Source organism: Streptomyces sp. RGM 3693 (assembly GCF_050471125.1).
Taxonomy (GTDB): domain Bacteria; phylum Actinomycetota; class Actinomycetes; order Streptomycetales; family Streptomycetaceae; genus Streptomyces.
Genome location: NZ_JBMPPQ010000003.1, coordinates 858,904 through 916,574, shown reverse-complemented (window position 1 = coordinate 916,574; position 57,671 = coordinate 858,904). Strand labels below are relative to the sequence as shown.

The window sequence follows — 57,671 nt, the reverse complement described above, 5'->3', positions numbered from 1 at the left end:
TCGTCCAGAACCCGTTCAACCACGGCGTGCATGACCTCCATGCCCTGATCAGGGCGCAAAGGGTCAGCCTCACCGGAACCTGGCAAGTCGACGGTGACAATACTCGCTACGGGCAGGAGAGGGGCGTCCAAATTCTGCCAACCATATTTATCCTGCAAGGCGCCACCCAAGACGAGGACGGGCTCAGTCTGAGGAGAGGGCTGTTTCAGAACTCGGTACTTGCACTTCAACCCCTCCACTGTGAGGCTGTGGATCGATTCGGCAGCCATGGGTCTCCTTATTTCGTAGTGCACAGCGAGGTGATAGTTCAACCCCGGGAAATAATGAGGGCTGAATTGTGGCCCCCAAATCCCAGTGACGTTTTCGCCACACAATTCAGCTTCGCTGATCTGGCTACCTTGCTCACCGTCTCGACTGGGATTTGAGGATCAGTCTTTTCCAAGTTTGCTGTAGGCGGTACCAGCTGATGCTGCAAGGTTAGTACGGCGAAGGCAGTTTCGATGGCACCAGCCGCACCCAACGTATGGCCAGTCATGCCTTTGGTTGAGGTAACAAGAGGGTGCGCACCCAGAACACGGTGGAGCATCATGCCCTCAAGAATGTCGTTCACCACCGTCGATGTTCCATGCGCGTTGACGTGCCCGATATCGGCACCGCTCACATCGGCATCGGCCATCGCGGCACGCAGAGCGCGTTCGCCGCCGACTCCGTCAGGGTGAGGGGCGACGGGAGCGTAGGCGTCGTTGGATGCGCCATACCCGATGACTTGGGCACGTACTCGGGCCCCACGATCTCGGGCATGCTCGGGACGTTCCAGCACGAGCATCCCGGAGCCCTCTCCGAGAACGAAGCCATCGCGGTCGATATCGAAGGGGCGGCAGGCAGTAGTGGGACTCTCCCGACGCGTGGAAAGACCCTTCATTTTGCACATGCTGGCTGCGAGAAGCCGAGAACATGATGACTCTGTTCCGCCGGCCACGGCGATGTCGCACAGTCCGGTGCGTAGCAATTCGCGAGCGATGCCGATTGCGTCTGTCCCTGAGGCGCACGTGGTATTGAGTCCCAAGCTCGGGCCAGTGGCCTGTAGATCACGGCAGACACTTGCTGCACCGTTATTACCAGCAGTCAGCGCCGCGGTCATCGGGGAGACACGGCTGGGTCCCCGCTCAAACAAGACGCGGTGCTGTTCTCCTTGAAAGGGTAGCCCGCCGTTGGCTGTGCCAACGATCACAGCAACCCGATCCTTCTCCCAGGATTCCGTGTGTAACCCGGCATCTTTCACTGCTTCACGAGCGGCCAAGACCGCCAACTGGGCGAAGCGATCCATGAGTCGACGCTCGGCCGCATCGAAGAAACTCGCAACATCACCGTCAACTAGATACATGAAGTCATTTGGCAGGCCGCGCAGTTCTTCAGGATGACCGACCCCTGACGGCACATTGAAATGTGTGACTTGATGCCAATTTTCCCTGACGCCTACGCCAGCTGCTGTGACCAGCCCCAGGCCGGTCACAGCAGCTGAGTAGGGTTGCCGTTCGGAGCTCTTTTTCATGCAGTCGCTACTGAAGACTGAACAGCTGCCAGCAAACTCTCGATGGTGTGATTGGGGGTCAACTCGACGTCATTCAGATCGATTTTGAGGTGGTTTTCGAGCAGTACCCTGAGCTCCTCCAGTGCCATCGAGTCGACACCAACCTTCCTCAGGGTCACCTCGGGTCTGACCTCCTGAATCGACGCCCCGAAGTTTTTCGCGATCAGTTCGCTGACCTGTTCCGTGACGTCCATCGGTTCACCCTTTTCTGGTCATGCAAGTACCGTCACGCGAAGCAACGAACAAGCTGTTCAGGGAGTTACGCCGCTTTGATAAGTGATCTAATTTGACGAGAGCCTGATGCTGGATGAATGCGACTGCGCCGGCTGGGCGTTAATGGGGACTTGGGGGATGGTGCTTTTATGTCAAAAGCGCCTCGATGATTCCGCCCTCCCTGCTCGGAGCGGATTTCGCGAACAGGGTAGCCCCGGCTGGATCGGTAGTCATAACGATATGACGCACAAGCGAATGCGCAGGTAATCGTCTAGGGTCAAGGAATTCAATTCACCCCTGCGGCGCATGGGGATGGCGACTATGGCGGACGTATCAGACGCGCAGGGGAGCCGCTCAGCGGGCGCTCCTCCGTGGGCCTGCGATGCCGCCCAGCCCTTCTGGTGCGGCACGGCCAGGGGTAGATCGGCTGCGTATATGCGCAGGTACACCGGGAGCACCGGGAGGATGACGTCGGCCACATCTCGTCGCGCTTGCGCCAGGTCCGCATGACCGCGCCGGGGTCGTCCGGGCTCGGGGAGTGCGACACCATTACGCCGACGATCTGAGCACGGTGTGGCGTGTCGATGCTCGCGAGCGTCTCCGGCGGGGCGGTGCACGGTGAATTCGTCGCCGCGGTCTCCCTCTCCAGGCCCAGGCCGCACGGGCGGTGCCAGCCGTCGCCGGTGGGGTCCTCGTACGTCATGGCGGCTTCGACCCGGTTCGGCGGTGTGAGGGAGTCGCGCGCCCGCGTGAGCCTGGGGACATCGCACGGAAAGATGGCGAACGGTCGCGCAGTGTAAGTTGGTTGCTACGTAGGGTAGTCATTTGGCTACTTGAAGTCGCGCCTGGTGGGGGCTTATCTGTGCGTCGGTGGGTGGCTCTGGCCGTTGTGCTTTCCGGCACGTTCCTTGCCAATCTCGACAGTTTCATCGTCGTCGTGGCCCTACCTGCGCTGAAGCTGGGTCTTGGCGCGTCTGAGGGGGAGCAGGAGTTGGTCCTCGTCGGCTATCAGCTGGCGTTCGGCATGGGGCTGATCACGGGCGGCCGGCTTGGCGATCACTTTGGTTTCGTTCGGGTGTTCGCGTTCGGCATGGGGGTGTTCACCGTTGCTTCGGTGGGTTGCGGTCTCGCGCCGTTCGCCGGGTTTCTCGTGGCGGCCCGGCTGGCGCAGGGAGCGGGTACGTCGCTGATGGTTCCCCAGGCGTTCCGGGCGGCCCAGTCGCTGTTCTCCGGCGGTGCACGCCGGCGCGCGTTCGCGGTGACTGGCACGGTCATGGGCGTGGGCGCGGTCTCCGGGCAGCTCTTGGGCGGATGGCTCCTCGCGGCAGACGTGTACGGGCTCGGATGGCGTGCGGTCTTTCTGGTCAACGTGCCCATGGGGGCGGCAGCCTTCGCGGCGTTGCCGTGGGCCGCTGCCGCAGAGAGGGAACGCGCAAGGCGCAACGAGCGAGGGTCCGTACCTCGGAACCTGGACGAGCGGGTGGCGGCGTGGCCCCCCGCCCGGCTGCAGCTGGACTTGCCAGGCACGTGCCTGGCTGCTCTCGCGCTCGGTCTGTTCATGACCCCGATGGTCATCGGGGGAACTGCCGGGGTCTCCTGGTGGAGCCTTGCCCTGTTGGTTGCCCCGGCCGCCGCCGGCTTCCTCCGGTACGAGAGAGCTGTTGAGCGTCGCGGAGGTCGGCCGCTTCTGCCCTCGGAGCTGCTGAGGTGTCCCGGTTTCGGCCGTGGGCTGGCGTTGGTCGCCCTCGCGAACTGCGGACTGAGCTCCTTCATCCTGACGCTGGGACTCCTGCTGCAGGAGGGGCTGGGCTGGCGGCCGTTGGCGACCGGTGCGGGGATGCTGCCGGCCGCGGTGGCGTTCGCGCTCACCTCTCTGCTGACACCGGCGTGGAAGGTGTCGCAGCGTCGTCTGCTGGGCTGGGCCGCCGCGGTCTCCGCAAGCGGATATCTGGGCTGTGCGGCGGCCGTGGTGTTCGGGGAGGTGCGCTGGCTGCTCGTTGCCGTGGGGGTGGCCGGGGCCGGGCTGGGGCTGTTGGTGGCCCCTGCGCTCGCCTTCACCCTGAAGGGGGTTCCCGAGCACGTCGCAGGCGCAGGAGCGGGTGTGGTCGCCACGGCGCAGCAATGCGCCGCCGCCCTGGGCGTGTGCGCCTTCGGCGCGCTCTTCTTCGCACTGGTCGATACCGGCACGGACATACCCACGGCGTTCGCGGCGGTCACCGTCGCCATTGCCGCGACGGCCGTGCTCGCCGGCTGGCTGACCGCAGGCATCCGGTCTGCCCCGGACTCCGCACGAGGGCGCAGGGTCCCTGCCGCCCGGGGTGGGCCCGGAGATGCCGACGACCTCCTGTGACCGCCCCTCCCTTGCGAAGCCGTAACTCAACGCCCCGGAGGCCCCCTTGACCGGCAAGACCGTCAGTGCCATCACGCAACAGAGCCGTCCCGAAGGGGACGTGAGCGCGGCCTTCCCTCAGGTACGGCACTACCTGGATGACCTTCTCAGCGGCTACCAGACCCGGTACGACCACCTGCACACCCCGTTGCGCGCCCTCATCACACGAGGCAGGCAAACACCGCACGAACTGTCGCTGCCGCTGCTGGTGCACGCGGCCGTGCGCGGCGCCCCGGAACCAGCGGTCCCGGTCGCCGCCGTCCACACCCTTTGGTGGCGCGCCGCCAACACCTTCGACGACATCGTCGACGGCGACGCCGGAACCCGCCTCTACGGATTGCCCCATGGGATCGCACTGACGGCGGCGCTCGAATGCGGGTACGCGCTCCCCCTGCGCGCGTTGGCGTCCATGCCCCTCCCCGAGGCCCGGCGGCAGGCTCTGATCAGGGAGTACCTGGATGGCTGGACGACAGCATGCGACGGGCAGATCGGTGACGTTCTGCACCACCCGGCCGATGTGGAGCCCGAAACTGTCCTGCACGTCTACCGTCGCAAGAGCGCAGCCCTCTACGCCATGGCCTGTTCCATGGCCGCCCGTGTCGCCGAGGCGACGCACCTCTCAGGTGCCCCGGCGGTACGGGTCCCGGACTGGGCGCGTTTCGGCCATGTGCTCGGCATGCTGGCGCAGTTCCGCAACGATGAGGACGACCTGCGGAGCGGACAGTGCGAAGACCTGCGCAACCAGCGGGCCACCTACATGTTGGTGCTCTTCCTCCGCTCGGCGTCGCCTGACAGGCGAGCACAAGCGCTTCGCCTTCTGGAGTCCGCCCGCGCGTCCGCCGCGAGCCGCCAGGAACTGCTCACGATGCTGCGCGACCCGGAGGTGGTGGCCCGGTATCACGCACACATCCACACGCAGAAGCGGGAAGCCCTCGCACTCATCGAGTCCCTGGCCCCGCGCAGCCCCTACGCTCCCGCGCTGCGTGCCCTGGTCCACTCGGAAGTCGGTTTCCTTCCTTCGGAGGGGCAGCTGGACCACAGCCAAGGGCATTGAAAGCCCGACGAGAACCGCAAACCCGCCCACGAACCCGGGTTCGCCGTCCAGGCTCTGCGGCCGACCTCCAGCGCGGCGACGACCGAGTACGGCCAGCCCGGGATCATCAGATGCTCGTTGCCGCCGCACCCATAGGTGTGGCAAAAGCCCAGGTCAGGGGCGGTATCCGCGTCCGTTCGCAGCCACGGCGACACATTCACCGCCGGGGTCGGTGCGTCCTTCGGCTTTCCGCTCCCCACATTCCCCCGTTGGTTCACGCCGTGAACCAACGGGGGCGAAGAGCAGCACTGGGGAAATTTCGAGGTCGGCATCACTGGCTGCAGTTCCGTGAAAGGGCAGGCCCGTGACGGGAAGGCGACGTCTATTTGCCTGGGCGTCTTATCTCGCGGCGATCAATGTGGTCGGGGACGTATGGACAGCGGTCGGCGAACTCGTGGTGGTCCGGTGGCTCCGCCGGCTCACGCCTGGAACTCGGTGAGGTCGATGGTGTGAACGCGCAGCGGGTAGCCGTACACCGGATGTACCGTCTCGCGTTCCAACACCATGCCGAGCTTGCGGATGACGCTTTCAGAGGCGTCGTCCCCCACCCGGTTGATGCTGATGACGCGGTCGAGCCCACGGTCCTGGAGCGCGAACTCCAGAGTGGCTTGGGCGGCTTCGGACGCGTATCCCTGGCCCCAGAACTGTGAGCCGAGCCGCCAGCTGATCGCCACGGCGGGCAGCACCTCCGGCAGGAACTCGGGCACGGACAGACCGGTGAAGCCGGCCAGTTCACCCGAGGCCAGCATCTCGACGGCGAAGAGGCCGAAGCCCTCCTCGTCCCACTCTTCCTCCCAGCTCTCGATGGCCTCCGCCGTGTGGTCCAGGTCGCGCACCGAGCCGTCGTCGATCCAACGCATGACCCGCGGGTCCGCATTGATGTCCGCCATCGGCGCGAGGTCGTCGTCATGCCAGCGACGGAGGAGCAGGCGAGGTGTGTGGATCTCGGTCATGGTGCCCATCCTGCCGAAGACAAGGGCCTCATCCGTAATCGGCCTGGCTGTCCCACACCCGAGGCGTGCGATACGCGATGCCTTGCGGGTGAAGCGGCGGCCACCAGGGCCCGTCCTCAGCCCAGTGCGTCGCCTGAGCGTCAGCGCTGGAGCAGGGCGGGGACGAGCCGGAAGTGGGCGGTGTGGTACTTCACCGCGACCCTGTTCGAGGTGGTGTGCGGCAGGGTGAGCCGGCCGGGGCCTGTCAGGTGGACATCGGCAGGCGCGCGATTCCACCAGCTTGTGCGGGTGGCTGATCACACCCCGACTGTTCCAGGAGTGCGTTTCACCGGCCAGGAACATGGAATCGACCCGTGAGACAAAATCACCTGCGCGGATGCTGTGGTGGCGCGGTGTTGAAAGGAGGACCACCTACGAAACAGTCATCGTCAGGTCCGGGCCGGTGGTCGAATAAGTCCAATCTCCTTCCTGTTGGCGATCGGACTGAAATGATGGAGCGTCATGGACGCTGTAATCGGTATCAGGGGTGGCGACGAGATCGGTGAGCTGGCTGCGCTTGCCGGTTGGCTTCGCGCGGAGCGTGAGTTGGAGGGCGCAATCCAGCTTGTACGCGGAGACATAGCGGAGACGGAGCTCGGCAGCGGGCTTGACGTGATCAGCGTCGCCGTGGGATCCGGCGGTGTTGGCGTGGCGTTGGCCCAGTCACTGTCCGCATGGCTGCGCACCCGGCGTTCGGACGTCAAGGTGACCTTCACCGCCAACGGCCGCAGGGTCGAGATCGATGCCCGGCGTGTCAAGGATCCCGTGGGCCTGATCACCCAGGTGTTGAGCGGTGACGATGTCGCCGAGAACTGATCGAATCGATCGGTCCGGATCCCGGGCCGTTCTGATCGGTGTCTCCGCTTACCAGGACCCGTCGTTCCCGCCCGTTCCCGCCGCGGAAAACAGCCTGTCGGATATGCACCGCATGCTCGTCGACAAGGATCTGGGCGGCTGGCCCGGCGACCAGGTCATTCCTGTGCGCAATCCAGTCGACTGCCGTCGGGTGATGATTGACCTGCGTCGCCATGCTCAGGGCACCACCGGTGTGCTGCTGCTGTACTTCGTCGGCCACGGCACCGTCACATCGAACGGGGAACTCGTCCTGGCCGTGAAAGACACCAGCGCCGACGAACCGGACATCACCGGACTGGAGTACTCCAAGATCCGGAGCATCCTGCGTGAAAGCCCCGCCAGGGTCAAAGCAGTTGTGCTGGATTGCTGTTATTCCGGGCGCGCCATCGATGTGCTTTCAGGGGACCAGCAGCACCTGGCCGACATTACCGACACACGAGGCACCTATACCCTCACCGCGGCCGACCGCACTGCGCACGCGGGACAAGCCGGCACTCGTACCCCCTTTACCGAGGAACTGCTCGACCTGATCACCGCGGGGATTGTCGGCGCTCCACCCGTGCTGACCTTCGCGGACCTGTACCCGCTCCTGCGGCACCGGCTGATATCCCGCAACCTCCCGCACCCCAACCAGCGCGGCACGGATACCGCCGACAAATGCCCGGTTGCCAGGAACGTATCTGATGAGCCTTCGACGACGGGCCCTGACCGTGGCCCGGAAGACGCATCAGATGCCCGGCACGAGGTGACAGGCGCCCCGATCCCGCCGACGGCAGCGGGGCAGCCGCCACCGCCACTGCCCCCGCAGCCGGGCACAACCACCCCGGACGTCACACAGCAACCGTCCAAACCAGCAGCTCCCTTCACCATCTCGTGGACGGGAAAGGATCCCCTGTCCACCTACACCAATTCCTCGGGCAAGGGTTGCTTCGATGGCTTTGCCAAAGTTGGGCTGGCGCTCTCCTCGCCGGGCGTTGTCGTACCGCCGCTGATGCACCACGTCGCGTTCGGGACCGGGCAGGACGACGGCTGGATGGCATGGTTCGTCCTGTCAATCGTCTTCGGGTTGTTCGCGCTCGGTATTCTTCTCTGGCTCTCTACAGTGACGTACCGGCTGAGGACCAATGGCTGGTCCCTACGCATTGGGTCCCAGGGCATCGCGACCACCAGCACCGCCGGCCGCTGTGAATACCGGTGGAACCATGTGCGAGGGGTCACCATCGAAGAGATCGTCGCCCCGATAAAATTCTTCGATGCCTCCGATTTCACCGTGAAGCTCCATGAGTACACCGGCCTCCATGTCCAGTTCACCATCGACGGGGCGAGTTCGTCCCCGTCCCGTCCGGCCGGGTGGCCCCCGTCGCATCCAGGAAAGATCGTCGTCCGCAGAAGCGGGCTAGTCGGGCGAATCCCCATCTGCGTCCTTGGACCGATGACGGACCAACAGCGGACTGAACTGAAGGCGGCGCTTAAGGCGCATGCCGGGAATCTGTACTACGAGGTGCCGACACAACCGATGTCGAACCTGGTCAGTGTGGGTGAGGGGAACATTCTGGCGGTGGACCAGTCGGGGAATCTGTGGAGGTACTCGGCGCCGAACTACTACGGTTCCGAGAAAACGCAGGTCGGCACCGGCTGGAGCGTGATGAAGAACCTTGTCGCCATCGGAGACTCGGCCGACGACATCTTGGCGATCGACAGCTCCGGGAACGCATACCGCTACTACGGCCCGAATTACTACGGTTCCCAGAGGACCCAGGTCGGTACGGGCTGGGACACCATGACCCAGGTCACCGCTGCCGGCGACGCCACTGGCGACATCCTCGCCGTCGATGGCGCAGGAAAACTTTTCCGCTACTACGCGCCGCACTACCACGGTTCGCAGCGCAAGCAGATCGGCACCGGCTGGAACACCATGAAGACCATCGTCGGCATCGGCGACATCTCCGGCAACGGCACCGCCGACATCCTCGCTGTCGATGGCGCAGGCAAGCTATTCCGCTACTACGCGCCGCACTATCACGGTTCGCAGCGCAAGCAGATTGGCACCAACTGGAACACCATGACCAACCTCGTCGCGATTCCCGGCACCGGCACCACCGACCTGCTCGCTACCAACGCCACCACCGAGGACTTGTACCGCTACACCGGCCCCGCCTACTCCGGCGCGCAGCGCAAGCAGATAAGTACCAACTGGTAGCACAGCATCGGTATCGAACCAGCCTGTTGGTGTTCCCTTCTCCGGTTTCTCAGGCCCGGTTCGGGCGGCGGGGCAGCGATGGCCGGTAGCCGGCCGGGTCGACTTGGCGAGTGCGGTATCGATCTCGACGTTGATGGTGCCGAAGAAGTTCACGTTCTCGCTGTGGGCCGAGGAGTGGTGTGCGAGGAGTTCGTCGTCGACTGCGCGGCCTCGGCGTGCATTTGGGCGATGGCCAGGCCGTAGTACTCCGTCGTCCAGGTCACCACCGAGTTGGTCAGCAGCGTCAGGCACCATGTCTGTGCGGTCTGTGCGGTCTGTGCGGTCGGGGATCGGTGGTGGTGGCGGATCGCGGTGTGAAGAGGGCCGCTGGCCCCGCCGTCAGCGGCTGCGAAGTGCCCAGCGCCGAACGAGATCTCCACCGCTGAGGGGCATGGAGGCGAAGCGGCGTTCCGGCCCGGCCAGCCTGCGCCGCGTCGGCGCGAGGCGACTGTCGCGGCTCGGTTCCGGGAACTCCGTGGCGCGGAAGCGATCCTCGGCATGCCCCGTATGGGCCCCTTGCCTGGGGCGGAGTTCGTCGCCTGCACCGGTGGGGACGTGGCCGCCTTCGGCAGCGCAGGCCGCCTCGCCGGGGTTGTTGGACTCGCACCGGTACCACGGGACTCCGGTCGCATCAGCGGCAATATGCGCCGGCCACATCGCTACCACCGCCGGCTCCCCCCCCGTCATGGCGCGACGGCTCGTGCCGTCCGCCACCATGATGCGTCTCAGCCCCTGATCAAAGGATCGTAAGGTTCGCCCTCCGGCGTGAAGACGAGGACGAAGTCCTTTCCGATCCCGAGGGCCACCTCCCGCAAACGGGCCAGGACGTCCCCTTCAGTGGGAAGGACAAGGCCAAGTGCTCCGGCGGCACGGTCCCTTCGGGCCACGAGGTCCGGCATGTCCTCCAGACACTCGGCCGCAAGCCGACGGCTTTCCTCGGCGGTGAACGTTTGGCAGTCACGCCACCACGGGGCGACCAGCAGGAGCCGCAGGAGTTCGGCCAGGCCGACCGCAACCAGCGCCGCGCCTCCTTCCGAGTCCGCGTACAGGACAGGACGTTCCTCGCCGCCTTCGCCGCAGAAGAAGAAGGTGCCCCCGGCACCATCGCCCGCGAAACCCTCCAGCGCAGCGCCCGAGGCCCACCGCCGAGCTGCCGAACCCGGGCGACTCGTAAACCCGGCCGGGCCGCCGGACCACATTCCTCGTTCCTCGTTCCTCGCGGTGGCGGCATCCGCCGTCGCACACTCGAAACCGTCCGGACGAACGCCTCCAACACCCAAGGAGCACTCACCGTGACTCAAGGGAACCCGCTGTTGACGATGATCCGGGAGGTGTGCGCCCTCGGGCGCGTCGACCACGACAGCCGCCGCCATCCACGGACGGCATCACCATCTACGCCGACGCCCCCGACTCCCCGTCCCTGACCGTCCTGCGGGACTGGCTCAGGCAGTGGGAAGAGGTCGACCGTCTCGCGCCCGCCACCTACACCCCCACTCTGGTCCGCACCGGTGAAGGCTGGGGCGGGGAGGTCTGCGGCCACCCCACCGCACGGTCAAGCCCGGGTGGGAGGTTCGTCGCTGGGGTGGGCAGTAGGGCGATGCGCAACATCCCCGATGCCGCCGGTCGGGCCGCGGGGATCGAGGAGACGGTGCGGGTGCTCACGCCCGGTGGCCCGTGCCGTGGGAGTTACTTGGTCGGCGACGTGGCGGTCTTCTTGATGTTCAGGACCGTGGTGCCGAAGGTGCGCATTCCGCTGACGATCTCGTTGAGGGATGTGGTGAAGAGGTGCTCGCGCTCCGCGTCGGTTCGGTGCGGGGCGTTCTTGGGCGGGTCGGTCGCCTCCTGGCAGTCCTGGGTCCCGTGGTGCACCTGGTTCAGGGCGGCGGACCAGTTCTTCTGGAGGTTCCGGTCCGGGACGGGGAAGTAGTCCCGGGCCTCCTCGACCCGCTGGCCCAGGGCGCCGCACAGGCGGTGGAACGCCTTCTCGTCCAGCGCGACCGTCCCGTCAGCGTTGCGCTTCCCCGAGGCGGACTTGAGGAGTTGGGAGTCCAGGGCGACCGAGGCGGCGTTGATCTGCTGTGCATGCCGGGTCCCGCCGTCGTTCAGCCAGGACGCCGCCTGCCAGGCGCGGGTCTCCGGTGCCTGCGCCGGCGGGGCGGGCCCGCGTTGCTTCCTGGCCGCATCGCCGGCGTCCTGCCACAGGCGGGAGTCGTCGGGGGCGGTTGCCTGGGTGAAGGTCACGGCGGCCAGCACCACCGCCGGTACGGCGAGCGTGAGGAGCGTGCCCGCCTTCAGGAGCATCGAGGGCGGGCGGACGGCCGTGCTCGATGCCGATGCTGCGGCGTTGTCCGCGGTCGGCCGGCCGCGGAACCGGCGCACCGCCCACGCCAGACCCGCCCCCACCAACGCCGCGCAGGCCGATCCGAGGACGGCGTTGACGAGTGTGAGGGAGATGACCGGGCCGTCGATGACCAGGCCGTTGTGGGGGCGCCACAGGCACACGTCGAAGGCGGTGTTCAGCGGTCCCAGGCAGCCGTCGGCGGAGAAGAGCAGGAACACCTCGGCGTAGGCGAGCAGTTGGACGACCTGCGCGGCGAGCAGCGCCCGCAGCAGCCAGTGCCGGCGTGCCCGGGCGGCCACCACGGTGGCCGTCAGCAGGCAGGCCGCCAGGACCGTCACGATCACCCACCACATATGGATGAGGACGAAGGGGCCGGCCGGACCCTTGGGCGTCGCCGGCCGCGACTGGTTCATCATGAGTTGGGCCAGGACCAGGCCGGCCCCGCACACCAGGGCCCCGGCGAGACCGGCGCCGAGCGTCCGGCGCAGCCGCAGTCCGGTGCCCGGCAGGCCCGTGCGCTGGAGCAGGGCGAGGACCAGCGGTACCAGCCACATCAGCAGCGCGCCGGCCCCAACCAGGATCTCGCCGCTCAGCGGGGTGAGGACGACGAGGCCGGTGGTGAAGGCCGAGAGGTCCGGGCCGTAGCCGTGCCAGTCGCCCGGGACCGTCCGGGCGTAGTACGCGGCCAGTTGTGCGCTTCGGTCGACGGCGCCGAAGGAGAGCGTCTCGCCCCCCGTCCGCCACCACCGCAGCCCGGCCCACAGAACCGTCGCGGTCACCAGCGCGCAGCACCCCGCGGCCGTCCAGCGCTGTCCGCGACGGGGCAGGGCGAGCGCCAGGCGCAGGGACTGGGACCACCACACCGCGGGCACGGCCGCGATGAGCAGGAACGCGAGCAGGTACTGGGGCCGTGGCAGCATCCAGTCGATCCGGTGCTGGCCGCTGGAGACGAACTCGCCCAGCAGCAGGCCGAAGCCGAGCCAGAGGCCCGCCACGGCGGCGGACCGCCCGTCTCCGTCGGCCGTCCCCGAGGCCCGTACGAGTGGCAGGCCCAGGGCGAAGCAGAGCACCGGAGCCACCGCGCCGACCGTGATCCAGAAGGTGGCCGGGCCGTCGGACAGGGCCGGAAGCGTCATCAGGGACTGGTGCAGGAGCGCCGCCGAGATACCGGTGAGGAACATCGCCAGGGGGCTGACCCGGTCCAGGCGGCCGGTGTCGTCGAGCGCGCGGCGGCGCTCCTCCCACCGCGGGTGGGTCCCGAGCAGCGCGGTCAGCCGACGCAGCCACGGTGCCACGGACCCGGCGGGGTCGGGGCGCTGCCAGCCGGCGGCGTCCGCGCCCCAGGCGACCGCCCGGCGGTCGGCGAACAGTTCGCGCCGCCGCAGCAGGTCGGCCCGGGCGAGGTGCACCAGCCCGGCCAGCAACAGTCCGACCAGCGCGGGGGCCAGCATCATGGCCGCGGCGCCGGGCCACCACGGGGACTTGGTGCCGGACAGCGCCAGGACGAGGACCCAGCCGGTCACGGTGAAGGTCGGGATCAGGGCGAGCAGGACGTAGGCCCGCCACAGGGCGGTACTGGCATAGGCGTAGTCCACGTCGCGGTGGTGCACATGGGCGAGTTCGTGCAGGACGACGGCGCGGAAGCCCTCGGGGTCGGTGCCGAGCCGGGGGAGCAGACCGGAGTGCAGGGAGACGGTGTAGCTGCCGGAGCGGCCGTAGACGCTGGCGCCGGAGGTCGTCCGCTCCGGGTCGACGCGGAAGCGCAACCGCGCGCGGATGCCGGCGCGGTCGCACAGTGCGGCGAGCTCGGCCCGCAGTGTGCCGTCGGCGTCGACGGTTTCGAGCGGCACCATCCGGCGCCACCGCTCGCGGGCCGCCGGCAGCCACCAGTACAGCCCCGCCGCGAGGGCGAGCAGCACCAGGGTGGCGAGGGCGCCGCGGTACGGGACGAGGGTGTGGTCGCCGATGCACTTGTGCAGGGTGTCCGGCCGGCTCAGGGCCGTCAGGAGGTTCTCCAGATCGCTGCTGCCGGGGTCGAATCCGGCGGCGTACAGACAGCCCGACGGGCCGTGCAGGCCCTCGCGGCCGTCGCGCAGGCCGAGGAGAATCGGGACGTCCTGGAGCAGCGCGTCGAGCGTGGGGGTGCTCGACGCCACGACGAGGACCATCAGCAGCGCGAAGCGGGGGCCGGTCCCGGTCGCGCTCCGGAGCGCGGCGAGGGCCTTCACGAGGTGGTGTCGGGCGCGTCGGGGGTGTCGGGGCGGTCCTCGTCGGCCGGCGCCGTCGCGATCCGCGCCACGACGCTGTCGGCCAGCGCCTCGGCCTCCCGGCGGTCGGCGCCCCGCTCGGTGGCCTGTTCCACGATGTGCGCTCTGACCAGCGCCAATTCGCTGGGATCCAGCGCGATCAGCGTGCGGTGCGCAGTGTCCGGCGCCCGGCGCAGCAGCTTGCGCGCGCCGGCCCGGCCGCGCGCCAACAGGCCCTCCGTGGCCTGGTCGACCGTGCGGCGGGCCGCCTGATCGAGGACGAGCCAGACCACCGGAGTGACCACCGCGGACATTTCCGCAAAGCCGAACCCGAGTGGCTCCCGCTGCTGCCCGCCCCCGCCGAGGGTGCGGACGACCCGGTCGTCGTCCAACGTCCGCAGGCTGTCGACGAGCGGTAACTCGTGGGCCGCGTGCTCTGCCACCACTTCGCGCACCAGATCGCGCACATAACGCACCGTGCAACCTCCGTACGTAGCAGTCCAGTTGTATGCATTGCAGCACCAAAGGGGGAACAGAGGGTACCCCCGAGGGGACACGATGACGGAACCGTGGCAAAGGCACGCGCCGGCGCGGGCGACGCCGGCACGGACCAGACCAGCGGCGCACCGCGTACGACCGACTGCCCGGACCGCCTCGACCTGCGGTCCTGCTAAGCGACTGCTGTCATACCGCCGCTCCGCACTCCGTGAGCGGCGCCGCCTGGCATGCGGGTTGGGATGACGGGTGCCGAGGTAGCTGTCGGGTCTCAGCCACTTCAACGCGCTGGCGCCCGGCCGAGGTGCTCGGTCGGGCGCCGTGTACTACAGCCTCACGTAGGCCGTGGGTGAGTCGTGTCTCTGTGACTGTGGGGAATTGCGATGCGTGTTGCGCCTCCACAGTCGTTCGAGGATCAGCCGCCGAAGTCCGCGGCGTGATGGGCGACCCATTCGGCGTAGGTGCGGGCGGGGTGCCCGGTGACCTGCTCGATGGTGGGCAGGACGGGGGTCGGTTCCGCCTGGGTGGCGGCGAGTTGGTCCAGGAGGAAGTCGGCGGCGGGGGGCGGCAAGCGGTCGAGCAGCCCTCGGCGGACGTCTTCGCGGGGCACCTCTTCGAAGCGGGCCGGGAGGCCGAGGGTCTCGCCGATGATGCGGACCCGGTCGATCTGGCTGAGTGCTTGCGGTCCGGTGAGTTCGTAAGACTTGCCGGGTTGCGCGGTGAGCAGGGCGTGTGCGGCGACCGCGGCGATGTCGCGCTCGTCGACCGGGGCCATGGCGGCGCTGCCGTATACGCCCCGTACGGTTCCGTCGTGCCGGATCTGGTGGGCCCAGCCGAGGTCGTTGGCCATGAAGACGGTGGGGCGAACGAAGGTCCAGGACAGCCCGGAGGCGGCGACGGCCTGTTCGCAGGCGAGGTGCCGTTCGCCGATCCAGCCGGGCTGAGAGAAGGTGACGGAATCCGAGGAGAGCAGCACGATGTGTTGCGTACCGGCCTCCTTGGCGCTGGCGAGGAAGCCGTCGAGGGCGCCGAAGACCGGGAACAGGAATGCGCGGTCCACGCCTTGCAGGGCGGCGGCAGGACAGGTACGGCGGACTGGGGTACTGGGGGCTGTCCGACGGGGCGTCTGACCGGCCCGCGTTGACATCGTTGCGACCGGTGTGGGCCCGGCCGCCAAGGTTATCGAGGGTGGCGCGTGACGGTGGTCGAGCGGAATGCCCGCCGATAGGCGGAGGGGGTGGTGTCCAGGGTGATCCGCATGTGTTGCCGCAGGTTCGTTCCGCTGCCCAGACCGGCCTTGGCGGCGATGTCGTCTACGGGTAGGTCCGTCGATTCCAGCAGGTGGCGAGCGTGTTTCAAGCGGGCGGAGGTGAACCATTCAGACGGGGACAGACCTGTCTCTTGCCTGAACCGCCTGGTGAAGGTCCGCACGCTCATGTGGCAGTGCGCTGCGAGGACGAACGCCCCGGTGCACAGGGACACCATCCGAGCTCGACGCTGAGCCGCCGCCCGCAACGTCTCGGCGATGCGGGCATCCAGTGCACCGTCGTCGAGCAGGTTCAGGGAGCGGGTGCCCGCGACGATCACGGTGTCGGCGTGTTCCAACAGGGACAGGTCGCCTTGGGGGGTGACGCCGTACCCGTTCGCCGTCGGCACCGCAGAGCCGTCCGGCGTTGCGGTCCGCACGTGGTACGCCGCGAAGCCCGCGCGGGATTCCACGGTGGCGAGCATCTGGGCCGGAATGCTGAGGTCGAACGCGGCCACCGGTGCGAGGGCGAGAACCGCTACCTGGTGGGGAGCTGCAACAGCCGCGGCCCGATAGTTGCACATGATGGCTCGTGGGCCACTCCTGTCGTGCTCGTGGGCTGGAGAAACTGATGACGTTTCCGCACTCCCACACGAAAGGTGGCGGCCTCGTCATGCCTGTCCCCCTGTAGACCTCCAGGGAGTTGATCGCCGACTCCATCGCGTACATGGTCCAGGCACACCGCGCGCGTTGCCGAACAGTGTGACGGTGCCGGGGAGTCCCGGCGTGCCAGGCGTCCAACCGAACGGCGCTCGCTACGCCTTTCCTCACCTCGCCCCGGCCGTGCATCCGGTGACAGAAGTCGGCCGGTCCGCCGTGAGTTGCCACGCGAGGGGAAGGTGTTGATCATGCTCATGCACGAAACCGGTTTCAGCCGGTCCCACCCCGACCACTTCAGGCTCCTCACTCTGCCCAGCACCCACGACCTCACCCCAGTCATTTCCCGGATTGAGCGTTTTCTCGCGCGTCACCACCCGTGACGGACACGATGGCGGACGCGGAAACAGGAGACATACCGACATGGAACACCTTCAGGACCCCAGCAGGACAACCACCCCGGCAGCGGCCGGGCCTCCCACCGATGACGCCACCGGGGCCGATCGGACGGCTCGGCTCGCAGTCACCGTCTTCCCGCTGCTGGTGCTCGCCGCCGGCGGCCTCGGCCTGGCCATGCCTTCGTCGTTCGCCCAAGGCAAGCCCGCCATCCCCTATCTACTCGGCCTGATCATGTTCTGCATGGGGCTGACGATGACCTCGCGGGACTTCCATAGCGTCGCCAAGCGGCCCTGGGCCGTCGGCCTCGGCCTGGTCGCCCATTACGTCATCATGCCGGGCCTCGGCTGGGCCATCGCCCAACTGCTGCACCTGTCCCCTGAACTGGCCGTGGGAGTCATCCTCGTCGGATGCGCCCCGAGCGGGACGGCGTCCAACGTGGTGACGTTCCTGGCGCGGGGTGACGTCGCGCTTTCGATGTCCGTGGCGACGGTCTCCACGATCCTCGCCCCTTTCATCACGCCGTACCTCGCCCTGCTGCTGGCGGGACACGTTCTCGATGTCGAGGCCGCCCCCATGGTCGTGGACATCCTGAAGACCGTGCTGGTCCCTGTCATCGCCGGCCTGCTCGTACGACGCCTGGCCAGCGGACTGGTCCGCCGTTGCCTGCCTGCCCTTCCCTGGCTGTCCGCCGTTACCGTCGGCGTGATCGTCCTGATCGTCGTGGCCGCAAGCGCCTCCGCGCTCAAGGGCGCGGCGGCCGTCATCCTGCTGGCGGTAGTACTGCACAACGGCCTGGGCCTTGCCCTCGGCTACGCAGCCGGCAGGATCGCCAAGCTCGACCCCGCGGCGAGCCGGGCGATGGCCTTTGAGGTCGGCATGCAGAACTCCGGGCTCGCTGCGTCCTTGGCCGCAACGTACTTCGCCCCACTGACGGCGCTCCCCGCCGCGGTCTTTTCGGTCTGGCACAACCTGTCCGGCGCCCTGGTTGCGGCATGGATGAACCGGCGTTCCAGGTAGCCGTCGCAGTTCTCCCCGAGGAGTCGCTCACAGCACCGGTGAGCGAGACCGACAATGTCTGTGTCTGTGCCTGTGCCTGTCTTCTGCAACTGCAACTGCAACTGCAACTGCAACTGTGGCTGTGTCTGCGGCAGGGCAAGGTTGGACGATCGACCGGATCGCGTCGGGCTCTCCGTGGTTCTCCTTCTTGCTGGGAGCCGGGCGGACCGCCAGGCCCGGTCCGGCATCCCGCCCGCCGTGCCTCAGAGGCGGTGCAGGCGGGCGAGGGTCTCCTCCAACTCGGCCTGTAGGGCGCTGCTGGCGGCGTTGGCATCGCCCCGCTCGATGGCCCGCACCAGGGCCTCGTGGGCTTCGTCCCCGTGATTCGGTTCGTGGGTCCGGAGGTCGAGGATGTCCAGCAGGCCGATCAGTCCCGTGCGGAGTGCGGGGACGAATTCGACGAACAGGTCGCTCAGCACGGGGTTGTGGGCGCCGGCTACGACCGCGGCGTGCAGTGCGATGTCGGCGTCGACAAAGGCCGCGTCATCGCCGGCCGCCGCGGCGCGGCGAGCCTCCAAGGCGGCCCGCATGGCGGTGAGATCGACCTTCGTGCGGCGCTGCGCGGCCAGGCGCGCGGCCTGCACCTCGACGAGCATGCGGACCTCGTAGACGTCGGTGACCGCGGCGCGCCGTAGCCGGGTGGGCCAGTCCTCTTCGGGCTCGGTGGCGATGACGAAGACTCCGGCGCCCTGGCGGGCCTGGACCAGACCGGCCCCGGCCAGGGCGCGCAGCGCTTCGCGCACGGTGGAGCGGCCCACGCCGAGAGTCTTGGCCAGGGCGGTCTCGGCCGGCAGCTTGGTCCCCACCGGCCACTGTCCCCCGGTGATCTGGTCGCGCAGGTGCTGGGTGGCCTGTTCGACCAGCGGACTGGGACGGAGGGCACTGAGCGGCATTCCGCCATCACCTCTCAGGTTGTCTGACTATGCGAGTGGTGAGTCTACTCGGTGCGGGGCTACCGCCAGGCGAACCGGGCGACCGGCCACGCAAGGGGTGGGGACGACTTGACGACCACGGCCGCACCTTCATTGAGAGGTACCAACCACCCAACCAGCCTCACCAACCACCCAACCACTCTCACCAACCCCCAACCATCCTCACGAACCACCCTCACCAACCCCCCCCCGACGCGCCAGAGGCTTTGGTCGTAGGGCGTCCGGCGACACCTCGGCTCCACCTCTCCAAGTTCCTCAGGTTGTCTGAGGAGTTGGCGGCGGCTACTGTACTCAGCATGCTGCTGCACGAGCTCCTTCTCCTCGGCTGCCGCTGCGGGGCCTGACACGACCGGCACCCCGTAGCGGGGTATCAGGCTGCGCCGGTCGTCAGACGGCCGACCGAGAGAAGTTCCGCCACATGGGCTCCTGTGAAACCACGAAGTTCCCCACCTTGCGCACTCCGTCCGGTGAGATCCCGGTGGACGCACCACGGTGGAATCCGCAACGACCGAGTGCGATGCCGCACCATCGCTACCAGCCGGTGCACGAACGCGTCGCCCTGCCCCCGACGGACCGGGACTGGCCTTCCCGTCGGATCGAGCGCGCCCCTCTGTGGGTTCCGGTGGACCTGCGCGACGGCAACCAGGCGCTGGCGGAACCGATGGACATCGCACGCAAGCGGCGGATGTTCGACCTCCTGGTCGCCATGGGCTTCAAGGAGATCGAGGTCGGCTACCCGTCCGCCAGTCAGACCGACTTCGATTTCGTCCGTCACCTGGCCGACGGCGGTGCGGTCCCCGACGACGTGACCATCTCCGTCTTCACGGCGGCCCGCCGGGACCTCATCGACCGCACCGTCACCTCCATCGAGGGGCTTCCGCGCACCCTCGTCCACCTCTACACGGCCACCGCGCCCACCTGGCGGGACGTGGTCCTGGGCCGGTCCCGCTCCGAGGTGCACGGACTGATCCTGGACGCGGCCGCCCATCTGCTGCGGCGGGTCGAGGAACGGCCCGCGGCGGACATCCGGTTCGAGTTCTCCCCCGAGGTGTTCAACCTCACGGAACCGGACTTCGTCCTGGAGGTCTGTAACAGCGTTACCGAACTGTGGGAGGCGTGCGCGGAACGTCCGGTCGTGCACAACCTGCCGGCGACGGTGGAGGTCGCGACCCCCAACGTGTACGCCGACCAAATCGCCTACATGGACCGTCACTTGGCCCGACGCGAAGCGGTGATCCTCTCCGTCCACCCGCACAACGACCGCGGCACCGGAGTTGCCTGTGCCGAGCTCGCCCTGCTGGCAGGTGCGCAGCGGGTGGAGGGCTGCTTGTTCGGCAACGGTGAACGGACGGGCAACGTCGACCTGGTCACCCTGGCCTTGAACCTGTACACCCAGGGCGTGAACCCGATGATCGACTTCTCCGATATCGACGCTGTACGCGAGGTGGTGGAGCACTGCACCCGGCTGCCGCTCCACCCGCGCCACCCCTACGGTGGCGAACTCGTCCACACGGCCTTCTCCGGCACCCACCAGGACGCCATCGCCAAGGGCCTGGCGCACCACGCGAAGCAGGCCGCCGACCAGGGACTCGGCGTCGCGGACGCGCCCTGGGCGGTGCCGTACCTGCCCATCGATCCGGGCGACATCGGCCGCACGTACGAGGAAGTCATCCGCATCAACTCCCAGTCAGGCAAGGGCGGTATCGCCCACCTGCTGCACACCCAGCACGGCCTGGACCTGCCCAGGACGATGCGCCCGGACTTCTCCCGCACCGTGCAGCAGGTGTCCGACGCCAGTGGGCGGGAACTGTCGCACAAGGACCTGTGGGAACTCTTCCGTACCACGTACCTCAGCCCTGCCGAGGACGGCCCGGTCCAGCTGGTCTCCTGGAACACCACGGAAACCGCCCCCGGCAACCACCGGTTCGCCTGCGTCCTGCACATCGACGACCGGGAGCACCACTGCCAGGGGTCCGGAAACGGGCCGCTGTCCGCCCTCGCCGACGCCCTCGGCTCCGTCGGGATCCCGATCGACATCCTGAACTACGCAGAGCACGCCACGACTACGGGACCGGGCAGCCACGCCGCCTCCTACGCCGAGTGCCGGGTGCGGGACGTCACCTGTTGGGGAGCGGGCTGGGACACCTCCATTTTGGCTGCGTCGATCCACGCCGTCATGGCCGCCGTCAACCGAGCCGTAAGGAGCTGACCACGCCCGCGGCTGCCGTAATCCGCGCGAACAGCGTGGCCCTCGTCCGCGACGCTGCCCCTCTTCTGCAAGAGGTCTCACTGACCGTACGACCTGGCGAGCACTGCCCACCGCACTGGGCGCTGCACTGCGCGCTGCACTGGGCACTGCTCGACGCCAATGGCGCGGGAAGGAGCAGCCTGAGGTAGCCGAGACCCTCCGGCGGCGGCCCGGTCTTGTCGGCATCGCGGAATCGACTGAGGGCGCGAACATCCCTGGCCAACAGGCGCGTTGGGGACCGCCCAGCACAGCGGAATGGATCTGCGGATTCTGGGCACCAACGGATTCTCGTCAATCCGCCGCCATAGAGACGTCATTGACCCTTCCGGGGGTATCTATTTGCCTCTCACTTGCGCCCTCTTGGAGATCTTCTGGTGAGCTTGCTGCGGGGATTGTCAACTAGGGGGACGGTATGGCGATCGAGCTGCCGGAGCAGGTGGTGTCGTTCCTTGTGCCGGCCGTCACCTTTGTCGCCGACCAGGCCGTAACTGCCGCCACCTTCGGAATCGCGGAAGCGGCTGAGGCGCTGGTAGTCGAAGCCGCCGGCGATCCCCTCGTCAAGACCGCCGGAAGGCCGTGGACGGCCTGGTCTGCCAGTCCGGCGCGTCCGGCAAGTCCGGCGATTCCTCCCTCGGCGTCTCCGACGGCGGCGCAGCGGGAGGAAATACGGGGGAGGGCGAGAGTTTCTCCATCCATCCGGAGGTCTTACACGCACGCGCGGAACAGCTGCGTGCGCATGCGCATGCGCGGACGGTGGCTTCACATGCCGCCGAATTCGAGTCGAACGCTGCGGGGGCGAGCTTCGAATGAGCAATCCGATCGTCAAGGCACTGGAGCGCGGCGCGCAGAAGCTGGGCAAAACGCTGGCGAAGGATGCGAGCAAGGCCGTCCAGGACCTCTACCACGGGGCGGGCGACAGGTTGAAGAAGGTCGCCACCAACCATGCCGAGAACGACGCCAAACACGCTGCGGAGCTCGACAAACTCCTCAAGGAGCGCGGGCACCAGGAGACCTCTAAAAGCCCTCATCCGACCGCAACAGGAGGCAAGTCCAAACACCCGGGCACGAACAGCAAGACGCGGGAGCAGCAGGACGAGAACCATCCGAACAACAACACCCGACCCGAGAACGCCAAGGAGGACTGCGGGGATCCGGTGGACGTCGCCACCGGAGACGTTTTCCTGACGGAAACCGACGTGTCCCTTCCCGGCATCCTGCCTCTCCGGTTTGTGCGGAAGTTCGAGTCCTCGTACCGCGTCGGCCGGCACATAGGGCCGTCGTGGTCCTCCACGATTGACCAGCGCCTGGAGATCGACGAGCAGGGGATCGTCTTCGTCACCGAGGACGGAATGCTGCTGTCCTACGATCCGCCTGAACCTGGTCAGCGCACACTGCCGGCCCACGGACCTCGCTGGCCGTTGTTCCGCACACCTCAGGGCGATTGGGCCATTGAAAATCCCAGGACCGGACACACGCGATACTTCTCCGAAGCCGCACACGACCCCGGCTCGGCCCTGCTCGATGAGTTAACGGATCGCAACGGCAACTACCTCTCCTTCGACTACGAGGAAGAGACCGGCGCTCCGCTCGCCATCAGGCACTCCGGTGGTTACCACCTCAAGTTCACCTGCGACGAACAGGGCCGTGTTGCAGCACTGCACCTCGCCGGCGGCGCGGAAGACGGGGGTGATGCCCTGGTCGTGTCGTACGGACACGACGACATGGGCAACCTCACCGAGGTCACCACATCCTGCGGAATTCCTGGCCGGTATGAGTACGACGATCTCCATCGGATGACCGCCTGGGTAGATACCAACGGCAGCCGCTACGAGTACACCTACGATCCGAGCGGCCGCTGCGTTTCTCAGGGTGGCACCGAAGGCCACCTGCGCTACCACTACGCATACCGTCAAGCCGACCCCGAAACCGGCCACCGCATCACCACGGCCACCAACTCCCTTGGCCACACCAGCTACTACCGGATCAACGAACGACTTCAAGTCGTGGCCGAGACCGATCCCCTGGGCAACACCAGCAGGAAACAATGGGACAACCGGGACCAGCTCCTCTCCTCCACGGATGCGTTTGGAAACGTCACCAGATACGTATGGGATGAAGACCGCAACCTGACGGCGATCCAACTGCCCGATGGCAGTGTGCAGACGATCACCTGCAATGCGCTCCACTTGCCGGTGGAGATAACCGGCGCCAATGGCGCGGTGTGGCAGCAGGAGTGGGACGGCAACGGCAACCGCACATCGGTCACCACTCCGGACGGCGCGCGTTCGACGTTCACCTACGATGCGGCCGGGGCTGTTACGGCGGTCACGGATCCGACGGGGGCAACAAGGCACTTCGTCAACGGCGACGCAGGACTGCCGACGGCCATCAGGGATCCGCTGGGGAACACCACGTCCGTCGTCCGCGACGCATTTGGGCATGTCACACAGCTGATTGATGCAACCGGGGCGATCGTCCGACTGGAGTGGACCGTCGAAGGCAATCCCACCCGGCGCATCGTGCAGGACGGCCGCGAGGAGTCGTGGACGTGGGACGGCGAGGGAAACTGTTTGTCGCATACCGACACCAACGGTGGCCTCACGCATTACGCGTACACGCACTTCGACCAGTTGGCGGCGCGCACAGGCCCCGACGGCGTCCGGTACGAGTTCTCCTACGACACCGAACTTCAAGTGACCAGCGTTCGGAATCCGCAGGGGCTCACCTGGGACTACCTCTACGATGCGGCGGGACGTCTGATATCCGAGACGGATTTCGACGATCGCACCGTCACCTACCAGTACGACACCGCCGGCCGGCCGACGTCCCGGACCAATCCGCTGGGGCAGACCATCACCTATGCCTGGAATCCGGTGGGCCAGTTGATGAGCAAGGACGCCGCGGGCGAGGTCACTAAATACCGCTACAACATGGCCGGCGACCTCATCGGTGCCGCATCCCCGACCTCCACGCTGACCTACGAACGAGACGTCATGGGCCGCGTGTTGTCAGAGACCGTGGACGGTCGCACGACGACCTATTCCTATGACGGCGAAGGCCGCCGCATCTCCCGCGTCACCCCCACGGGCGTGGCCACACACCTTGCCTACGACCTCGCCGGGAATCGCACAGAGATGTCCGTGCACGGGCACAGGATGGCGTTCACACACGATGAACTGGGCCGTGAAGTGCATCGGGCTTTCGGCACCGCGCACGACGTCGTCATGCTCACCACTGCCTGGGACGAGCGCAGTCGGCCCGTCCACCAGAAGCTGGCCACACAAACCCACACCCTCCGCTCGCGTGCCTACCGCTACCGCTCCGACAGCTACCTCACGGCCGTCATCGATGAGCTGAGAGGAACGCAAAGTCACTTCGATCTGGATCAGGTCGGTCGACCGGTGGCCGTGACGGCGGAGAACTGGTCCGAGTCGTATGCCTACGACGCGGTCGGCAATCAGACGACGGCCGAGTGGCCGGACCGCGCCGGCCGCATCGCCGCTCGTGGCGAGCGCACATACTCCGGCACCCGACTTCTGACCGCTGGCAGGATCCAGTACATATACGACGGCGCCGGGCGCACCCTCCAACGCCAGAAAACCCGGCTGTCAAAGAAACCGGATACCTGGCGCTATGAGTGGGATGCCGAAGACCGCCTGATCGCCTGTTCCACCCCGGACGGGACGGTATGGAACTACACATACGACCCATTGGGCCGCAGGACCGCCAAGCGTCGGCTGGCGGCGGACGGTTCGATCGCGGAAGAAACTCTCTTCACCTGGGACGGCACCCGCCTCGCGGAACAGACCACTCCCCATACCGGCGTCACGCTGACCTGGGATCACGATGACCATCGCCCCCTGACACAGACCGAGCGGCGGCTCAGCTGGGACCAGTCCGAGATCGACTCCCGCTTCTTCGCCATCATCACCGATCTCGTCGGTACCCCCACGGACCTCGTCGACGAGACCGGACACGTTGCCTGGTACTCCCGTAGAACGCTCTGGGGAACTACTGCACGGAATCGCGATGCCACCGCCCACACACCGCTGCGGTTTCCTGGCCAATACGACGACGAGGAAACCGCCCTCCACTACAACTTCCACCGCCACTACGACCCCGATACGGCGCGCTACGCAACGCCCGATCCGCTCGGCCTGGAGCCCGCACCGAATCCCGCCACCTATCCGCACAACCCCCACAGCTGGTCCGACCCTCTGGGACTGTCCCCCGAGAGCTGCCCGAAGAAGAAGGCCCAGCGCAGCGACCCCGAGCAGGTGTGCACCGTCGGGGACTACGCTCAGGAGTCCATCCCAGCGCAGAGCAAGTCCCAGAAGTTCACCGCTGAGGAGCGACGGCAGGTCAACGACCTTGGTGAGCAATTCGGTTGCCACACATGCGGTTCCAAGGACCCGATGTCGAAGGGCGGGAACTTCGTGCCCGACCATCAACCCATCAGCTCATGGGTCCCGGACGGGACACCGCAGCGCCTCTACCCGCAATGCCTGCCGTGCAGCCGGCAGCAAGCGGGCTGGGCAAGGCAGCTCGCGCCTATCATGAGGCCCTTGTACGAGAGCAAGGGGAAGTGACGGAGGGTATGGAAACTCCCGCTGAATCGGTACACAGCCCGACGAAATGGATTGAGTCCACCGGCGGCCCGTTCGTCATCGTCCCGGCCCCTCATGCCGCCGTTTGGCAGGGAATCGAAGGGGATGACTACGACGAGGCGTGTCTCGTTGAAGACTATGTCGGGCGAGTGGAATTCGGCCCGGCAGCCCAGAAAGTGCCGGGCATCGTCGTGGCGGACGAGCCGTTGCCTGCCACGTTCCTGCCAGATCTCCAGTGCTTGCTCCAATGGAGCTATGCACCGTCCGAGCAGGCACTGATCGACGGCGCCCGCAGGTCGTTCGATGGCATCGACAACTGGCACCAAGGCCCCGTGCTCGACGTCCATGACCCATTGATCATGTTCGATGCAACGATCCCGGGCAATTCTCTGGAGCAGGCCGAGACGCTATCCGTCTCGTTGCCGACGGGTAGTTACCAGTTCCACACCGCAGACTTCGAAATCGGCGACGATGTCGCGGGACGCCTGCACGCCATCAGGCCGCTCGATCCGTACCGCTCGTGAACCCCTGGCGGCCCGGCGGCCGGCCCGACACGACGAACACCAGGCATGTTGCCCCTCATCGCACGGAAGTTCCTCACGAACGGCCTTTATCTCTGGGTGGTTTGGGGCGATTCGGTCGTGGAGCGTGTGCAGATGTGAGCCGTGGCGAGAAGGCGTGCGGCGGCCGGGGAACGTCACGGAAAAGCTGGGAATCGGCGAACGGTGCCGCCCGGATATCCCCGATCCATGTACTGCGGCTGATGCCCACCCCCGATACTGTCGAGAGCGCGGGTTATCCGATAAGCGGGGCGGATTCAGTTCGTGGCAGTCGTGAAATTCAGCGTGTCACAGCGGAGTTGGGGCGCATTCCGCATTAGTTTTCATAGCCGTACGAAGTCGATCAACTTCTGATCGCTTCCGTTCGACCTACCGGAGATGAAATGCGCAAGCTTCGTAAGGCCGCCGTTGTGATCGCCGTACTGGGCAGCGTTGGCCTCCTCGGTGCCGGCACTGCAATTGCCCATGGTGGGAGTCATGGCGGGACGAACTCCTTCTCCAGCGACGAGGAGGAGGGCGGAAGGGGAGGCGGCAAGGACGGACTCTTCAACGTCTCCCAGGGCACCCAGTGCCGGTCGCACGATCTGAACATTGACGTCCTCGGCGCGGTCGGCGTCCTCGACGGCGTGCTGGGGAGCGCCCTCAACGGCGAGGGCTCCGCGGGTGCCCAGCAAAGCAAGCTGGGCTCCAGCATGGGATGCAACAACGGCGCCTTCCAGAAGTAGGGGCAGTCAGTCCCGGTGCCGAGCCGCCGTCTGGGCACCGGGACTTGTTCTTGACCGGCGGCAGTTCCTCAATGGCTCTTGAGGGCAGAGGCGATGAGTGCACCGCCGCCCTTGGGGAGTCCGTCACCTCTGCGGCGAAAGCCGGAGAGGTGACCGGCATGTGGAAGGGCGGGATTGGTGATCCGTCGCCCTTCCACGTGTTTCACCTTGTAACTGCTGTCCCGCTGGTACTGCCGGCCGACCAAGTTGTCTGCGGCGACCTGCGCGAGGGCATAGAAGCTCGGCTGTCCCAGGCCCGCGGCTTCAGCTGCCTTGAGATTGTGTACCGCGGCCGCCAGAGCGTTCGCGGCGAAGCCGGTGCGCCTCATGCCGTCGAGGCAGGTCTCGCCTCCGTGTGTGAACACCCCGAGCGCACCCAGCAGCTTCTCGCGGGTCAGGATCAGGCGGGCGGACGCGACCGCCCGCCTCAGGCGCAGTTCGTCTTGATGGCGTGTGGCGTGTGGCGTGTGGCGTGTGGAGGCGTGCGGTGTTTGTCGGGTCGACTTCTTCTGTTGACGTGCACGTCTTTGTGTCGGCTGGTGGGTCAGCAGTTGGTTGACGAGCGGTTGGGTCAGGTGTCGCCGCTGCCGGCCACGGCGATGGCGCGGATCTCCACCAGTAGTTCGGGGCGGGCTAGTTGGGTTACTCCGACGGCGGTCCACGATGGATAGCGGTCGGGGAGGTATGCGTCCTTGACCCGGGCGAACTCCTCTATGTCGCCCCGGAGATCAGTGTGGAACGTGGTCAGTTCGACGATGTCGGCCAGGCTCGCTCCGGCGGCTTCGAGGACGGTCTGTACGCCGCCGAACGCCAGTCGGGCCTGGGCGCCCATGCCGTCGGCGGGCTGCATGGTGGTTGCGTCGACGCCCACCTGGCCCGATACCCAGATCAGGTCGTCGACCCGGGTAGCCTGCGAGAAGTGCAGCTGGTCGTACATCGCCCGGGTGGGGGGCGGGTTGATCGATTGGCGCTTCGTGTCGTGGGAAGCCATTGCGGATCCGATCAGAGGAGTTGGCGGAAGACGGGTGAGCGGAACGGGTCTCCCGGGTTCAACTTCGCCATCTCGTCCACGAAGAGGACGCCGTTGCGGGCGAAGTGCTCGTTCACGTCCGGTAGGGGACGGAACGTCGCGTCGTCGCCGAAGAAGCGGAGGACCAGGGTGTGGCGGTCCGGGCATCCGGCATCGACGCCGACGCCGCCGTGCAGTGAGCGGGGATGCAGTGCGAGGACGTCGCCGGGCTCGATGGCCCACGAGAGCACGTCGTGGGCGTCGGGGTCGATCGCGCGCTCGGCGTCGATGTCTGGCAGGCGGGGCAGGACGCCGTGACCGTGGAGGGGTTCGGTCGGATCGTCGGGGTTGGCGAAAGTGGTCCCGTCGTACTGGATGCCGCGGTAGGAGCCCCGGACGATCTCCAACGAGTTCTGTCGGGGGACCGGTTGGAAGCTGATCCAGGCGTTGGCCCAGTGCTGGCCGGCCCACGGCAGGTACGCGGTGTCCTGGCGCCAGGCGCTGCGGGCGCCGCGTCCGCCGGCCTTGAGGAAGATCTCCTCGGCGAACTACCAGACGTGCTCCGACCCCCACAGGTCGGCGAAGAGCCGGCTGAACGGCATCGACGAGACCATGGCGTCGAGCCGGTCCTTGGCGAGCGGATTGGCGTTGTCGACGTGTGACTGCTGCTCGGTCCCGTCGAACATTGAGGATGCGTTCGGGCCGGGGTTCGCGACGGCCCAGTCGAACGCCTCGCGGCATCGTGCCAACTGGGCTTCGTCGAGGCAGTCCTTGAGGAGGGCGGCGCCGTCGTTCCGGAACGCTGCCCGCACTGACTCGTCCATCGGTGGTTCCTCCTTCGTATCGGGAGTTGGGAGAACGGTAAGGACCCTCATTGATTTACACAACAGGTGTTATGTGAAGTGTGTGGCAGAATCGCGAGGTGTCGAAGAGGAGGGCCGACGAGTGAGTGGCGATGGCGGATCCGCGCCGGTCGTGCGGCGTGGGCGCCCGACCGGTGACCACGAGGTGAAGCGGGCGGAGTTGCTGAAGGCGGCGACATCGGTGATTGCGGAGGAGGGCTACGCCAACGCATCGCTGCGCAAGGTGGCCCAACGCGCGGGGTGCACGACCGGGGCGGTGACGTACTACTTCGCGAACAAGGAAGCGCTGGTCGTCGCGTTGGCCGAGAGCCGGTTCGACAGCTACGACGCGATGCTCGAAGCCAGCCGCGCCCAGACCGACGTCAAGGGGCTCTTCGAGTGGTGGCTGGATCGGACCATCGGCGATCCCGAGTTCTGGCCCGTGATGTCCCAACTGCTCGCCCACGCACGGTACGAACCGGCCTTCGCCGCCCTCATCGAGCAGCGCTACACCCGCTACCGGGGCGTGTACGCCTCGATCCTCGCGACCGGGCAGGCGCAGGGCACTATCCGTGACGACATCCCCGCCGACCTGCTCGCCGACCACCTCAGTGCGATCGGCGACGGGTGGATGGTGATGTTCCCCTTCGAGCCCGAGAGGTTCACGCCGAGCCGGGTCCAGGCACTCCTCGACTCCGCCGTCGCCTTGATCTCTCCGACCCAGGGCACCTCTCGCACGTCCGGTTCGTGATCCGTCCACCCGCCCGGGCGGCGCCCTCCCTTTGCGAAGTGGATGCGTCCGTGGGGCTCACGCATCAGGGGCGCGGCCCGGGTCAGGTTCCCCGGTCGGTGATGCATCCAGGTGCCCTGTGAGAACGGGTCGGTCACCCAGTCGTGATGGGCGGTGTCGACCACTTCGATGTCTGGGGCGAAGGTCCGCAGGGCGCGCTGCACGGCCTCGCGGTCCGCACCGTTGATCGCCGAGGCGTCGGAGCAGAAGCAGACGACGAGGTGTCACCGTCGTGCCGGTATTCCGTCCTGGCGGTGTTGATGGGGTGTTTGCCGACCGGGGCGTTGGCGGCGAAGGGTTCGATCTCGCCCTTGACTCGCGCCCAGATCTTGAGCGTCTTCATCGGCTGTTTCTGCTCGATCATGGTGCGCACCGATCGAGGGACCGGAGGGGCGATGGTCACGTCGCTCAGGGCGTTGAGGGGCAGTGCCGCAACGGCGCGCCGCGCTCCGAGGCGTTCGCCTTCGCGGGTGGTCACGGTGACCCCGGACCCGTCGTCCTCGATCGCCGTCACCGGTGTGGACAGGCGCAGTTCGGCCTTGGTCTCGTCGACGATCGCGTCGAGCAGTCGCTTGGTCCCGCCCTGGATCGGCCAGTGACTGGCGATTTCGATGAACGCGTCCCAGTCGCCGAAGCTGGTCGCGGCCCAGAAGGGGAACTGTGCGATGCCCTGCTCGCGGGCGGAGTGGACCAGCGACGACAGCACGCCGCCGAGCACGTCCCGGTCTTGCGGGGAGAGTAGATCTTCTCGATCCGCAAGGGTGTGGACAGGCCGATGTCGTAGCGCTCCAGTTCGTGCCAGACGTGCCGTTGGGGCCAGTGCGCGTAGGCGCCGCCGAATTCGACGGAGCGGCCGAACGCCTCAGCTGAGAAGGTCCGACGTCGATCCTGTCGCGTGCTTCGAGCAGTGCCACCGAGTGGCCCGCGATGCCGAGATCCCGGGCCGCAGTCACACCGGCGAAGCCGGCACCGACCACCGCAACGTCATGCATGTACATGGTGGACATGAACTCCCGTCGTGTAAGGGTCAGTTGAGGGGTGCCGTACTGAGTCTCATGTTTTTACGCAACGGCTGATACGTGAATTGGGTGGAAGGTCGGTGGGAGGTCGGCCGGGGGTCGGTGGAGGGGAGGCGGACCCTTTCCGGTTGCAGTCCACTGTCCCTGCTGGGTAGGAACTCTGCCGGCCTAAAAGTAGGCCGGGCGGAACCTGTTCGGATGTGTGGGGATGTGCTCGGATTGCGGAGGGTGAAAACTGCGCCCGGGTCTGGGTCTCATTGCGGCCCGGAATGGTAGTGGTAAGCGGAACGGCGGGCGGCGAACGGAATTCATCAATCGCCGCTGACAGGGGAGAGCTCAACGCCTGTCGCTGAAGTTGCCGAGCCGGGACGCAGTGAAGGCCCGGTGGAATCCACCGGGCCTTCACTTCTGAGTAGCGGGGACAGGATTTGAACCTGCGACCTCTGGGTTATGAGCCCAGCGAGCTACCGAGCTGCTCCACCCCGCGACGACCTGATGAACTCTACGGCAACAGCCGGGATCGGTCGAATTGACGTTCGCGCCCGGCCCGACGGCGACGGGCTCGCCGTACTCGGCCGCTCGGTACGTCTCGCCTATGGCGGCCCGCGCGCCGGCTGGGAGCCCGAGCTGCTGCCGGCCCCCGAGTGGGTCGCCCTACCCTCCGCGGGTAGGAGCGTCAGCGGCTTCGGCGGGGCCGATGTGAAGCGTCGTCACCCGCCCGCATGGCCCGGAGCGTCCCGTTCCCGCGTTCCAGGCGGCTTACGTTTCCGCTGGACAGAGCCCCTTTTCGCGTTCCAGCGTCCCGAACTGTTCGGATTTCGTTGCAGCCCGGACGGATCACCCCGCACGCTCGGGTCATCCCGGCACCTCACCCACCGCACCGTCGAAGGGGCTCACTCACGTGTCCAGCGTTCGCAACTGCCGCACCCGCAGGCCGTCGCCGGCCCGCCCCCGGCTGCCGGGCGTTCAGCCGTCCGCCGAGAGCTGAGCGGCGCGACGTATGTTCAGCCTCCAGATCAACGGCCAGGACGCCGAGAACATCAGCACCATGGACGCTCTGTATGCGCATCACATCACCCTGACGCGCGGTTCGGAGCACAGCGAACTTTTCGACGACTGGATCAACTCCGCGATCAACAACGGCCCGAATGCCGGGAGGAACTTCGCCGTCACAACGTATGACGGAAACAATCAGCAAATACATCGGTGGGAGTTCACCGACGCGTGGATCTACAAAGTGGTGGGCGAGTCGATCAGCATCATCTTCAGCAAGATGGAGGTCGTCTGAGGTCGTCCGGTAACTGGTGGCGAGGTGTTGTGCGGCGACGGCGATCCGCTCCGGCCGGGCGGAGCGGATCGCCCGTTCCCGTCGTCCTCGGGCAGCCCGCGGGGTAGGTATGTGCGGGTGACGCCCTGGGGCTTCGCAACTGTGACCAAAAGAGGAAGGCCAGCCACTATGAGTTCTCCGAGCATCCTGATTTCCGGCGCCAGCATCGCGGGACCGGCCCTCGCCTCCTGGCTCGCCCAGGCCGGCTGGGACGTCACCGTCATCGAACGCTTCGACCGGCTGCGCGACGAGGGCCAGAACATCGACATCCGCGGCAGCGGCCGCGAAGTGCTGCGCCGGATGGGTCTCGAAGACGCCGTACGCGCCGCTCACACGCACGAGACCGGTCTGGACTTCGTCGACGAGCTCGGCCGGCCGCTAGCACGTTTCGCCGCCGGCACCGACGACACCTCGGGTGGTACCGCCGAGCTGGAGATCCTGCGCGGGCGACTCGGGCAGATCCTCTACGACCACTCGTCAGCCGAAGCCGCTTACGTCTTCGGCGACCAGATCACCGCGCTGCATGACGACGGGCACGGTGTGGACGTCGAGTTCCGCCACGGATCGGCCCGCCGGTTCGATGCGGTGGTCGTCGCGGAGGGGCTCCGTTCGCGCACGCGCTCGATGGTGATACCGGATGTCCGCCTGCGCGAACTCGGCGTTTACAGCGCCTACCTCACGATTCCGCGCACCGACGCCGACGACAACCGGTGGCGGTGGCTGATCTGTGACCGTGGCCGCGGCGTGACCCTGCGGCCGGACGACGTCGGCACCATCCGGGCCGGGCTGAACATGTTCGGCTCCGTGCGCGGTCTCGATCGCCTGGACCGCGACGAGATCGTCACGATCCTGCGCGCGACATTCGCCGACGTGGGCTGGGAAACCCCACGGATTCTCGACGCCCTCGACGAAGCCCCGCTGTACTTCGAGGCGCTCGGGCAGGCCCGGCTTCCGTGTTGGAGCCGCGGCCGGGTCGTGCTCCTCGGGGACGCCGCCTACTGCGCCTCGCCGATCAGTGGCATGAGCACGACCTTAGCCCTCACCGGTGCGTACGTTCTGGCCGGCGAGCTCGCCCACCACACCGATACGCACACCGCGTTCGCTCGGTACGAGGCGATCATGCGCCCGTTCGTCGAGAAGGCCCAGCAACTCCGACCGGGGCTCCCACGGATCCTCTATCCCCGCACCCGTCGGCAGCGATCGTTGCTCTGGGCCGGTCTGCGGACGGCCGCCAGCCCGCTGGTCAATCGGCTCGGAGACGTCTCGGGTGCACTGTTCAGCCCGCCCGCGGACGCGCTCCGCCTGCCTGACTTCGCGATGACGGCACGGCACGGCGGGTGACCTGAGCGGATGTGGTCGGGGGGTGGGCGAGCCCGCCGCCCCTGGCGGTGCCGCGCGGGTCCTTCCCCGAGGACCCGCGCGGCACCGGTGTTCGGTCGTTGCCCCGCCAGTAAGCCGCGAATCGCAGGACCTGCGCACCGGCTGCTTCGCACCGCGTTGCCCCGTCGAGCAACTCGACGGGGCAACGAGACGGGGGCGGAATTGATCAACAGCGTCGTTTCGAACGGTGGATCCTTCTTCGGGGGTCTTCGTGGCGTGCGTGGGAAGGGCTCCGGGCCGCGGGAGTGGTCAGCGGAACCGGTTGATCGCGTCGATGTGCTTCGCGCGCAGTTCCTCGTCGCGCACGCCCAGGCCCTCCGCCGGGGCCAGGCACAGCACGCCGACCTTGCCCTGGTGGACATTGCTGTGCACGTCGTGGACGGCGAGCGCGGTGTCGGCCAGCGGGTAGGTGCAGGAGAGGGTGGGGTGGATCTTCCCCTTGGAGACGAGGCGGTTCGCCTCCCACGCCTCGCGGTAGTTGGCGAAGTGGGTGCCGACGATGCGCTTGAGGTGCATCCACAGATAACGGTTGTCGAACTCGTGACGGTAGCCGGAGGTCGACGCGCAGGTGACGATAGTGCCGCCCCTGCGGGTGACGTAGACGGACGCCCCGAAGGTCTCCCGGCCGGGGTGCTCGAAGACGATGTCCACGTCCTCGCCGCCGGTCAACTCCCGGATGCGGGCGCCGAACCGCTTCCACTCCCGCGGATTCTGGGTCTGCTCGTCGCTCCAGAAACGGTAGTCCTCGGCCGAACGGTCGATGATCGCCTCCGCGCCCATGCTCCGGCACACCTCGGCCTTGCGCGGGTTGGAGACCACACAGACGGGGTTGGCTCCGCCGGCGAGGGCGAGCTGGGTGGCGTACGAGCCCAGACCGCCGCTGGCGCCCCAGATCAGCACGTTGTCGCCCTGCTTCATGCCGGCGCCGTTGCGGGAGACCAGCTGACGGTAGGCGGTGGAGTTCACCAGACCCGGGGCGGCGGCCTCCTCCCAGGTGAGGTGGGCGGCCTTGGGCATCAGCTGGTTGGACTTGACCAGGGCTATCTCGGCCAGGCCGCCGAAGTTGGTCTCGAAGCCCCAGATCCGCTGGGCCGGGTCGAGCATGGTGTCGTCGTGCCCGTCCGCGCTCTCCAGCTCCACCGACAGGCAGTGCGCCACGACCTCGTCGCCGGGCTTCCAGACGTTCACACCCGGGCCGGTGCGCAGCACCACACCGGCCAGGTCGGAGCCGAGGATGTGGTACGGCAGGTCGTGGCGGGCGGCCAGCGGCGAGGTGCGCCCGTAGCGCTCCAGGAAGCCGAAGGTCGGCAGCGGCTCGAAGAGGGACGACCACACGGTGTTGTAGTTGACCGAGCTGGCCATCACCGCGATCAGGGCCTCGCCGGGCCCCAGTTCGGGCACCGGTACCTCGTCGACCCGCAGTGACTTGCGCGGGTCCTTGTCCGCGCTGGGCATGCCGCGGAACATCTCGGTGTCCTCTTTGTGGACCGTCACGGCCCGGAAGGACTCGGGCAGGGGAAGCGCGGCGATGTCCTCGGGGGTGCGGTCGGGCGCGCTGATCGCGGCGAGCAACTCGCTCAGGGCATGACTGTCGGGCATGGTGGATCGGCTCCTTTGGGCGTTTCGTCAGGTGGTGAGGTGCGGGGCGGTGGGGCGCCCCGGCGTGGGGACGAGGACGGCGGGTGGGGGAGTCGCGGGTCTCGCCTTTTTGGGCAGAGCCGTAGCCGCTAGCGGTCACCGTCGGCTCGGCGACGGGAACGACGGTTTGGGGCGGGCCGGTTCAACGTGGTGTGGCGTCCTCCAGCCCGGCACCGCGCCCTACGGCCGAGTGCAGGCGGGCGTAGGGCCCTGCGGCGGCCAGGAGCTGGTCGTGGGTGCCCTGCTCGACGATGCGGCCGCTCTCCATGACGAGGATCAGGTCCGCGTCGCGGATGGTGGAGAGGCGGTGGGCGATGACGAAGCTGGTGCGGCCCGCGCGCAGCGAGTGCATCGCGCGCTGGATGAGGATCTCCGTGCGGGTGTCGACGGAGCTGGTCGCCTCGTCCAGGAGCAGGATCGAGGGCCGTGCCAGGAAGGCCCGCGCGATGGTGATGAGCTGTTTCTCGCCCGCGCTGACGTTGGTCGACTCCTCGTCCAGGACGGTGTCGTAGCCGTCCGGCAGGGTGCGGATGAAGCGGTCGGCGCAGGTGGCGCGGGCCGCGGCCACGATCTCCTCGTGGGTGGCGTCCGGGCGCCCGTAGGCGATGTTCTCCGCGATGGTGCCGGAGAAGAGCCAGGCGTCCTGGAGCACCAGGCCGATGTGGGAGCGCAGGTCCTCGCGGGTCAGGGTGGTGATGTCGGTGCCGTCGAGGAGGATGCGCCCCTCGTCGGTTTCGTAGAAGCGCATCAGGAGGCTGCCCAGGGTGGTCTTGCCCGCGCCGGTCGGGCCGACGACCGCCACGGTCTGGCCGGGTTCGACGGTGAGGGAGAGGTCCTCGATGAGCGGGGTGCCGGGGGAGTAGCGGAAGTGGACCTTGTCGAACTGGACGTGTCCGCCGACCTTTTGGAGACGCGCGGGGCGGTCGGAGTCGGGGCGCTGCTCGTCCTCGTCCAGGAGGTCGTGGATCCGTTCCGCGGAGGCGAGGGCGGACTGTAGGCGGCCGGCGATGCCGGCGACCTCGACGATCGGCTGGCTGAACTGCCGGGAGTAGAGGATGAACGCCTGGACGTCGCCGATGGTCAGGGCCCCGGCGACCACGCGCAGCGCGCCGACGACCGCCACGACGACATAGCCGAGGTTGGAGACGAACATCATCGACGGCTCGATGGCGCCGGAGACGAACTGGGCCCGTGCGCCGGCGCGGTAGAGGGCTTCGTTGTGCTCGTCGAAGGCGCGCTCTGCCTGCTCGCGCCGCCCGAAGCCCTTGACCAGCGCGTGACCGGTGTAGATCTCCTCGACGTGGGCGTTGAGCGTTCCGGTGGCGGACCACTGGTGGGCGAACCGTGGCTGTGCGCGCTTGCTGATCCGGGCCGCGAGCACGACGGACACCGGCAGGCAGGCCAGCATGATCAGTGCCAGCAGCGGCGAGATGACGAGCATCAGCACCAGCATGCTCAGCACCGAGAACACCGCTGTGATCAGCTGGCTGAGGGTCTGCTGGAGGGTCTGCTGGAGGTTGTCGACGTCATTGGTCACCCGGCTGAGCACCTCACCCGCCGGGTTGCGGTCGAAGTACCGCAGCGGCAGGCGGGCGAGCTTGGCCTCCACGGACTGGCGCAGTGCGAAGACCACGCGCTGCACGACGGTCGAGACCAGCCGGCCCTGGAGGAGGGTGAGGAAGGAGGCGGTGGCGAAGAGCGCGAGCGCGATCAGCAGCACCCGGGCGATCGCGTCGAAGTCGACTCCCGCGGATCCATGGGCGTGCCGGGGGCCGTCGAAGAGGAGATCGGTGGCCCGGCCGAGGAGTATCGGGCCCGCCGCGTTGAGCACGACGCCGCCGATGCCCAGGGCGACGGCCACGGTAACCAGGGCACGGTGCGGTCGCAGCAGTCCCAGCATGTGGCGGGCGGGGCTGCGCCGCCCGCGGTCAGAGCTGTCCGCCGAGACCATGGACAGCCTCCTGAGGGGTCGTGGCGGCTTCGGCGTCCGAGTCGGAGCCGCCGTAGTGGCCGGTGAGCGCGGTGAGTTGGGACCGGGCGATTTCCTGGTACGCCGTACTGGTGCGCAGCAGTTCCTGGTGCGTACCGGTGGCGGCCACCCGACCCGCGTCCAGGACCACGATGCGCTGCGCGTGCTGGACGGTGCTGACGCGTTGGGCGACGGTGAGCACCGTCGCCCGGGAGATCTCCGGTTCCAGGGCGGCCCGCAGCGCGGCGTCCGTGGCGTAGTCCAGCGCGGAGAAGCAGTCGTCGAAGAGGTAGATCTCCGGTCTGCGCAGCAGGGTGCGGGCGATCGCCAGCCGCTGCCGCTGTCCGCCGGACACGTTGGTGCCGCCCTGAGTGATCGGTGAGTTCAGCCCCTCGGGCAGGCGCTGAACGAAATCTCGGGCCTGCGCGATCTCCAGCGCGTGCCAGAGGTCGGCGTCGGTGGCATCGGGGTTGCCGAACCGCAGATTGCTGGCGACGGTGCCGGAGAAGAGGTACGCGCGCTGCGGGACGAAGCCGACGGTGCGGCGCAACGTCTCCGCGTCCAGGGCGCGTACGTCGACGCCGCCCACGTGGACGGAGCCCTCGGTGGCGTCGAAGTGCCGTAGTACGAGGTTGAGCAGGGTGGTCTTGCCGCTGCCGGTGCTGCCGAGGATCGCCACCGTCTCACCGGAGCCGGCGCTGAGATCGATCCCGCTCAGCACCGGCTCGCTGGCTCCCGGGTACCGGAACTCTGCGCCACACAAGGCAAGTTGACCGTTAGCAGGCATGGTGCGCACGGGCCGGGGCGGCGTCGTCACGCTCGGCTCGGTCCCCAGCACCTGCTGGATGCGCTCGGCCGAGACCCGCGCCCGCGGCATCGCCAGGCATACGAAGGTCACCATCACCACCGACATCAGGATCAGCGTCAGGTAGCTCAGAAACGCGCTGAGCGCACCGAACCGCATCGCCCCGGCGTCGATGCGGTGCGCACCGAACCACACCACCGCCGCCATGAAGCCGTTCAGGACCAGCATCACGATGGGCACGATGGTGGCCAGCAGTCGGCCGACGCGCAACGAGAGGTCACACAATTCGGAATTGGTTCGGCCGAATCTCTCGCCTTCGTGTCCGTCGCGCACAAAAGCCCGTACGACGCGGACTCCCGTGATGCGTTCGCGCAGCAGGCCGTTCACGCGGTCCAAGTATTTCTGCATACGGTCGTAGAACGGGTCGGTGCGGCCGAGAATAAGACCGAAAGACATTCCGAGGGCCACCATCAGTGCCACCAGGAGCAGCGAGAGCGGAATGTCCTGCTTAAGTGCGAGCGCGATGCTGCCCAGACACATCAGGGGCGCCGAAACGGCGACGCCGAACGCGGACAGCGCCAGCATCTGCACCTGCTGAACATCGTTGACGGTACGCGTCATCAGCGACGGAGTGCCGAACTGCCCGACCTCGCGGGCGGAGAAGTCCAGCACCCGGCGGAAGACGGCCGAGCGCAGGTCGCGGCCCATCGCCATGGCCGTACGCGCGCTCAGTGACACCGCGCCCACGGATGCCGCGACCTGTACGAGCGCAACGGCCAGCATGCCCAGGCCGGTCCGGGTGATGTAGCTGCTGTCCGCCTTGATCACGCCGTTGTCGATGACTGCGGCGCCCAGCGTCGGCAGGGCCAGGGTGGCCAGGATCTGGGCCAGTTGGAGCAGCCCCAGCAGGGCAACGGCGCGCCGGTGGGGACGCAGTAGGGTTCGCAGGATTCTGAGCAGCACCGGGCGACGCTCCAAGAGGCGGGCAGGTCCGGTCGGCGGCGCGGGTGAGGCGCCCACCGGGCCTGGACGGGGCACGTCCGGACAGTGCAGCGCACCGCACACCGGAAAATCCGTAGTGTCCTGAGGCCGCTGCCGCTGGGGCGCGCGGGGATCCGGCGATCCCGGTCTCGAACAGGCCACCGCAACACGAGGGTTGGGACTCCGAAATTCCGTAGTGTTACCGGAATTTCTTGACACCACGACCGGCCGCTTGGAAGCGTGCGTTTACCCGGCGTCCGGACCGCGGCGTATTCGACGCCATTCGACGCCAAGAGGTCAAGTGGCAGACTCGGCTCTGCGTTTGGGCGGTCTGTTCTATGCGAAGGAAAGGAATGCGATGTCCAAGCGTGCGCTGATTACCGGAATTACCGGTCAGGACGGCTCCTACCTGGCCGAGCACCTGCTCGCACAGGGTTACCAAGTGTGGGGCCTGATACGGGGTCAGGCGAATCCCCGAAAGTCGCGGGTCAGCCGGCTCGTCTCCGACCTGTCCTTCGTCGACGGTGACTTGATGGACCAGGCCAGTCTGGTGTCGGCGGTCGACCAGGTGCAGCCCGACGAGATCTACAACCTCGGTGCAATCTCCTTCGTGCCGATGTCCTGGCAGCAGGCCGAACTCGTCACCGAGGTCAACGGCATGGGCGTGCTGCGCATGCTGGAGGCGATCCGCATGGTCAGCGGCCTGAACGGCTCGCGGAGCAGCGACGGCGGCCAGATCCGCTTCTACCAGGCGTCCTCGTCGGAGATGTTCGGCAAGGTCGCCGAGACCCCGCAGTGCGAGACCACCATCTTCCGCCCGCGCAGCCCCTATGGCGTCGCGAAGACCTACGGGCACTTCATCACCCGCAACTACCGCGAGTCCTTCGGCATGTACGCGGTCTCCGGCATGCTGTTCAACCATGAATCACCGCGCCGTGGAGCGGAGTTCGTGACCCGGAAGATCTCCCTCGCGGTGGCCCGCATCAAGCTCGGCTACCAGGACAAGATGTCCCTGGGCAACCTCGACGCCGTGCGCGACTGGGGTTTCGCCGGGGATTACGTTCGCGCCATGCACCTGATGCTGCAGCAGGACGAGCCGGGCGACTACGTGATCGGGACCGGCCAGATGCACTCGGTCCGCGACGCCGTCCGCATCGCCTTCGACCACGTGAACCTGAACTGGGAGGACTACGTCAGCATCGACCCCTCGCTGGTGCGCCCGGCCGAGGTGGAGATCCTGTGCGCGGACGCCGAGCGGGCCCGCACCCAACTGGGCTGGGAGCCCAGCGTCGACTTCCCGGAACTGATGCGCATGATGGTCGACTCCGACCTGCGCCAGGCGTCCCGCGAGCGGGAGTACGGGGATCTGCTGCTGGCCGGTAGCTGGTAATCCGGCCGGGGCGCACGGGATACCTCGGTACGCGGCGTGTGCCCCGGGGGTATCCCGTACCGCTTCGGCACGGCGACCGCGTCGTCACACGGAGTCAAGGACACTACGGAATTTCCCGTGATCCTCCCGGTGGAATGGGCGCGTGGAACACCGGGCCGGCGATCGGCCGCCGCATCCCGGTGGACCGGTCCGGCGCCATCGCCAGGAGGAGGGGCCAACGCCATGACGACGATCACCGGGTAAGGGTTCCGGACAGGCCCTTGGGTCCGGCGCGGGGCCGCCCGCGCCAGTTCGTCCGCCTTCCGCACCGGGGCGGACGCGTCTTCCCCGGCCATCAGACCCCCGCCGTAGTGACGCTGCTGCGGGAACATCCAGTACCACAAACGGAGTTGGCGCGCCGAGGCGTGTTGCTGGCTGCGTGTTCTGTGGATCATGTACTCTAACGCACACGAGACATCACTCTTTAGGGTGATTTACAGATCGATGTGGTGACGCCCCGTCACATCCGTTGTGTCTCCGAAGTGCGAGGAGTCCCATGGTGCGGAGCCGGAGCTTAGATCCTGATTTAGGCAGCGCCTTGGTGGGCCGGGCCGATGTCGTGAAAGAGCTCAACCGCTTCGCCCACAACGCGTGTTCCGGGCACGCGTGCTCGGTGGTCGTGACCGGCCCGGCCGGAATCGGCAAGTCCGCCCTTCTGCGTGTCTTCCTCAGTGGAGACGCCTGTCGGCCCGCGACGGTTCTGCAGGGCGCCTGCGAGGAGGGCGCGTCGGGCGAACCCTTCAGCGGGTTACGCGCCTTGCTCGGCCCGATCGCACAGGGCGCCCCTCTTGAAGAAGCCACCCGCCACGCCTTACGCGCACTCGCTCCCGGCGCGCTGACCGGTGAGCCGCCGCCCGCTCCCGCCGTCCAGCACGCGTTCCACGACCTGCACTGCCGCACGACACACGCGCTGAGCCGCGGCCCGCTCGTCCTCGCCCTGGACGACGTCCAGCACTGCGACGCACTCTCCCTGCGCTGGTTGGACTTCCTGCTGCGCCGGTCCGACGACCTCCCCCTGCTCGTCGTCCTCACCCAGCAGTCCGAGGCCGCCGCCCTCACCCACCGCGCCCCGGCCCACCATGCCCTGGCGGCCCTGGCCGCCCACTGCCGTACGACGACACTGCGCCTGGGACCGCTGACCGAGACGGATGTCGCCGAGGTCGTGCGGGAGTTCTTCCCGGTACCCGCCGCCCCCGTCTTCGTTGCCCGCGCTCGGGCCGCCACCGGCGGCAACCCCCGACTCCTGGGCCGGCTGCTGCACGAACTGCGGGCCGAGGGCGCCGGTCCGGGGGTGGGCGGCGCCGACCGGATCGCCGAGACCGGCCCTCGCGTCCTGGCGCGCTGGGCACGCGAACTCCTGGACCGTCAGCCGCCGTGGGTCGGCGAGGTCGCGCGAGCCGTGGCAGTCCTCGGTGAGCGGGATGCCGACCACGTCGGCGCCCTGGCCGCCGCCCCCGCCGATGTCGTCGAGGACGCCCTGACGGTGCTGCGCGAGGCCGGGCTGGTGCCCGGCGGCGGGTACCTGGCGGACGACGCGGTGCGAGCGGCGGTGCTGGCGCCCCTGGACGCCCGGGCACTGTCGGGCCTGCGGGCGCGGGCCGCGCTGCTCCTGAGCGACGCGGGCCGGCCCGCCGAAGAGATCGCCGATCACCTCCGGCGGCTGCCCTCGATCTGCGAACCGTGGATGCCCGGCGTCCTGCTGGAAGCCGCGGCCCGCGCCGAGCAGCGCGGTGCCCCGGAGACCGCGGCCCGCTACCTGTACCGGGTACTGGAAGTGGACCCCGACAGCGTGGAGGTCCGCGTCCGATTGGCCAGGGCACTGGTCGAGACCGACCCGCCCGAGGCCGTCGGCCTGCTCCGCGAAGCGCTGGCGCCGAGCGTCGACGTACGCACCCGGGCGCGGATCGCCGCGCAGTTCGGCACGACCGGCCTGGTCGCACGCGAGTGCTCGGTCTCCCTGGACCTCCTCGAAGGCGTCCTGGACGCGCTCGACGCCGAAATCGGCCCCGACCCCGTGCCGGCCGACCGGGAACTGCGCACGCTCGTCGAGTCGGTGTTCTTGATCGTCGGCTCGCACTGCCGCAGCACGATCGCCACGACCCGGAAGCGGGCCGCGACGATGACCCTGCCCGAGGGCGACACCCCCGCCCAGTGCCAGAAGCTGGCGGCCATGGCCGTCCTGACGGCACTCGACGGCCAGCCCCCCGAACCGGCCATCAAGCAGGCCATGCGCGCCACCTCCAGCTCACAACTGCGCCTGAAGAGCTGGACCCTGATCAACTCGGCGTTCGTCCTCGGCCTCGCCGACCGCACCGAGGACGCGCTGCACGTGCTGGACCGCCTCCTGCGCCACGGCCGGGAGAACTCCGCCGTATGGACCTACGCCCTGGCGCTGTCCACCCGCGCCGGGCTCCATCATGGCCTGGGCGCCCTCCCGGACGCGCTCGCGGACGCCAGAACGGCGGTCCAGATCAGCGGCGCCGAACGGTGGGGCGAGACCATGGTCCTGCCGCGCCTGGCCCTGGCGAGCGTACTGGTGGACCGGGGCGAGGCCGCGTCCGCCGAGCGGCTGCTGACCAGCACCGAGCCCGTCTGGCGCGAGCAGTACGTGTGGACCTACCACCGTTACCTGATGGCCCGCGGCCGGGCCCGCCACGCCTTGGGGGACGGGGAGGGCGCACTGGCGCTGTTCCGTGAGTGCGGCAGGTCACTGGAGGAGGCCGAGGTGCGCCACGCGGCATACCTGCCCTGGTGGGTGGAGGCGGCCTGCGTCCTGGCCGAACTGGGCCGCGCGGAGGAGGCCCAGGAGCCCGCCGCACACGGCACGCGGCTCGCACGGGAGTGGGGCACGCCGCGGGTCCTCGGCCTGGCCGCCCTGGCCCGCGGCGTGGCCACCCCCGGCGAGGACGGCGTGGAACTGCTGGGCGAGGCGGTGCGCGGACTCGCCGCCTCACCGGCCCGCGTCGAACAAGCCCGCGCCGAACTCGCCCTGGGCAAGGCCCTGTTGGCGGACGGTAACCGACTCGTCGCCCGCGAGCACCTGCGCGCCGCGGCCAGCCTCGCCCAGCGCTGCGGCGCCCTGGCGCTCGGCCAGGACGCCCGCGGGGCCCTGGTGGCCGCGGGCGGCCGCATGCGGAAGATGACCGCCTCGCCCCTGGACCTGCTCACCAGCATGGAACGCCGGGTCGCCAGTCTTGCCGCCGGCGGCGCCGGCAACCGCTCCATCGCGCAGTCGCTGTACGTCAGCGTCCGCATGGTCGAGATGCATCTGACGAGTGTGTACCGCAAGTTAGGCATCGCCGAGCGTGCCCAGCTCGCCGCGGTCCTCCGCCCTTCGGGCGTCCGCGAAGTGCGGGCGCCACGGTCGGCGCCGCGGCCGGACGGACAGGGCTGAGGGCGAGCGGACCGGGATGGTGTCTGTGTCGGGGCTGAATGGCGAACAGTTATACGCCGGGCTTATATGGGCAGGGCGTCGAGGCACCGACCCGCCCCTGCTCGAACGCGAGTCGGAGCAGGCGCAGTTGAAGCAGGTGCTGGCCGCGCTCGGGGAGGGGCGCCCCGCCGTCGTCTCGGTGACCGGCCGTCCCGGCTTCGGCCACAACGCCCTGCTGCGCTGGACCGCCCGGCTCGCCGAGGAGCGTTCGGTACGCGTCCTGCGCGCTTGTGGCTCCCTGACCGAACGCGACCTGCGACACGGAGCCGTGATCCAACTCCTCACCCAGCTGGGAGAGGCGACCGAACGCCCGCTCCAGGTGCTGCGCGGGCACCACGAGGTGGACGGACTGCCGGGCCTCCCCGAACTCCTGCACACGATCCGCCGCACACCCACACTCGTGACGGTGGAGGACGCGCAGTGGCTGGACCCGGCCTCCCTGCGCTGGTTACAGGCTCTGGCGCGTCGCCTGTCCGCCGGCCTCCCCCTCGCACTGCTCATCGGCCGCACCGGCGTGGACCAACACGGCCCCGACTGGCTGGCCAACACCGCCCCCGCACGGCTGACCCGCCATCTCACCGTCCGCGGACTGAGCCCCCGCGCGGTCGGCACCCTCGCTGAAATGATCTTCGGTATCCCCTGCGACGAGTCCTTCGCCGCCGCGGCCGCCCAGGCTTGCCACGGCAACCCCGCCGTACTGCACGCGGCACTGCACTGCCTCGCCGACGCCGGCCACCGCCCCACCGCTGACCTCGTCCCGCAGCTGCGCACCGTGATCACCGGCATCATCGGCGAGCGCGCCGGGCGCGCCCTGCGGGGCCTGTCCGACGAGTCCACCGCCGTCCTGCGAGCGCTGGCCGTCGGCGGCGACCTGCTGGACTTCACCCTGATCTGCAACCTGGCCGGGCTGCGCACCGAACCCGAATCCCGGCTGCGCTCGGCGCTGGAATCGGCCGGCTTCACCGTCCCCGACGGCCCCTACGAACGCATCCGCCTGCCCGTCGTCAGGGCCCGCATCCTGGAAGACACACCGGCCGCCGAACGCGGCGGCCTGTACGCCCGCGCCGCCGACCTCGCCTACCGGTCCGGCGCCGGCGACGAGGACATCGCCCGCCTCCTCCTCCACGCGCCCCCCATCGGCGAGCCCTGGGCGGTCCACGCGCTGTACGGCAGCTTCGGCGCCGCCGCGCGCCGCAGCGAGGACATCGCCCGCACCCTCCTCCACGCGCCCCCCATCGGCGAGCCTCGGGAGGCGCCCGCGCCGCGCGGGGGCTTCGGCGCCGACGTGTACCGCAGCGAGTTCGCCCGTGCCGCCGCCTACCTGAACCGCGCTCTCGACGAGCCCCAACACCCCGTTCAACGCGCGCAGATTAGTCTCGACCTGGCCAGCGCCGAGGCCGTGGCCGCCCCCGTGGCGAGCGACCGCAGGCTCGCCGCCGTCGTCAACAGTCCGGGCGAGGGCGAACTCTGGTCCCAACTGCGCGTACGGGCCCTGGACATGGGCCTGGCCCGCGGCGACGACTCCTGGGGCCGTTGCGTCGCCCCCCAGGCCCTGGCCACCGCCCACGGCACCGAGCGCGACGACCTGATCGCGCTGTACTGGTACGCCGTCCAGACCCGTCCCGAGGTCACCGACGTCCCCGCCCCCGGCGTCCCGGCCCTGCCCGAACACCCCCTCGCCCCCGCCCAGGCCGGCCTCCGCGCCGGGCAGATGGTCGTACGCGGCCAAGACCGGGCACGGGCCGCGGAGCTGGCCCGCCGTGCCCTGGCAGCAGGCCACACCGCACCCGTCATGCCCCGCCTGGTCGCCGTCAGAGCCCTGTGGCTCACCGACGCCGCCACCGAAGCCGAGGACCACCTCGCCGCCATCGTCGACGAACTGCGCCGCCGCCACTGCCGCCCCACACTCGCCCGCGCCCTGGTCCTGACCGCCGAACTCCACCTGCGCGGTGGCCGCCTGGCCGCCGCCGAACGCGCCGTGGACGTCGCAGAACAGGCACTGCCCGCCACCGCCTGGCACCCCTTTGCCGTCACCCACCTCGTGGCCGTACGCAGCGTCATCGCCGTCGAGACCCGCCAACGCGACGTGGCCCGGGCCCTGACCGGCGCCCCCACCCCGCCCGGTTCCGAATCCAGCGTCCACTGGCCGCTACTCCTGTTCGCCCGGGCCCGGGTGGCTGCCGACGAGGGACGCTGGGCCGAGGCCGCCGAACTCTTCAAGGAGAGCGGGCGCTGGCTGTTGCGCAGACACTGGGTCAACCCCGTCATACTGCCGTGGCGTTCGCTGGCCGCCAGAGCCTGTCTCACCCTCGGCGACCGGGAACAGGCCCGGCGCCTGATCGACGAGGAACTCACCCTCGCCCGCCAATGGGGCGCCCCCAGCGCACTGGGCCTGGCCCAACTCTGCGCCGGAACCCTCGACCAGCTGGGGCCGGCGGACGCTGCCGGCGAGCTCACCGACATCCCGCGCGGGCCCAACCAACTCGCCTACGCCTGGGGCCTGGCCGATCTCGTCACCGAAGAAGCCACCAAGGGCGACCGCACCACCGCGGCCCGTCTGCTGACCGAACTGTCCGGCCACTGCGTCACCCGCACCTCCAGCCGCCTGGCCGAACGCGTACGGTGGCTGGCCGCCCGGCTGGAACAGACCGCCACCCTCGACGAGTCCATCCCCGCCAAGGAGTGGGCCGCCCTGTCACCCGCCGAGCGGCAGACCGCCGAACTGGCCCGCCGCGGCCTGGGCAACCGCGAGATCGCCGAACAGCTCTCGGTGAGCCGGCGCACCGTCGAGCTACGGCTGAGCAGTACGTACAAGAAACTCCGGATCACCTCACGCGAGGAACTTCGTGCACGGAGCCGGCCGACGGAAGGGACATAACCGATGCTGTACGAGCGGAAATCCGAACTGGCCCGTATCGACACCGCAGTACGTCAGGCACAGGAGGGCCGCTCCTCCCTACTCCTCCTGACCGGACCCCTGGGCATCGGCCGGTCCACGCTCCTCCAGGAGGCCGGCAGCTCACCGCCGGGCAACTTAAGGGTGTTACGAGCCAACGCCGCCCCCATGGAGCAGGACTTCGCCTTCGGCATCGTCCACCAGCTCCTCGGCCCCCTCGTGGCCGATGACCTCCCCGCCCCCGGCGACCGCGACGCGGGCAGCGCCGCCCGCCCGTTCCCGGCCGGCAGTCTCCCCACCCCCGGCGACCACGACGTCCCCGCCTCCGAAGCCGTGCTGCACGACCTGCGGTCACTACTGGCCGACGTCTGCGCAACCACCCCCGTCCTCATCCTCGTCGACGACCTGCAGTGGGTCGACCTCCCCTCCCTGCGCTGGCTCACCTACCTGGCCCGGCGCGCCCACGGGATGCGCGTCGCCCTCGTGTGCACCCTGCGGGACGGCGACCCCCGAGCCCGGCACCCGCTCGTCGGCGACCTCGCGGCCGCCGCCGACATCCTGCGCCCCGCCCCGCTCTCGCTCGACGGCACCCGGGCCCTGATCCACCACCACCTGGGCGAACCCGCCGACGACGGCTACGCCCGCGCCTGCCACGACACCTGCGCCGGCAACCCCCTCTTCCTCCAGTCCGTCCTGCGCGAGCAGGCCCTCAACGGCCACCGCCCCACCGCCGACCAAGCCGACCAGGTCCGCGCCTCGCGCCCCACACAGCTCCGCGATCGGTTGGCCGGCTGCCTCCACGACCAGCCCGGCCCCGTACGCGACGTGGCCGTGGCCATCGCCGCCTTCGGCGATCACGGCGAACCCGACCTCATCCAACGCCACGCGCGACTGGACACCATCAGCTATCAGCGGGCCCTGCGCGCCCTGCGCCACCTCGGCCTGCTCGCCGCCCACGACACCCCGCGCTTCCTCCACCGGGTCGCCCGGGACGCCGTCGAATCCGCCCTCACCATCGCCGAACGGGAACGCTCCCGGGACGCCGCGGCCGAAATCCTCCACCAGGCCGGCCGCCCCGCCGAACATGTCGCAGAACTGCTGATGGCCGTCACCGCCACCCACCGCCCATGGGCCATCGGGGTACTACGGACGGCCGCGGAAGTCGCGCTGCGCCGCGGCGAGCCGGACGCCGCCGCCCGCCACCTGCGGCGCGCACTGCTGGAGTGCACCGCGGGCGACGGCGAACGCGCCCGCCTACTGATCGACCTGGCCAAAGCCGAACGCGGCATCGACCCCGCCGCCTGCGAACGCCACATCAGCCAGGCCGTCCGCCTCCTGTCGTCGGCCACCGACCGGGCCGCCGCCACCCTGCTCATCCCGCCCAGTTACCTCGGCGAGGCCACCCCCTCGGTGGTGGACCTGCTGCGCAACGTCTCCGAAGACTTCGAGCCCGCGGGGCCGCAGCAAGGGTGTCCCGGCGAGATCGCCCTGCGCCTGGAGGCGCGTCTGTGGCACGCGGGGCACGAGAACCCGGCGGAGCTGACCGGTGCGGTGAAACGCCTGCGCTCGTTGGGCAGTTCGCTCCCCTTGGAGACCGGTGGCGCCCGTGAACTGGCGGCCGTCCTGATCAACGCGGGGGTCCTCTCGACGGCCCTGCCGGCACCCGACATCGCAGCCCTGGCCGGACAGGTCCTGGAACGCGAGCCGGTGACCTCCGCAGGTGCCCGCACCGCACTACCGCTGGTCGCGTTGGCCCTGTACGCCGCCGACGCGGTGGAAGCCATCAACACCCACCTGTTCTGCGAGCAGCACACCGACCGCCCGCACGCGGGCGTGTACGCCGAGAACGCCCTGATCCAGCTCGCCCGCGGGCGCCTGACCGAGGCCCGCGAACACGCCGACCGGGCCGCCGAACTGGCCGACGCGGACTGGCGCGAGCCGACCGCGGTCGTCCGGGCCGCGGTGGCCATGGAATCCGGTGACATCCCGCTGATCGAGCGCCTCCTCAAGGACTCGGGGAAGCGCTGGCCGGCCAACCTCGCCACGACGGCCATGTGGCAACTCCTCGGGGCCTCGCTCGACACCCGCCGCGGCCGCGACGCCGACGCCCTGAAATCCCTCTTGGCCTGCGGCCGCCAACTGGAAGCGGCCAGCTGGCGCAACTCCACCCTCTTCCCCTGGCGGCCCCGCGCCATCGTCCTCCACCACCGTCTGGGCGAGGCCCGGCCGGCCCTGGCACTGGCGGAAGAGGAACTGGCCCGGGCGAGACAGTGGGCGGCCCCCGCCGCCCTCGGCCGCGCCCTGCGCCTGCACGCCCTCCTGCCCGGCGGAGGGGGCGTCCCCGCCCTGCGCGAGTCCGCCGAGATCCTCCGCACGTCCGCCAACACCCTCGAACTGTCCCGTACGTTGCTCCAGTTGGGCCGGGCCCTGGAAGGCGGCAAGGAAGCGGAGGCGGTACTGCGCGAGGCCGTTGACCTCACCACCGCCTGCGGCGCCCCCTGGCTGACCGAACGCGCCCACGCGGCCATGGGGACCGCCGCCCCCAGCCAGGAAGCACCGCTCACCCACGGCGAGCGCAAGGTCGTCTCGTTGGTGGGCCGGGGACTGACCAATCAGGAAATCGCCGACGAACTGGGCGTGACCACCCGTGCGGTGGAGAAGCGTCTGACGTCCTGCTACCGCAAGTTGGGCGTCGCGGGGCGACGTGAGCTGTTGGGCGGTCGGAGTGCGCGCGGGGCGTTCGTGTCGCGCTGAGTGCGCCGGTGCGAACGCCGCGCAACGTACGGGGATACCGGCGGTAAGTGGTTCGGAGTGTTCGGGGGGCCGAAAGATCGCGGCCGGACCGTACCGTGCACAGTGTTCGACCGCAGGATTAGGGATGGGGGCCGGGTCAGCGTTGACGCTTGTCCGGATCGTTCCTTAGTGTCGTTTGTGCAGGGGAGTTCAGAATTCCTTCCCGGTAGATCTCGGGCCCTTGAACCCCCTCGTTCGCTTCATTCTCTGGATTTCTCCATCTCGCTCGATCTTCTTGATTCTGGTTTGTAGGCGGGGGTTGGAAAGGATGTCGGTCCCTTGAGGATTTCTGCTCTGGTGGACTCTCTGCAGTTATCAACAGGCCACAGTACGGTCGGCGTGGCCGGTAAGCCGGTTCGGGGGGAGGAGCGGCCGAGCGTCTGTATATCCGTACTGGACCCAACGCTGACGATCCGTCAGGCCAATCAGGACTTCTTCCGTGCTTTCGCGACGCCCGCCGAGGGTTCCGCCGACGTACTCGCCCCGCTCCCCTCCGATTCCTCGACGGCGGCCCCCGACGTCTTCGGGCGCAATTTCCGTGATCTGGTGCACCCCAGCGTGCGGCAGCCGCTCATGCGGCAGTTCGAGCGGCTGCTGGAGGGCCGCCGGGACCGGTTCGCCACGCAGGTCGTGGCGCTGCGGCCGACCGGCGACGTGTTCAACGGCAGCCTCACGGCCGCCGCCGTGCGCGGCTACGGACCCGGCCCGGCCGCCGTTCTCGTCGTGATGCGGTCGGGCGGAGGCTCGGAGGACGATGCGGTCGTGGCGCCGCGAAGGAAACTCCTCAGCGAAATCGACGCGCGAATTCTGGAGGGAATCGCAGCGGGCCTGTCCACGATTCCGCTGGCGTCAAGGTTGTATCTCAGCCAGCACGGAGTGGAGTATCACGTCACCGGACTGCTGCGGAAACTGAAGGCCCCCAACCGCGCGGCACTGGTCTCCCGCGCATACGCAATGGGCGTGCTGACGGTGGGTACCTGGCCGCCCCGCGTCGTGGACGACTTCATCAAGTAGCACCCCCTCCGCATTCTGGTGGTTCGCCGTGCGGGATCGGGCCGAGGTCTGCCTTTGAGACCCGGACCGTTCGGAAGGCGAACCGAGAAGGTACAAGGCGCCGGGAGTGCCGCCGAGCATCCCCGGCGCCCCGGCGCGTCCGTGCGCGGCAGGCCCAGGGCCCTGCCAACTCTACGGAATTCCATGGCCACCCCCATAGAGACTGGGCTGGTGGCGTGCGGGAAGTCGAGCTGCCTCGTGCAGGGCACGCAGATAACTCAGTCGCTGTGGAACAGCCGTCCCCAGTGCCGGCTGCCCACATCGAAATCCTCTGCTGTCCGACGGTCTTGAGATGGGTTGGAACGTGGCGAACATGGATCAGGAACAGAAACTCCGCGACTACCTGAAGCGGGCCAGCGCCGATCTGCGGCGCTCCCGGCAGCGGGTGGGCGAGCTGGAGGCGGCGAACCGCGAGCCGATCGCGATCGTGGGCATGAGCTGCCGCTTCCCGGGGGGCGTCAGCAGCCCCGAAGAGCTCTGGTCCCTGCTCGCCGATGACGGGGACGGCATCACGGCTGCCCCCGATGACCGCGGCTGGGAGCTGCTGACCGAGGACCCGGGGAAGTTCTCCGGCGGATTCCTCCACGACGCGGCCGAGTTCGACGCCTCCTTCTTCGGGATCTCCCCTCGCGAGGCACTCGCCATGGACCCGCAGCAGCGACTGCTGCTGGAGTCCTCCTGGGAAGCCTTCGAACGGGCCGGCATCGACCCGGCGGCGATCCGGGGCGGCAGGACGGGCATGTTCGTCGGGGCGATGCCCCAGGAGTACCGGGTGGGTCCGGACGACGATGTCCAGGGCTTCGCCCTGACGGGCACGACCACCAGCGTCATCTCGGGCCGGCTCGCGTACTTCTTCGGCACCGTGGGCCCGGCAGTCACCATCGACACCGCCTGCTCGTCCTCCCTCGTGGCCCTGCACCTGGCCGCCCACTCCCTGCGCCAGGGCGAATGCTCCCTGGCACTGGCCGCGGGCGTCACCGTGATGTCCAGCCCCACCACCTTCGTGGAGTTCAGCCGCCAGGGCGGGCTCGCCGCCGACGGGCGCTGCCGCTCCTTCGCCGACTCCGCCGGCGGCACCGGCTGGGGCGAGGGCGTGGGCGTCCTGGTCCTGGAGCGCCTCTCGGCGGCCCGCCGCAACGGGCACGAGGTCCTGGCCGTCATCCGGGGATCCGCCATCAACCAGGACGGCGCCTCCAACGGCCTGACCGCGCCCAACGGCCCCTCGCAGCAACGCGTCATCGAGCAGGCACTGGTCAGCGCGCGCCTCTCGGCCAACGAGATCGACGTCGTCGAGGCGCACGGCACCGGCACCGCACTCGGCGACCCGGTCGAGGCCCAAGCGCTGCTGGCGACCTACGGCCAGGGCCGGGACGCCGAACACCCCCTGCTGCTGGGCTCCGTCAAGTCGAACCTCGGCCACACCCAGGCGGCGGCCGGCATGGCCGGCGTCATCAAGATGGTGCTGGCCCTGCGGCACGGCCTGCTCCCGCGCACCCTCCACGTGGACGCGCCGTCCTCGCACGTCGACTGGACACAGGGGGCCGTGCGCCTGCTCACCGAGCCGGTCACCTGGCCGCAGGGCGAACAGCCGCGCCGCGCCGGCATCTCCTCGTTCGGACTCAGCGGCACCAACGCACACACGATCCTGGAGGAGGCCCCGGCCACCCCGTCCCCCGAGGCCGGCCAGGAGGACAAGGAGCTCCCGGCCGCTGCCGCACCCGTGACGCCGGGCGCCGTCCCGTGGCTCGTTTCCGGCCGCACCCGTGAGGCACTGCGCGCCCAGGCGACGCGGCTGCTCGAACACCTCACGTCCCGCCCCGATCTCGCGCCGGTGGACGTGGCCTACTCCCTGGCCACGGCCCGCTCCGGCCTTGAGCACCGTGCCGCGTTCACCGCAGCCGACCTGGACCGGGCCCGCGCCGCCCTGACCGCGCTGGCCGACGGCATGCCGGCCCCCGGCCTGGTGCAGGACACCGCCCGGACCCGGTCCAAGCTCGCCTTCCTCTTCGCGGGCCAAGGCTCCCAGCGGCCGGGCATGGGTCGTGAACTGGCCGCCCGTTTCCCCGCCTTCGCCACCGCCCTCGACGAGGTCGTCAGCCACCTCGACCAGGGGCTCGAACGGCCCCTGAAGGACGTGCTGTTCGCCGCCGAGGGCACGCCCGAGGCCGCCCTGCTCGACCAGACCGGCTACGCCCAGCCCGCGCTCTTCGCGATCGAGGTGGCGCTGTACCGGCTCGCCGAGTCCTTCGGCATCAAGCCGGACTTCCTCGCCGGGCACTCCATCGGAGAGATCGCCGCGGCGCACGTGGCCGGGGTCTTCACGGTGGCCGACGCCGCGGCCCTGGTGCTGGCCCGCGGCCGCCTCATGCAGGCGCTGCCCGAAGGCGGGGCCATGCTCTCCCTCGAAGCCACCGAGGAGGAGGTCCTGCCCCTGCTGGCGGACCGGTCGGACCGCGTCTCGATCGCCGCGGTCAACGGGCCCGCCGCGGTCGTCGTCGCCGGCCGGGCCGACGACGTCAGCGCCGTCGCCGAGCACTTCGGCGCGCTGGGCCGCAAGACCAAGCGGCTGCGCGTCTCGCACGCGTTCCACTCGCCGCTCATGGAGCCCATGCTGGAGGACTTCCGCACCGTCGTCTCCCGGCTCACCCCCCAGGCACCCGTCGTCCCGGTCGTCTCCGGCCTGACCGGGACCCTCGCCACGGTGGAGCAGCTGACCTCCGCCGAGTACTGGGTGAACCACGCCCGGCACGCCGTACGGTTCGCCGACGCCGTCGACTGGCTCCACGGCCACGGCGCCGCCACCTACCTGGAACTGGGGCCGGACGGCGTCCTGTCCGCCATGGCCCAGACATGCCTGGCCGCGACCGGCACCACCGACGGTGCCCCCGCCTCCGCCGCCTCCGCCGACCCCGCCGCCTCCGCCGACCCCGCCGCCTCCGCCGACCCCGCCGCCTCCGCCGACCCCGCCGCCTCCGCCGACCCCGCCGCCTCCGCCGACCCCGCCGCCTCCGCCGACCCCGCCGCCTCCGCCGACGCGGCCGCCGCCGCTGACGGCGTCCCCGCCACGCTCGCCGTGCTGCGGCCGGGCCGCCCCGAGGCCGAGACCCTCACCGCCGCGCTGGCGGGCCTGCACACCCGCGGCGCGGCCGTCCAATGGGAGCCCTACTTCCAGGGCACCGACGCCCAGCGCACCGCCCTGCCCACCTACGCCTTCCAGCGCCGTCGCTACTGGCCCAAGAGCCTGCCCGCGACGGGCGGTGACGTGCGCGCCGCCGGCCTGGGCGCGGCGCACCACCCGCTGCTGACGGCGGCCGTGTCGGTCGCCAACTCCGACGGCCTGCTGCTGACCGGTCGCCTGTCGCGGCGCACCCACCCCTGGCTCGCCGACCACGCCGTACGCGGCACGGTGCTGCTGCCGGGCACCGCCTTCCTGGAGCTGGCCGTGCGCGCCGGGGACGAGGCCGGCTGCGGTCGCGTGGAGGAACTCACCCTGGCCGCCCCGCTGCTGCTGCCCGAGGAGGGCGGCGTCCAGGTGCAGGTCTGGGTGGGCAGCCCCGACGAGTCGGGTCGCCGCGCCGTCAGCGTCCACTCCCGCCCCGACGGGCCGGAGGAACTCCCCTGGACCCAGCACGCCTCGGGCACTCTCGTCGCCGGCGAGCACCACGCCGACTTCGACGCCACCGCCTGGCCGCCCGCCGACGCCCAGCCGCTGGACCTCGACGGCTTCTACGACCGGATGGCCGACACCGGCTTCGGATACGGCCCGCTGTTCCAGGGCCTGCACGCCGCCTGGCGCAGCGGCGACGACGTCTACGCCGAGGTGACGCTGCCCGACACGAACGGCTCCGACGCCGACTCCGTGGCGTCGTTCGGGATCCACCCGGCCCTGCTGGACGCCGCCCTGCACGCCGCGGCCTTCGCCGACCTGGGCGAGCACGCCCGCGGTGGCCTGCCCTTCTCGTGGCAGGACGTGACGTTGCACGCGAGCGGGGCGACGACGGTCCGGGTGAAACTGACCCCGGCCGGCGACGACGCCGTGGCGATCGCCGTCGCCGACACCACCGGCGCCGCCGTCGCCTCCATCGGCTCGCTCGTCCTGCGCCCGGTGCCCGACGAGCGGTTCGGCGCCGCAGACTCCCTCGTCCGTGAGGCCCTGTTCGCACTGAGCTGGACCGCGCCGCAGCAGTCCCCGCAGGCGGCGCCCGCCTCGGTCGGCGTCCTCGGCCCGGACCTCTTCGGCCTGGAGCGGGCGCTCTCGTCGTCGGACCTCACGGTCACGGCGCTGCCCGGCGCGGACGGCACCCAAGCACCGGACGTGGTACTCGCCCCCCTCGCGGGTGCGGACGCCGACACCGGTGACGACGTCGTCACCTCCGTGCACGCCCGCACCGCCCACGCCCTGGCATGCCTGCGGAGCTGGCTGGACAGCGAGCAGTACGCCGGGTCCCGGCTGGTCTTCGTCACGCGTGGCGCCGTCGCCACCGACGCCCGACAGGCGCCGGACCCGGTGGCCGCCGCCGTCTGGGGCCTGGTGCGCGTCGCGCAGAGCGAACACCCCGGCCGCTTCGGCCTGTTGGACCTCGACCCCGCCCTCGACGAGCCCACCGCGCAGCCGCTGCTGCGGGCCCTGGCCCTGGACGAGCCGCAGACCGCCGTCCGCGGCACCGCCGTGCTCACCGCGCGGCTCGCCCGCGCCCAGGCATCGCAGACCACTGCGGAATGGGCCCCCGAGGGCACCGTGATCCTCACCGGGGCCACCGGCGGCCTGGGCCACATACTGGCCCGGCACCTGGTCACCGAGCGCGGCGTACGGCACCTGCTGCTCGTCAGCCGCCGCGGCGCCGACGCCGAGGGCGCCCGGGAACTCGTGGCCGAACTCACCGCACACGGCGCCCAGGTGGCCATCGCGGCCTGCGACCTGGCCGACCGCGCCGCCGTGGACCGGCTGCTGGCCGGTGTGCCCGCCGAGCACCCCGTCACCGCCGTCGTGCACAGCGCCGGCACCCTCGACGACGGCGTGATCGAGTCACTCACCCCCGAGCAGATCAGCACGGTCCTGCGGCCCAAGGCCGACGCCGTCTGGCACCTCCACGAGGCCACCCGGGACCTGGACCTGGCCGCCTTCGTCGTCTTCTCCTCCCTCTCCGGCACCGTGGGCACGGCGGGCCAGGGCAACTACGCCGCCGCGAACGCCTTCCTCGACGCGCTCGCCCAACTGCGCCGCGCCCAGGGCCTGCCGGGGCTCTCCCTGGCCTGGGGCCCGTGGGAGCCCACCGCCGGAATGACCGGCGGTCTGACGGACGAGGACCTCGCGCGGCTGGCCCGTATGGGCACTCCCGCGCTCACCGTGGAACAGGGCACCGCCCTCTTCGACGCCGCCACCGCCATGGACGCCGCCGTCCTGCTGCCGACCCGGCTCGACCTGTCCGTCCTGCGCCTCCAGGGCGAGGTACCGCCGCTGTGGCGCGGCCTGATCCGTACCCCGGCCCGCCGCTCGGTCGTCTCGGCCTCGGAGACCGCCGTCACCCTCGTACAGAAGCTGTCCCGGCTGGCGGAGGCCGACCGCCGGGAGGTCGTGCTCGACCTCGTGGCCGGTCAGGTGGCCGCCGTACTCGGCCACTCCAGCACCGCCGACATCGACGTCCGCCGCCCGCTGCGGGAGCTGGGCTTCGACTCGTTGACCGCCGTCGAACTGCGCAACCGGCTCAGCGCGGCCACCGGCCTGCGCACCGCCGCGACGGTCATCTTCGACTACCCGACCGTCGACGCCCTCGCCACGCACGTCCTCGCCGAGCTCATGGGCTCCGAAGCCGCCACCGCGACCAGCGCGCCCCGTGCCGCCGGCACCGCCACCAACGACGACCCCATCGTCATCGTCGGCATGAGCTGCCGCTACCCGGGCGGCGTCGCCTCGCCCGAGGACCTGTGGCAGCTGGTCAGCGAGGGCACCGACGCCATCTCGGGCCTGCCCACGGACCGGGGCTGGGATCTGGACACGCTCTACGACCCGGACCCGGACCGCATCGGCACCTCCTACTCCCGCTTCGGCGGATTCCTGCACACCGCCGCCGACTTCGACCCCGCCTTCTTCGGCATGAGCCCCCGCGAGGCCCTGGCCACCGACTCCCAGCAGCGGCTGCTGCTCGAAGCGTCCTGGGAGGCCATCGAGCGCACCGGCATCGACCCGGCGTCCCTGCGCGGCAGCCGGACCGGCGTGTTCGCGGGCGTGATGTACAACGACTACGCCACGGTCCTCTCCGGCGGGCAGTTCGAAGGCCACCAGGGCAGCGGCACCGCCCCGAGCGTCGCCTCCGGACGCATCTCCTACACGCTCGGGCTGGAAGGCCCAGCCGTCACCGTCGACACCGCCTGCTCGTCGTCGCTGGTCGCCATGCACTGGGCGATGCAGGCACTGCGCGCGGGGGAGTGCTCGCTCGCACTGGCCGGCGGCGTCACGGTCATGTCGACGCCGGGCGCCCTCATCGAGTTCTCCCGGCAGCGCGGCCTGTCCCCGGACGGCCGCTGCAAGGCGTTCTCCGACGGCGCCGACGGCGTCGGCTGGTCCGAAGGCGTCGGCGTCCTCGTCCTGGAACGCCTCTCCGACGCCCGCCGCAACGGGCACCAGGTCCTGGCGGTGGTCCGCGGCTCCGCCGTCAACCAGGACGGCGCCTCCAACGGCCTGACCGCCCCCAACGGTCCGGCCCAACAGCGGGTGATCCGGCAGGCGCTGTCCGCCGCCGGCCTGTCCGTCACGGACATCGACACGGTCGAGGGCCACGGCACCGGCACCACCCTCGGCGACCCCATCGAGGCGCAGGCCCTGCTCGCCACCTACGGCCAGGACCGCGACCCGCAGAACCCGCTGCTCCTGGGCTCCGTGAAGTCCAACATCGGCCACACCCAGGCCGCGGCCGGCGTCGCCGGCGTCATCAAGATGGTCATGGCCATGCGCCACGGCGTACTGCCCCGCACCCTGCACGCCGACGAACCGTCCTCGCACGTGGAGTGGGGCTCCGGAGCGGTGCGCCTGCTCACCGAGGAGACGCCCTGGCCGCAGGCCGGCCGGCCGCGCCGCGCCGCCATCTCCTCCTTCGGTTTCAGCGGTACCAACGCCCACCTCATCGTCGAGGAGCCGTCGGCCGCCCCCGACCAGCGCGACCAGCCGGAGCTCACCCCGGCCGTCGTGCCCTGGACGCTGTCCGGCAAGAGCCGCGCGGCACTCCGGGACCAGGCGGCCCGCCTGCGGTCCTTCCTCGACGAGCGCCCCGCTCTCGACCCGGTCGACGTCGCGCTCTCCCTCGCCACCACCCGCACGGCCTTCGACCAGCGCGCCGTCGTCACCGGCGACCGCGACGAACTGCTGCGTGCACTCGCCGACCTGGCC

The 57,671-nt window shown here is 69.2% G+C and carries 37 protein-coding genes, 1 tRNA gene and 3 pseudogenes (2 of these 41 only partly in view); 19 read left to right on the top strand and 22 right to left on the bottom strand.

The features are described 5' to 3' along the window. The 3 genes in view from ACO0M4_RS32475 to ACO0M4_RS32465 are tightly spaced (at most 38 nt apart) and all read right to left on the bottom strand, a layout consistent with a single transcriptional unit that may run on beyond the window. A protein-coding gene (locus tag ACO0M4_RS32475) for an alpha/beta fold hydrolase (protein ID WP_430374652.1) crosses the window boundary here: on the bottom strand, positions 1–269 show its 5' portion. It extends 628 nt beyond the left edge of the window; only the first 269 of its 897 coding nucleotides appear in the window; the start codon lies at positions 267–269; its stop codon lies off the left edge, out of view. 38 nt (positions 270–307) lie between these two features. Continuing rightward, on the bottom strand, positions 308–1,552 hold the full coding sequence (locus tag ACO0M4_RS32470) for a beta-ketoacyl-[acyl-carrier-protein] synthase family protein (protein WP_430374651.1): 1,245 nt from the start codon (positions 1,550–1,552) through the stop codon (positions 308–310). Then, positions 1,549–1,785: an acyl carrier protein gene (locus ACO0M4_RS32465; RefSeq protein ID WP_430374650.1), complete on the bottom strand. Its 237-nt coding sequence runs from the start codon at positions 1,783–1,785 to the stop codon at positions 1,549–1,551. The genes ACO0M4_RS32470 and ACO0M4_RS32465 overlap by 4 nt, the downstream gene beginning before the upstream one ends. Positions 1,786–2,678: 893 nt before the next feature. On the opposite strand from ACO0M4_RS32465, the gene ACO0M4_RS32460 reads away from it, so the two are divergent. Together ACO0M4_RS32460 and ACO0M4_RS32455 are read left to right on the top strand one after the other, a co-directional pair. Continuing rightward, positions 2,679–4,154, top strand: a complete 1,476-nt coding sequence (locus ACO0M4_RS32460; RefSeq protein WP_430374649.1) for an MFS transporter — start codon at positions 2,679–2,681, stop codon at positions 4,152–4,154. Positions 4,155–4,200: 46 nt separating this feature from the next. Next, positions 4,201–5,247 (top strand): polyprenyl synthetase family protein, encoded by a 1,047-nt coding sequence (locus ACO0M4_RS32455; RefSeq protein ID WP_430374648.1) that lies wholly within the window; start codon positions 4,201–4,203, stop codon positions 5,245–5,247. Positions 5,248–5,705: 458 nt separating this feature from the next. On the opposite strand, the gene ACO0M4_RS32450 is transcribed toward ACO0M4_RS32455, so the two are convergent. Next, positions 5,706–6,239: a GNAT family N-acetyltransferase gene (locus ACO0M4_RS32450; RefSeq protein WP_430374647.1), complete on the bottom strand. Its 534-nt coding sequence runs from the start codon at positions 6,237–6,239 to the stop codon at positions 5,706–5,708. Between the two features lie 501 nt (positions 6,240–6,740). On the opposite strand from ACO0M4_RS32450, the gene ACO0M4_RS32445 reads away from it, so the two are divergent. Continuing rightward, on the top strand, positions 6,741–7,094 hold the full coding sequence (locus tag ACO0M4_RS32445) for an effector-associated constant component EACC1 (RefSeq protein WP_430374646.1): 354 nt from the start codon (positions 6,741–6,743) through the stop codon (positions 7,092–7,094). Continuing rightward, positions 7,078–9,333 carry a caspase, EACC1-associated type gene (locus ACO0M4_RS32440; protein WP_430375342.1) on the top strand — a complete coding sequence of 752 codons (2,256 nt, stop codon included), beginning with the start codon at positions 7,078–7,080 and terminating at the stop codon, positions 9,331–9,333. Before ACO0M4_RS32445 ends, ACO0M4_RS32440 begins: the two co-directional genes overlap by 17 nt. Before the next feature lie 149 nt (positions 9,334–9,482). Here ACO0M4_RS32440 and ACO0M4_RS32435 read toward each other — a convergent pair whose 3' ends face one another. Beyond that, entirely contained in the window at positions 9,483–9,752 is a 270-nt protein-coding gene (locus ACO0M4_RS32435) for a hypothetical protein (protein ID WP_430374645.1), read from the bottom strand. 82 nt (positions 9,753–9,834) lie between these two features. Here ACO0M4_RS32435 and ACO0M4_RS32430 point away from each other — a divergent pair. Further along, positions 9,835–10,047: pseudogene (locus ACO0M4_RS32430) on the top strand (transposase); the annotation flags it as partial. Positions 10,048–10,097: 50 nt separating this feature from the next. On the opposite strand, the gene ACO0M4_RS32425 reads toward ACO0M4_RS32430, so the two are convergent. From ACO0M4_RS32425 to ACO0M4_RS32405, 5 genes are all read right to left on the bottom strand, one after another. Continuing rightward, positions 10,098–10,571, bottom strand: a complete 474-nt coding sequence (locus ACO0M4_RS32425; protein WP_430374644.1) for a hypothetical protein — start codon at positions 10,569–10,571, stop codon at positions 10,098–10,100. 487 nt (positions 10,572–11,058) lie between these two features. Further along, positions 11,059–13,941: a M48 family metalloprotease gene (locus ACO0M4_RS32420; RefSeq protein WP_430374643.1), complete on the bottom strand. Its 2,883-nt coding sequence runs from the start codon at positions 13,939–13,941 to the stop codon at positions 11,059–11,061. Continuing rightward, complete coding sequence (locus ACO0M4_RS32415) at positions 13,938–14,435, bottom strand: hypothetical protein (protein WP_430374642.1); 498 nt, start codon at positions 14,433–14,435, stop codon at positions 13,938–13,940. The genes ACO0M4_RS32420 and ACO0M4_RS32415 overlap by 4 nt, the downstream gene beginning before the upstream one ends. 434 nt (positions 14,436–14,869) lie before the next feature. Beyond that, complete coding sequence (locus tag ACO0M4_RS32410; RefSeq protein ID WP_430374640.1) at positions 14,870–15,514, bottom strand: NAD-dependent epimerase; 645 nt, start codon at positions 15,512–15,514, stop codon at positions 14,870–14,872. 119 nt (positions 15,515–15,633) lie between these two features. Further along, positions 15,634–16,284 carry a helix-turn-helix domain-containing protein gene (locus ACO0M4_RS32405; protein WP_430374639.1) on the bottom strand — a complete coding sequence of 217 codons (651 nt, stop codon included), beginning with the start codon at positions 16,282–16,284 and terminating at the stop codon, positions 15,634–15,636. A gap of 496 nt (positions 16,285–16,780) precedes the next feature. Here ACO0M4_RS32405 and ACO0M4_RS32400 point away from each other — a divergent pair, with 496 nt between their 5' ends. Continuing rightward, positions 16,781–17,773: a bile acid:sodium symporter family protein gene (locus ACO0M4_RS32400; RefSeq protein WP_430374638.1), complete on the top strand. Its 993-nt coding sequence runs from the start codon at positions 16,781–16,783 to the stop codon at positions 17,771–17,773. 242 nt (positions 17,774–18,015) lie between these two features. Here ACO0M4_RS32400 and ACO0M4_RS32395 read toward each other — a convergent pair whose 3' ends face one another. Beyond that, entirely contained in the window at positions 18,016–18,705 is a 690-nt protein-coding gene (locus tag ACO0M4_RS32395) for a FadR/GntR family transcriptional regulator (protein WP_430374637.1), read from the bottom strand. 457 nt (positions 18,706–19,162) lie between these two features. On the opposite strand from ACO0M4_RS32395, the gene leuA reads away from it, so the two are divergent. From leuA to ACO0M4_RS32375, 4 genes are all read left to right on the top strand, one after another. Beyond that, positions 19,163–20,953, top strand: coding sequence for a 2-isopropylmalate synthase (leuA, locus tag ACO0M4_RS32390; protein ID WP_430374636.1), 1,791 nt, complete (start codon positions 19,163–19,165; stop codon positions 20,951–20,953). Between the two features lie 845 nt (positions 20,954–21,798). Further along, positions 21,799–25,581 (top strand): DUF6531 domain-containing protein, encoded by a 3,783-nt coding sequence (locus ACO0M4_RS32385; RefSeq protein WP_430374635.1) that lies wholly within the window; start codon positions 21,799–21,801, stop codon positions 25,579–25,581. Positions 25,582–25,589: 8 nt separating this feature from the next. Then, a complete protein-coding gene (locus tag ACO0M4_RS32380) occupies positions 25,590–26,123 on the top strand; it encodes an Imm21 family immunity protein (RefSeq protein ID WP_430374634.1) in 534 nt (177 codons plus the stop codon). Positions 26,124–26,542: 419 nt separating this feature from the next. Next, a complete protein-coding gene (locus ACO0M4_RS32375; protein WP_430374633.1) occupies positions 26,543–26,884 on the top strand; it encodes a hypothetical protein in 342 nt (113 codons plus the stop codon). 68 nt (positions 26,885–26,952) lie between these two features. Here ACO0M4_RS32375 and ACO0M4_RS32370 read toward each other — a convergent pair whose 3' ends face one another. The 4 genes from ACO0M4_RS32370 to ACO0M4_RS32355 form a co-directional block, all read right to left on the bottom strand. After that, on the bottom strand, positions 26,953–27,252 hold the full coding sequence (locus ACO0M4_RS32370) for a hypothetical protein (RefSeq protein WP_430374632.1): 300 nt from the start codon (positions 27,250–27,252) through the stop codon (positions 26,953–26,955). A gap of 242 nt (positions 27,253–27,494) precedes the next feature. Continuing rightward, entirely contained in the window at positions 27,495–27,914 is a 420-nt protein-coding gene (locus ACO0M4_RS32365; RefSeq protein ID WP_430374631.1) for a RidA family protein, read from the bottom strand. 11 nt (positions 27,915–27,925) lie between these two features. Then, a complete protein-coding gene (locus ACO0M4_RS32360) occupies positions 27,926–28,468 on the bottom strand; it encodes a phytanoyl-CoA dioxygenase family protein (RefSeq protein ID WP_430375341.1) in 543 nt (180 codons plus the stop codon). A 12-nt stretch (positions 28,469–28,480) separates the two neighbouring features. Continuing rightward, positions 28,481–28,756: a hypothetical protein gene (locus ACO0M4_RS32355; RefSeq protein ID WP_430374630.1), complete on the bottom strand. Its 276-nt coding sequence runs from the start codon at positions 28,754–28,756 to the stop codon at positions 28,481–28,483. Positions 28,757–28,877: 121 nt separating this feature from the next. Between ACO0M4_RS32355 and ACO0M4_RS32350 the strand changes: the two genes are divergently transcribed. Beyond that, positions 28,878–29,525 (top strand): TetR/AcrR family transcriptional regulator, encoded by a 648-nt coding sequence (locus tag ACO0M4_RS32350; RefSeq protein ID WP_430374629.1) that lies wholly within the window; start codon positions 28,878–28,880, stop codon positions 29,523–29,525. Positions 29,526–29,617: 92 nt separating this feature from the next. On the opposite strand, the pseudogene ACO0M4_RS32345 reads toward ACO0M4_RS32350, so the two are convergent. The 4 genes and pseudogenes from ACO0M4_RS32345 to ACO0M4_RS32330 form a co-directional block, all read right to left on the bottom strand. Next, positions 29,618–29,689 (bottom strand): annotated as a pseudogene (locus tag ACO0M4_RS32345) (hypothetical protein); the annotation flags it as partial. After that, a complete protein-coding gene (locus ACO0M4_RS32340) occupies positions 29,659–30,282 on the bottom strand; it encodes an FAD-dependent oxidoreductase (RefSeq protein WP_430374628.1) in 624 nt (207 codons plus the stop codon). The pseudogene ACO0M4_RS32345 and the gene ACO0M4_RS32340, both read right to left, overlap by 31 nt. Before the next feature lie 178 nt (positions 30,283–30,460). Next, a pseudogene (locus tag ACO0M4_RS32335) lies at positions 30,461–30,556 on the bottom strand (FAD-dependent oxidoreductase); the annotation flags it as partial. 440 nt (positions 30,557–30,996) lie between these two features. Then, positions 30,997–31,070, bottom strand: a tRNA-Met gene (locus ACO0M4_RS32330). Between the two features lie 513 nt (positions 31,071–31,583). Here ACO0M4_RS32330 and ACO0M4_RS32325 point away from each other — a divergent pair. Both ACO0M4_RS32325 and ACO0M4_RS32320 read left to right on the top strand, forming a co-directional pair. Then, entirely contained in the window at positions 31,584–31,871 is a 288-nt protein-coding gene (locus tag ACO0M4_RS32325) for a phage tail protein (protein ID WP_430374627.1), read from the top strand. 168 nt (positions 31,872–32,039) lie between these two features. Continuing rightward, a complete protein-coding gene (locus tag ACO0M4_RS32320) occupies positions 32,040–33,251 on the top strand; it encodes an FAD-dependent monooxygenase (RefSeq protein WP_430374626.1) in 1,212 nt (403 codons plus the stop codon). 288 nt (positions 33,252–33,539) lie between these two features. On the opposite strand, the gene ccrA is transcribed toward ACO0M4_RS32320, so the two are convergent. The 3 genes from ccrA to ACO0M4_RS32305 form a co-directional block, all read right to left on the bottom strand. Further along, positions 33,540–34,889, bottom strand: coding sequence for a crotonyl-CoA carboxylase/reductase (gene ccrA, locus ACO0M4_RS32315; protein ID WP_430374625.1), 1,350 nt, complete (start codon positions 34,887–34,889; stop codon positions 33,540–33,542). Positions 34,890–35,070: 181 nt separating this feature from the next. After that, positions 35,071–36,879: an ABC transporter ATP-binding protein gene (locus ACO0M4_RS32310; protein ID WP_430374624.1), complete on the bottom strand. Its 1,809-nt coding sequence runs from the start codon at positions 36,877–36,879 to the stop codon at positions 35,071–35,073. Further along, the gene (locus tag ACO0M4_RS32305) at positions 36,857–38,665 is read right to left on the bottom strand and encodes an ABC transporter ATP-binding protein (RefSeq protein WP_430374623.1); all 1,809 of its coding nucleotides are present in this window, start codon (positions 38,663–38,665) and stop codon (positions 36,857–36,859) included. Before ACO0M4_RS32305 ends, ACO0M4_RS32310 begins: the two co-directional genes overlap by 23 nt. A 376-nt stretch (positions 38,666–39,041) precedes the next feature. Here ACO0M4_RS32305 and ACO0M4_RS32300 point away from each other — a divergent pair, with 376 nt between their 5' ends. From ACO0M4_RS32300 to ACO0M4_RS32275, 6 genes are all read left to right on the top strand, one after another. Next, a complete protein-coding gene (locus ACO0M4_RS32300; protein WP_430374622.1) occupies positions 39,042–40,073 on the top strand; it encodes a GDP-mannose 4,6-dehydratase in 1,032 nt (343 codons plus the stop codon). A gap of 535 nt (positions 40,074–40,608) precedes the next feature. After that, the gene (locus tag ACO0M4_RS32295; protein ID WP_430374621.1) at positions 40,609–43,506 is read left to right on the top strand and encodes a helix-turn-helix transcriptional regulator; all 2,898 of its coding nucleotides are present in this window, start codon (positions 40,609–40,611) and stop codon (positions 43,504–43,506) included. 25 nt (positions 43,507–43,531) lie between these two features. Beyond that, positions 43,532–46,423: an AAA family ATPase gene (locus tag ACO0M4_RS32290; RefSeq protein WP_430374620.1), complete on the top strand. Its 2,892-nt coding sequence runs from the start codon at positions 43,532–43,534 to the stop codon at positions 46,421–46,423. Positions 46,424–46,426: 3 nt separating this feature from the next. Next, complete coding sequence (locus ACO0M4_RS32285) at positions 46,427–49,195, top strand: ATP-binding protein (RefSeq protein ID WP_430374619.1); 2,769 nt, start codon at positions 46,427–46,429, stop codon at positions 49,193–49,195. A gap of 345 nt (positions 49,196–49,540) precedes the next feature. Then, positions 49,541–50,248, top strand: a complete 708-nt coding sequence (locus ACO0M4_RS32280; RefSeq protein WP_430375340.1) for a LuxR C-terminal-related transcriptional regulator — start codon at positions 49,541–49,543, stop codon at positions 50,246–50,248. Between the two features lie 352 nt (positions 50,249–50,600). Next, on the top strand, positions 50,601–57,671 hold the beginning of the coding sequence (locus tag ACO0M4_RS32275) for a type I polyketide synthase (protein WP_430374618.1). Its footprint extends 21,564 nt past the window's final position; only the first 7,071 of its 28,635 coding nucleotides appear in the window; the start codon lies at positions 50,601–50,603; its stop codon lies off the right edge, out of view.

Coding starts and splice junctions, on each gene's coding strand:
- ccrA (WP_430374625.1), bottom strand. CDS start 34,889: ATGCCCGACAGTCATGCCCTGAGCGAGTTGCTCGCCGCGATCAGCGCG.
- ACO0M4_RS32295 (WP_430374621.1), top strand. CDS start 40,609: ATGGTGCGGAGCCGGAGCTTAGATCCTGATTTAGGCAGCGCCTTGGTG.
- ACO0M4_RS32285 (WP_430374619.1), top strand. CDS start 46,427: ATGCTGTACGAGCGGAAATCCGAACTGGCCCGTATCGACACCGCAGTA.
- ACO0M4_RS32400 (WP_430374638.1), top strand. CDS start 16,781: ATGGAACACCTTCAGGACCCCAGCAGGACAACCACCCCGGCAGCGGCC.
- ACO0M4_RS32375 (WP_430374633.1), top strand. CDS start 26,543: ATGCGCAAGCTTCGTAAGGCCGCCGTTGTGATCGCCGTACTGGGCAGC.
- ACO0M4_RS32405 (WP_430374639.1), bottom strand. CDS start 16,284: ATGTGCAACTATCGGGCCGCGGCTGTTGCAGCTCCCCACCAGGTAGCG.
- leuA (WP_430374636.1), top strand. CDS start 19,163: ATGGGCTCCTGTGAAACCACGAAGTTCCCCACCTTGCGCACTCCGTCC.
- ACO0M4_RS32395 (WP_430374637.1), bottom strand. CDS start 18,705: ATGCCGCTCAGTGCCCTCCGTCCCAGTCCGCTGGTCGAACAGGCCACC.
- ACO0M4_RS32380 (WP_430374634.1), top strand. CDS start 25,590: ATGGAAACTCCCGCTGAATCGGTACACAGCCCGACGAAATGGATTGAG.
- ACO0M4_RS32425 (WP_430374644.1), bottom strand. CDS start 10,571: ATGTGGTCCGGCGGCCCGGCCGGGTTTACGAGTCGCCCGGGTTCGGCA.
- ACO0M4_RS32450 (WP_430374647.1), bottom strand. CDS start 6,239: ATGACCGAGATCCACACACCTCGCCTGCTCCTCCGTCGCTGGCATGAC.
- ACO0M4_RS32370 (WP_430374632.1), bottom strand. CDS start 27,252: ATGAGGCGCACCGGCTTCGCCGCGAACGCTCTGGCGGCCGCGGTACAC.
- ACO0M4_RS32310 (WP_430374624.1), bottom strand. CDS start 36,879: ATGGTCTCGGCGGACAGCTCTGACCGCGGGCGGCGCAGCCCCGCCCGC.
- ACO0M4_RS32325 (WP_430374627.1), top strand. CDS start 31,584: ATGTTCAGCCTCCAGATCAACGGCCAGGACGCCGAGAACATCAGCACC.
- ACO0M4_RS32365 (WP_430374631.1), bottom strand. CDS start 27,914: ATGGCTTCCCACGACACGAAGCGCCAATCGATCAACCCGCCCCCCACC.
- ACO0M4_RS32385 (WP_430374635.1), top strand. CDS start 21,799: ATGAGCAATCCGATCGTCAAGGCACTGGAGCGCGGCGCGCAGAAGCTG.
- ACO0M4_RS32470 (WP_430374651.1), bottom strand. CDS start 1,552: ATGAAAAAGAGCTCCGAACGGCAACCCTACTCAGCTGCTGTGACCGGC.
- ACO0M4_RS32355 (WP_430374630.1), bottom strand. CDS start 28,756: ATGGACGAGTCAGTGCGGGCAGCGTTCCGGAACGACGGCGCCGCCCTC.
- ACO0M4_RS32445 (WP_430374646.1), top strand. CDS start 6,741: ATGGACGCTGTAATCGGTATCAGGGGTGGCGACGAGATCGGTGAGCTG.
- ACO0M4_RS32440 (WP_430375342.1), top strand. CDS start 7,078: ATGTCGCCGAGAACTGATCGAATCGATCGGTCCGGATCCCGGGCCGTT.
- ACO0M4_RS32465 (WP_430374650.1), bottom strand. CDS start 1,785: ATGGACGTCACGGAACAGGTCAGCGAACTGATCGCGAAAAACTTCGGG.
- ACO0M4_RS32320 (WP_430374626.1), top strand. CDS start 32,040: ATGAGTTCTCCGAGCATCCTGATTTCCGGCGCCAGCATCGCGGGACCG.
- ACO0M4_RS32300 (WP_430374622.1), top strand. CDS start 39,042: ATGTCCAAGCGTGCGCTGATTACCGGAATTACCGGTCAGGACGGCTCC.